This is a genomic window from Syntrophotalea acetylenica (assembly GCF_001888165.1).
Lineage (GTDB): Bacteria > Desulfobacterota > Desulfuromonadia > Desulfuromonadales > Syntrophotaleaceae > Syntrophotalea > Syntrophotalea acetylenica.
Genome location: NZ_CP015455.1, coordinates 1,950,391 through 2,008,061, shown reverse-complemented (window position 1 = coordinate 2,008,061; position 57,671 = coordinate 1,950,391). Strand labels below are relative to the sequence as shown.

At 58.1% G+C, this 57,671-nt stretch carries 45 protein-coding genes, 1 tRNA gene, 1 pseudogene and 1 riboswitch (2 of these 48 only partly in view); of the genes and pseudogenes, 37 read left to right on the top strand and 10 right to left on the bottom strand.

The genetic code is table 11. From position 1 onward, the window contains the following. The 9 genes from dnaE to A6070_RS09200 form a co-directional block, all read left to right on the top strand. On the top strand, positions 1–3,386 hold the 3' portion of the coding sequence (gene dnaE, locus A6070_RS09240; protein WP_072285488.1) for a DNA polymerase III subunit alpha. The gene continues 85 nt to the left of window position 1, outside the view; the window shows 3,386 of its 3,471 coding nt (coding positions 86–3,471); the start codon falls outside the window, past its left edge; the stop codon is at positions 3,384–3,386. 84 nt (positions 3,387–3,470) lie between these two features. Continuing rightward, entirely contained in the window at positions 3,471–4,424 is a 954-nt protein-coding gene (locus A6070_RS09235; protein WP_072285487.1) for an acetyl-CoA carboxylase carboxyltransferase subunit alpha, read from the top strand. 212 nt (positions 4,425–4,636) lie between these two features. Next, complete coding sequence (locus tag A6070_RS09230) at positions 4,637–5,419, top strand: septal ring lytic transglycosylase RlpA family protein (protein ID WP_072285486.1); 783 nt, start codon at positions 4,637–4,639, stop codon at positions 5,417–5,419. 58 nt (positions 5,420–5,477) lie between these two features. Then, the gene (locus A6070_RS09225) at positions 5,478–6,080 is read left to right on the top strand and encodes an HDOD domain-containing protein (RefSeq protein ID WP_072502069.1); all 603 of its coding nucleotides are present in this window, start codon (positions 5,478–5,480) and stop codon (positions 6,078–6,080) included. After that, the gene (locus tag A6070_RS09220; RefSeq protein WP_072502068.1) at positions 6,080–7,030 is read left to right on the top strand and encodes a GGDEF domain-containing protein; all 951 of its coding nucleotides are present in this window, start codon (positions 6,080–6,082) and stop codon (positions 7,028–7,030) included. Before A6070_RS09225 ends, A6070_RS09220 begins: the two co-directional genes overlap by 1 nt. 50 nt (positions 7,031–7,080) lie before the next feature. Continuing rightward, positions 7,081–7,281 carry a hypothetical protein gene (locus A6070_RS09215; protein ID WP_072285484.1) on the top strand — a complete coding sequence of 67 codons (201 nt, stop codon included), beginning with the start codon at positions 7,081–7,083 and terminating at the stop codon, positions 7,279–7,281. A gap of 126 nt (positions 7,282–7,407) precedes the next feature. Next, the gene (locus A6070_RS09210; protein ID WP_072285483.1) at positions 7,408–8,541 is read left to right on the top strand and encodes a glycerate kinase family protein; all 1,134 of its coding nucleotides are present in this window, start codon (positions 7,408–7,410) and stop codon (positions 8,539–8,541) included. Positions 8,542–8,858: 317 nt separating this feature from the next. Further along, positions 8,859–9,371, top strand: coding sequence for a hypothetical protein (locus A6070_RS15810; protein WP_158513959.1), 513 nt, complete (start codon positions 8,859–8,861; stop codon positions 9,369–9,371). Positions 9,372–9,388: 17 nt separating this feature from the next. Beyond that, on the top strand, positions 9,389–9,820 hold the full coding sequence (locus A6070_RS09200; protein ID WP_158513957.1) for a hypothetical protein: 432 nt from the start codon (positions 9,389–9,391) through the stop codon (positions 9,818–9,820). A gap of 23 nt (positions 9,821–9,843) precedes the next feature. On the opposite strand, the gene A6070_RS09195 is transcribed toward A6070_RS09200, so the two are convergent. Both A6070_RS09195 and tgt read right to left on the bottom strand, forming a co-directional pair. Next, positions 9,844–10,614 (bottom strand): hypothetical protein, encoded by a 771-nt coding sequence (locus A6070_RS09195; protein WP_235605438.1) that lies wholly within the window; start codon positions 10,612–10,614, stop codon positions 9,844–9,846. A gap of 51 nt (positions 10,615–10,665) precedes the next feature. Beyond that, positions 10,666–11,775: a tRNA guanosine(34) transglycosylase Tgt gene (tgt, locus tag A6070_RS09190; RefSeq protein ID WP_072285480.1), complete on the bottom strand. Its 1,110-nt coding sequence runs from the start codon at positions 11,773–11,775 to the stop codon at positions 10,666–10,668. Between the two features lie 315 nt (positions 11,776–12,090). Between tgt and ftsH the strand changes: the two are divergent. Both ftsH and pgm read left to right on the top strand, forming a co-directional pair. After that, positions 12,091–14,030 (top strand): annotated as a pseudogene (gene ftsH / locus A6070_RS16720) (ATP-dependent zinc metalloprotease FtsH). A 136-nt stretch (positions 14,031–14,166) separates the two neighbouring features. Beyond that, entirely contained in the window at positions 14,167–15,819 is a 1,653-nt protein-coding gene (gene pgm / locus A6070_RS09180; RefSeq protein ID WP_072285478.1) for a phosphoglucomutase (alpha-D-glucose-1,6-bisphosphate-dependent), read from the top strand. Positions 15,820–15,883: 64 nt separating this feature from the next. Here pgm and eno read toward each other — a convergent pair whose 3' ends face one another. After that, entirely contained in the window at positions 15,884–17,170 is a 1,287-nt protein-coding gene (gene eno / locus A6070_RS09175; RefSeq protein WP_072285477.1) for a phosphopyruvate hydratase, read from the bottom strand. A 201-nt stretch (positions 17,171–17,371) separates the two neighbouring features. Here eno and A6070_RS09170 point away from each other — a divergent pair, with 201 nt between their 5' ends. The 9 genes from A6070_RS09170 to A6070_RS09135 are packed head-to-tail and all read left to right on the top strand — an operon-like array spanning position 17,372 to position 27,436. After that, positions 17,372–18,385 (top strand): PhoH family protein, encoded by a 1,014-nt coding sequence (locus A6070_RS09170; protein WP_072285476.1) that lies wholly within the window; start codon positions 17,372–17,374, stop codon positions 18,383–18,385. After that, on the top strand, positions 18,369–20,744 hold the full coding sequence (locus A6070_RS09165) for an HD family phosphohydrolase (protein WP_072285475.1): 2,376 nt from the start codon (positions 18,369–18,371) through the stop codon (positions 20,742–20,744). The genes A6070_RS09170 and A6070_RS09165 overlap by 17 nt, the downstream gene beginning before the upstream one ends. Next, a complete protein-coding gene (ybeY, locus tag A6070_RS09160; protein WP_072285474.1) occupies positions 20,641–21,099 on the top strand; it encodes an rRNA maturation RNase YbeY in 459 nt (152 codons plus the stop codon). Before A6070_RS09165 ends, ybeY begins: the two co-directional genes overlap by 104 nt. A gap of 9 nt (positions 21,100–21,108) precedes the next feature. Further along, positions 21,109–21,504: a diacylglycerol kinase family protein gene (locus tag A6070_RS16120; protein ID WP_236718882.1), complete on the top strand. Its 396-nt coding sequence runs from the start codon at positions 21,109–21,111 to the stop codon at positions 21,502–21,504. Positions 21,505–21,539: 35 nt separating this feature from the next. Continuing rightward, the gene (locus A6070_RS16115) at positions 21,540–21,815 is read left to right on the top strand and encodes a phosphatase PAP2 family protein (protein ID WP_236718881.1); all 276 of its coding nucleotides are present in this window, start codon (positions 21,540–21,542) and stop codon (positions 21,813–21,815) included. Positions 21,816–21,859: 44 nt separating this feature from the next. Continuing rightward, positions 21,860–22,720, top strand: a complete 861-nt coding sequence (locus A6070_RS09150) for a hemolysin family protein (protein ID WP_083558406.1) — start codon at positions 21,860–21,862, stop codon at positions 22,718–22,720. Next, entirely contained in the window at positions 22,717–24,240 is a 1,524-nt protein-coding gene (gene lnt, locus A6070_RS09145; protein ID WP_072285472.1) for an apolipoprotein N-acyltransferase, read from the top strand. Before A6070_RS09150 ends, lnt begins: the two co-directional genes overlap by 4 nt. 4 nt (positions 24,241–24,244) lie before the next feature. After that, on the top strand, positions 24,245–26,386 hold the full coding sequence (gene rlmKL, locus A6070_RS09140; RefSeq protein ID WP_072285471.1) for a bifunctional 23S rRNA (guanine(2069)-N(7))-methyltransferase RlmK/23S rRNA (guanine(2445)-N(2))-methyltransferase RlmL: 2,142 nt from the start codon (positions 24,245–24,247) through the stop codon (positions 26,384–26,386). A 33-nt stretch (positions 26,387–26,419) separates the two neighbouring features. Further along, entirely contained in the window at positions 26,420–27,436 is a 1,017-nt protein-coding gene (locus tag A6070_RS09135) for a TPM domain-containing protein (RefSeq protein ID WP_072285470.1), read from the top strand. Between the two features lie 78 nt (positions 27,437–27,514). Here A6070_RS09135 and A6070_RS09130 read toward each other — a convergent pair whose 3' ends face one another. Next, a complete protein-coding gene (locus tag A6070_RS09130; RefSeq protein WP_072285469.1) occupies positions 27,515–28,081 on the bottom strand; it encodes a manganese efflux pump MntP in 567 nt (188 codons plus the stop codon). A gap of 371 nt (positions 28,082–28,452) precedes the next feature. Here A6070_RS09130 and A6070_RS09125 point away from each other — a divergent pair, with 371 nt between their 5' ends. From A6070_RS09125 to selB, 3 genes are all read left to right on the top strand, one after another. Then, positions 28,453–29,352, top strand: coding sequence for a selenium metabolism-associated LysR family transcriptional regulator (locus tag A6070_RS09125; RefSeq protein ID WP_072285468.1), 900 nt, complete (start codon positions 28,453–28,455; stop codon positions 29,350–29,352). A 195-nt stretch (positions 29,353–29,547) separates the two neighbouring features. After that, positions 29,548–29,645: transfer RNA gene (locus tag A6070_RS09120), tRNA-Sec, on the top strand. Between the two features lie 97 nt (positions 29,646–29,742). Then, on the top strand, positions 29,743–31,653 hold the full coding sequence (gene selB, locus A6070_RS09115) for a selenocysteine-specific translation elongation factor (RefSeq protein WP_072285467.1): 1,911 nt from the start codon (positions 29,743–29,745) through the stop codon (positions 31,651–31,653). A gap of 21 nt (positions 31,654–31,674) precedes the next feature. On the opposite strand, the gene selA is transcribed toward selB, so the two are convergent. Then, entirely contained in the window at positions 31,675–33,066 is a 1,392-nt protein-coding gene (selA, locus tag A6070_RS09110; protein ID WP_072285466.1) for an L-seryl-tRNA(Sec) selenium transferase, read from the bottom strand. A gap of 315 nt (positions 33,067–33,381) precedes the next feature. Here selA and mobB point away from each other — a divergent pair, with 315 nt between their 5' ends. Further along, positions 33,382–33,879: a molybdopterin-guanine dinucleotide biosynthesis protein B gene (gene mobB / locus A6070_RS09105; RefSeq protein WP_072285465.1), complete on the top strand. Its 498-nt coding sequence runs from the start codon at positions 33,382–33,384 to the stop codon at positions 33,877–33,879. Positions 33,880–34,586: 707 nt separating this feature from the next. Here the strand turns inward: mobB and A6070_RS09100 are convergent. Further along, positions 34,587–34,889, bottom strand: a complete 303-nt coding sequence (locus A6070_RS09100; protein WP_145926322.1) for a hypothetical protein — start codon at positions 34,887–34,889, stop codon at positions 34,587–34,589. Between the two features lie 58 nt (positions 34,890–34,947). On the opposite strand from A6070_RS09100, the gene nuoE reads away from it, so the two are divergent. The 6 genes from nuoE (at position 34,948) to A6070_RS09070 (ending at position 43,962) form a co-directional block, all read left to right on the top strand. Further along, entirely contained in the window at positions 34,948–35,439 is a 492-nt protein-coding gene (nuoE, locus tag A6070_RS09095) for an NADH-quinone oxidoreductase subunit NuoE (RefSeq protein ID WP_072285463.1), read from the top strand. A gap of 16 nt (positions 35,440–35,455) precedes the next feature. Continuing rightward, a complete protein-coding gene (nuoF, locus tag A6070_RS09090; protein ID WP_072285462.1) occupies positions 35,456–37,309 on the top strand; it encodes an NADH-quinone oxidoreductase subunit NuoF in 1,854 nt (617 codons plus the stop codon). 36 nt (positions 37,310–37,345) lie between these two features. Then, the gene (gene fdhF / locus A6070_RS16110) at positions 37,346–40,033 is read left to right on the top strand and encodes a formate dehydrogenase subunit alpha (RefSeq protein WP_083558404.1); all 2,688 of its coding nucleotides are present in this window, start codon (positions 37,346–37,348) and stop codon (positions 40,031–40,033) included. 161 nt (positions 40,034–40,194) lie between these two features. After that, positions 40,195–41,433: a molybdopterin molybdotransferase MoeA gene (locus A6070_RS09080; protein ID WP_083558403.1), complete on the top strand. Its 1,239-nt coding sequence runs from the start codon at positions 40,195–40,197 to the stop codon at positions 41,431–41,433. A gap of 194 nt (positions 41,434–41,627) precedes the next feature. Further along, positions 41,628–42,401 (top strand): DsbC family protein, encoded by a 774-nt coding sequence (locus tag A6070_RS09075; protein WP_072285461.1) that lies wholly within the window; start codon positions 41,628–41,630, stop codon positions 42,399–42,401. Positions 42,402–42,666: 265 nt separating this feature from the next. Beyond that, positions 42,667–43,962 carry a DUF4403 family protein gene (locus tag A6070_RS09070; RefSeq protein ID WP_072285460.1) on the top strand — a complete coding sequence of 432 codons (1,296 nt, stop codon included), beginning with the start codon at positions 42,667–42,669 and terminating at the stop codon, positions 43,960–43,962. Positions 43,963–44,110: 148 nt separating this feature from the next. Here the strand turns inward: A6070_RS09070 and A6070_RS09065 are convergent, their stop codons facing one another. Then, a complete protein-coding gene (locus A6070_RS09065; protein WP_072285459.1) occupies positions 44,111–44,947 on the bottom strand; it encodes an NlpC/P60 family protein in 837 nt (278 codons plus the stop codon). Positions 44,948–45,281: 334 nt separating this feature from the next. Here A6070_RS09065 and A6070_RS09060 point away from each other — a divergent pair, with 334 nt between their 5' ends. Continuing rightward, positions 45,282–45,896: a nitroreductase family protein gene (locus A6070_RS09060; protein ID WP_072285458.1), complete on the top strand. Its 615-nt coding sequence runs from the start codon at positions 45,282–45,284 to the stop codon at positions 45,894–45,896. Here the strand turns inward: A6070_RS09060 and A6070_RS09055 are convergent. Together A6070_RS09055 and A6070_RS09050 are read right to left on the bottom strand one after the other, a co-directional pair. Further along, positions 45,827–46,621, bottom strand: a complete 795-nt coding sequence (locus A6070_RS09055; RefSeq protein ID WP_083558837.1) for a sensor domain-containing diguanylate cyclase — start codon at positions 46,619–46,621, stop codon at positions 45,827–45,829. The two genes, A6070_RS09060 and A6070_RS09055, sit on opposite strands and share 70 nt — an antisense overlap. Before the next feature lie 110 nt (positions 46,622–46,731). Then, positions 46,732–46,807, bottom strand: a riboswitch (cyclic di-GMP riboswitch). 245 nt (positions 46,808–47,052) lie between these two features. Then, positions 47,053–48,042, bottom strand: a complete 990-nt coding sequence (locus A6070_RS09050; RefSeq protein ID WP_072285456.1) for a sensor domain-containing diguanylate cyclase — start codon at positions 48,040–48,042, stop codon at positions 47,053–47,055. A 332-nt stretch (positions 48,043–48,374) separates the two neighbouring features. Here A6070_RS09050 and A6070_RS09045 point away from each other — a divergent pair, with 332 nt between their 5' ends. The 5 genes from A6070_RS09045 to A6070_RS09025 all read left to right on the top strand — a co-directional run bounded on the left by A6070_RS09045 (position 48,375) and on the right by A6070_RS09025 (position 54,218). Then, positions 48,375–49,142 carry an enoyl-ACP reductase FabI gene (locus A6070_RS09045; RefSeq protein ID WP_072285455.1) on the top strand — a complete coding sequence of 256 codons (768 nt, stop codon included), beginning with the start codon at positions 48,375–48,377 and terminating at the stop codon, positions 49,140–49,142. Positions 49,143–49,219: 77 nt separating this feature from the next. Beyond that, positions 49,220–50,878 (top strand): GTPase HflX, encoded by a 1,659-nt coding sequence (gene hflX, locus A6070_RS09040; RefSeq protein WP_072285454.1) that lies wholly within the window; start codon positions 49,220–49,222, stop codon positions 50,876–50,878. 5 nt (positions 50,879–50,883) lie between these two features. Next, a complete protein-coding gene (locus tag A6070_RS09035) occupies positions 50,884–52,698 on the top strand; it encodes a LysM peptidoglycan-binding domain-containing protein (RefSeq protein WP_072285453.1) in 1,815 nt (604 codons plus the stop codon). A gap of 75 nt (positions 52,699–52,773) precedes the next feature. Beyond that, the gene (locus A6070_RS09030) at positions 52,774–53,499 is read left to right on the top strand and encodes a tetratricopeptide repeat protein (RefSeq protein ID WP_072285452.1); all 726 of its coding nucleotides are present in this window, start codon (positions 52,774–52,776) and stop codon (positions 53,497–53,499) included. Between the two features lie 2 nt (positions 53,500–53,501). Then, on the top strand, positions 53,502–54,218 hold the full coding sequence (locus A6070_RS09025) for a Smr/MutS family protein (protein WP_072285451.1): 717 nt from the start codon (positions 53,502–53,504) through the stop codon (positions 54,216–54,218). A gap of 52 nt (positions 54,219–54,270) precedes the next feature. Here A6070_RS09025 and A6070_RS09020 read toward each other — a convergent pair whose 3' ends face one another. After that, positions 54,271–56,742: an Rne/Rng family ribonuclease gene (locus A6070_RS09020; RefSeq protein WP_072285450.1), complete on the bottom strand. Its 2,472-nt coding sequence runs from the start codon at positions 56,740–56,742 to the stop codon at positions 54,271–54,273. Between the two features lie 525 nt (positions 56,743–57,267). Here A6070_RS09020 and A6070_RS09015 point away from each other — a divergent pair. Continuing rightward, positions 57,268–57,671: the 5' end (the start) of an ABC-F family ATP-binding cassette domain-containing protein gene (locus tag A6070_RS09015; protein WP_072502067.1), read on the top strand. 1,525 nt of this gene lie beyond the right edge of the window; 404 of the gene's 1,929 nt are visible here — the first part of the coding sequence; the start codon lies at positions 57,268–57,270; its stop codon lies off the right edge, out of view.

Genomic DNA, 57,671 nt, shown 5'->3' with positions numbered 1-57,671 from the left:
AACGGGCCGAAGCCTGCGGCATGCCGGCCATCGCCATCACCGACCATGGCAACATGTTCGGGGCCGTCGAATTTTACAGCAAACTCAAAGGCAGCCCTGTCAAGCCCATTATTGGTTGCGAAGTCTATGTCGCGCCCGGCTCCCGTTTCGAAAAGAGCAACCTGCGCGGCGGCGACAAGGCCTACCATCTGGTGTTGCTGGCGCAGGATCTCGAAGGCTACCGGAATTTGTGCCGCATGGTTTCCTGCGGATACCGGGAAGGATTTTACTACAAGCCACGCATCGACTGGGAGTTGCTGCGCAGGCACAACAAGGGGCTGATCGCGCTGACGGCATGCCTCGGCGGTGAACTGCCGACCCTGATCGCGCAGGGCAAAACCGAACAGGCGCTGGCCCGGGCTCGCGATATGGCGACGGTGTTCGATAATAAACGCCTGTATCTGGAGCTGCAGGAAAACTTCATCGCCGAGCAGAAGCCGGTCAACGAAGGCCTGATCGCCATCGGCAAGGAGCTGGGATTGCCGCTGGTCGCCACCAACGACTGCCACTATCTCACACGCGAGTCCGCCGCCGCGCACGAGGTGCTGTTGTGCGTTCAGACCGGCAAGACCATGGACGATCCCGACCGCTTCCGCTTTGCCAACGACGAATTCTACCTGAAGACCCCCGAGGAGATGACGGAGCTTTTTCAATACGCCCCGGAAGCGCTCGCCAACACCCTGGAGATTGCCGATCGCTGCAATCTTGAGCTTGACTTCAATACCTATCATTTCCCCCAGTACGAGAAGCCGGAAGAAAAATCCCTCGACCAGGTTCTGGAAGAGAATTCCTGGAAGGGGCTGGAGGAACGCCTGACGGAGATCCGCCGGCTGCGTCCCGATTTTTCCGCCGAACACGAGCAGGTCTATCGTGACCGGCTGGTGCGGGAACTCGAATGCATCAACAGCATGGGTTTCCCGGGCTATTTTCTGATCGTGGCCGATTTCATCAACTGGGCCAAGGACAACGGCATCCCGGTCGGCCCCGGTCGTGGCAGCGCTGCGGGTTCGCTTGTGGCTTACGCCATCCGCATTACCGATATTGATCCCATCCCCTACAATCTGCTGTTCGAGCGTTTCCTCAATCCCGAGCGTGTATCGATGCCTGATATCGATGTCGATTTCTGCATTTATGGGCGAGAGGACGTTATCGACTATGTGCGCCACAAGTACGGGGAGGAAAATGTCGCCCAGATCATCACTTTTGGCACCATGATGGCCAAGGGGGTGATCCGCGACGTCGGCCGCGCCCTCAGCATGTCCTACGGCGACGTGGACAAGATTGCCAAGCTGGTGCCCGCGGTTCTCAATATCACCCTGAAGGAGGCCCTCGAACAGGAACCGCGTCTGCAGGAACTCTACGACAAGGATCCCCAGGTCAAACAGCTGCTCGATATCGCTCTCACCCTTGAGGGACTCACCCGGCATGCTTCGACCCATGCCGCCGGCGTGGTGGTTACCCCCAATCCACTGTCGGAATACCTGCCGTTGTACACCGATCCCAAATCGGGGGCTCAGGTTACCCAGTTTCCGATGAAGTACGTCGAGAAGATCGGCCTGGTGAAGTTTGATTTTCTCGGGCTGAAAACCCTGACGGTGATCGCCAACGCCGTGCGCCTGATTCGCGAAGGCAAAAATCCTTCCTTCGATCTCAAGCTGGTGCGGGATGATGATGCCGAGACCTACCGGCTGCTGTCCGCCGGCGAGACCACGGGGGTGTTTCAGCTGGAGTCCTCCGGCATGAAAGAACTGCTGGTCAAGCTCAAACCGAGCTGCTTCGAGGACATCATCGCGGTCTGCGCCCTCTATCGGCCAGGCCCTCTGGGCTCGGGCATGGTGGATGACTTTATCCTGCGCAAGCACGGCAAGAAGGAAATCACCTACGATTTTCCGCAGCTTGAACCGATTCTGAAGGATACCTACGGGGTCATCGTCTATCAGGAACAGGTCATGCTCATTGCCCAGGTGCTGGCCCGCTATTCCCTGGGCGGCGCCGATTTGCTGCGGCGCGCCATGGGCAAGAAAAAGCCCGAAGAGATGGCCAAGCAGAAGGAAATCTTCATGGCGGGGGCCGCCGGCAATCAGCTCGACGTCAAAAAAGCCGAGGCGGTTTTCGATCTGATGGAAAAATTCGCCGCCTACGGATTCAACAAATCCCATTCGGCGGCCTATGCGCTGGTTGCCTACCACACCGCTTACCTGAAGACCCACTATCCGGTGGAGTTCATGGCCGCGCTGTTGACCGAGGACATGGAGAACACCGATAAGGTCATCAAGAACATCAACGAAGTGCGCTCCATGGGGATCGAGGTGCTGCCGCCGGACATCAACGCTTCGAGCAGTTCCTTTACGGTGCATGACAATGCCATCCGTTTTGGTCTCGGGGCGGTCAAAGGGGTCGGTGCGGCCGCCATCGAGGCAATTCTCGAAGCCCGTCAGGAGCAGCCTTTCGCCTCTCTGCACGATTTGTGCGAGCGGGTCGATCTGCGCAAGGTCAACAAAAAAGTCATCGAGGCCCTCATCAAGTGCGGTGCCTTCGACACCCTTGGCGGATACCGCGCCCAGTTTCTGACCGTGCTGGAAGAAGCCATGGAAGTCGGCCAGAAAATGCAGCGCGAAAAGCAGGAGGGGCAGGCGTCTCTGTTCGGAACCGAAGAAATTGTTTCACCGCGCGGCACCAGTTACGGTGTGCTCCCCGCGATGGAAGAATGGCCGGATAAAATCAAGCTCGGGTTTGAAAAGGAATCCCTCGGATTTTATATTACCGGCCATCCCCTGGGACGCTACCAGGAGGTCATCCGGCGTTTCGCCAACTGTACCACCGCCGAACTTGCGGAGCGGGCGGATAAGGAGGAAGTGCGCCTGTGCGGCATGGTCAGTGGCATGCGCGACCTGATGACCAAAAAGGGCGAGCGCATGGCCTTCGTCACCCTGGAGGACTTAAGCGGTTTCGTGGAAATGGTGGTGTTCCCCGACGTTTATCGAGAAGCGGCCGAAGTGCTGCATGCCGATCAGCCGCTGCTGATCAGCGGCACGGTGGAGGTGTCGGAAGATACCCGCAAGCTCATGCCCCGGGAAATCCTGCCCTTGCAGGAGGTCAGCCGCAAGGAGACCCGAAGGGTTCATTTCCGGTTTCAGGTGCCCGGGCTTGTCGACGATCTGCTGCACCGTCTCAAGGAAATCATTCTTCGCCATCGGGGCGGCTGCCCGGTGCTGATGCATCTGGTGATTCCCAACCGCAGTGAAACGGTTCTGCGCCTGCCGGAAAGCCTTAAAATTGCCCCCTCGGACGAAATGATGGAAGACATCGAACGCCTGTTTGGGTACAATGTGGTCACTTTTGAATAAAAGTTCTTTTGTCCGCTCATGGCGTGCTTCTTGCTGTAGCTCTTGTTGTGATATCACGGCGGAAATGGATTTCAGGAGACTTTCATGCAATTTTACCTGGATTTTGAAAAACCCCTGGTCGAACTGGAACATAAGCTTAACGAGTTGCGCGGCTATTCCACCGATGAGGTCGATTTTTCAGGCGAAATCCAAAAACTGGAGAAGAAGGCCAAAAAATTGCGGCAGGAAATCTTTTCCAATCTTACCCGCTGGCAGTTGACGCAACTGGCACGCCACGTCAACCGTCCTTTTACCCTCGATTTTGTCAAGCACATCTTCACGGACTGGTTCGAGGTCCATGGCGATCGTAATTTCCGCGAGGACCCGGCGCTGGTATGCGGTTTTGCCCGGTTCGACGGCGAGCCCTGTGCGGTTATTGGACATCAGAAGGGTCGGGACACCAAGGAAAAAGTCTACCGCAATTTCGGCATGCCCAATCCCGAGGGGTATCGCAAGGCTCTGAGGGTCATGCAGATGGCCGAGCAGTTCGGCCTGCCGATCTTCACCTTTGTCGACACGCCGGGGGCTTTTCCCGGAATCGGGGCCGAGGAGCGGGGCCAGGCCGAAGCCATCGCCCGCAATCTTCGGGAAATGGCGGCTCTCAAGGTGCCCGTTATCGTTACTGTTACCGGAGAAGGCGGTTCAGGAGGGGCGTTGGCTGTCGCTGTCGGCAATCGGGTGCTGATGATGGAAAATGCCGTCTATTCGGTCATCTCTCCCGAAGGCTGCGCGGCCATTCTGTGGAAGGATGGGAGCAAGGGGGCCGAAGCCGCCGAAGCGCTCAAGCTTACGGCGCACGATATCGAAAAACTGGGTTGTGTCATCGACGAGGTGATTCCCGAACCTCTGGGAGGCGCCCATGCGGATCACGCGGCTGCCGCTGCGATGGTGCATGCATGTCTGCGCAAACATTTCGATGCCCTGAAAGGCCTCTCGTCCGAAGAATTGCGGGAACAGCGTTACCGAAAGCTGCGCGCCATGACCATCGTTGAGGAATAGAGCGCCCATTCCGAATGCCTCGCTTCCGACACGGTCTTGCCGTGACTTCAGATATGCCGGATGCGCCGTGAGGTTCGGGCGTCATTGTTTTTTTCGATGTGATGGCCCTCATGGTGGCTGTGCCGCTGTGGTTGTCACGGGTCTGAGATGCCCGGCTTTATCGCCAACAGGGATTGCAACTTGAACGCCGGGCGAATCGTTGTGGAGGAGCCATGCATAAAAAACTTTCCATAACATCAGCAGACGCTGTGCGTATCGGGATTGCTGTGTTGCTGACCGCCTGGCTTGCTGGATGCGGCGGCGGTTATCGCACGCGGGTCATGGACACCCCGGAAACGGCAGGCCTCAAGGGTCATCAGAAGCCCTATACGGTCAACGGACGACTGTACCGGCCGATGACGAGCAGCGAAGGATTTTCCCAGGAAGGCATCGCCAGCTGGTACGGGTCCGATTTTCACGGCAAAAAGACCAGCAATGGCGAGCTTTACGATATGCATGCCATGACCGCGGCGCACAAGACCCTGCCGATGGGGACCAGTGTGCGGGTGGTCAACCGGCAGAACGGGCGCGAGTCGGTTGTGCGCATCAACGACCGGGGTCCTTTTGTCGGCGAGCGTATTATCGATCTGTCCTACGCGGCCGCCAGCCAGCTTGGGGTGGTCGGGCCGGGAACGGCGCCGGTGCGGATCGAGGCACTGGGCATTGCCCGGTCCGATGATCTGGGGAACATTACCTATCAGCCGTCTCCGAGTTACGATGTCGGCAGTTTCGCCGTGCAGATCGGCTCGTTTACAGTTAACGACAATGCCCGGCGCCTGGCGGAAAAATACCGTCAGCAATTGGGGCAGGCCACCATCAAGCAGGAATGGGTTGCCGGTCGGTTGTTCTACCGGGTCTGGGTGGGTCGTTACGATTCCCTGTCCGCCGCTCATGCGGCCAAGGAAAATTTCGGGCGTTCCGGCTACGGCAACTGTTTTGTCGTAGCCCTGGACTGATGCCGAAGGGCGTTTCCCGGTAGAGATCTTTTTGATGTAAACAGTTCGGGCAGTTGTCATGGAATTTACGGCTCATGAAAACCTGTCGGCCAACGATACTCTGAAAAGCATGGAGCAGATCGTTCAGCTGCGACTTGAACTGCCCACCCCACCCAATGTCGTTTTCCGGTTGCTGGAAGTTGTCAGGGACGACGAACACTCTTTCCGGGAAATCGGCGCTATCATCAGCAAGGATCCTTCCCTGACGGCCCGCATGATGAAGGCGGCCAATTCCTCGGTGTTCGGATTTCCCGGCAAGATCAGAAGCATCGACAGTGCCCTGACGGTGCTCGGCATCAACCTGATTCGGAATATCGCCCTGTCGTTCGTCATCGTGGAGGGGATAACCTGCCCCCCGGCCCGCTGGTTTGACATCACGTATTTCTGGAAACGCGCCATCACTTCGGCCGTTGCCGCCGAGATGATTGCCTCCCTGACCGGTTTACACAGCGATGATACTTTTCTGTGCTCACTGCTGCAGGACATCGGGGTGCTGGTCATGTACCAGCAAATGGAGGATGACTACAAGCAGGTCCTGCTGATGAAAGCTTTTGCCGGAAGCCAGAGTTTTCCCGTGGAGAGGGAGCTTATCGGTTTCGATCATGGTCAGCTGGGGGATTGATGCTCAAGCAGTGGGGATTGCCCGAGAGCGTGTATCTTCCGGTTTTCCACCATCATGACCGGCCGCCGGGGGCTTTTCCCGATGCGGCGCTGATTGGCATTCTCCGCGTCGGGGACATGCTGTCGGCACTGTATCATGGTGCCGCCGGCAGTCGCACCCTGGAGCTTGTGTTTGACATCCTGGAGAGCAGCTACGGGCTGGAAAGGGAGGCCATAAAGCAGATGATCGATCTTCTGGCCGCAAGGACCATGGAGATTCTGAATTTTTTCGACATCGATCCGGGCGAGATGAAACCGCTTTCGCAGCTTTTGCAGGAGGCCAACGCCGAACTCGGCAAACGGGCGATGTCTTATGAATGTCTGGTAGGCCAGTTGCGGCAATCCCGGGAAGAATCCACGCGGTTTATCGCCAAATTGCTCGAAGCCAACAACGAACTGCGCAACCTCGCATACCGGGACGAATTGACCGGACTCTATAATCATCGCTATTTTCTGCAGCAGATCGACAAGGAACTGGAGCGTTCCAGCCGTTACGGCAGCCCTCTGTCGCTGATGTTTTTTGATATCGACTTTTTCAAGGACATCAACGACTCTCACGGTCATCTGGCGGGGGATGCGGTGCTGCGCAGCATTGCAAGCCAGGTGACGACCTGCATGCGCGGTTGCGATGTGGTGGCACGTTACGGCGGCGATGAATTCGCTGTCATTATGCCGGAAACGGATCGCGGCGGACTGGAGTCCCTGTGCGAGCGTCTGCGTGGGCATATTGAAAGGACACAGATTTCCGTCAACGGCAAAACCCTCGGCATCACTGTCAGTATCGGCGGTGCCTGCTTCGATGGCCAGGGTCAGAAAGTCACCCGTTTCGCCATGCTGAATGTCGCCGATCAGGCTATTTATCAGTCGAAAAAGTCCGGCCGCAATACCATAACGGTCAGAACGATTGTATGATGAGCCTGTTTTTTTAATGTCTTTATTTCACTGAACATGCAGGGGCAATCATGGACAAAAAAAAAGAATTTGTACTGAAAATGGCGCCGAATCACGCGCTGAGCCTGTATCCCGCCTGTGATACCTGTGACGGCCAAAAGCCCGGGATCGGCTATTTATGTGGCAGCGACGAGGAAGGCAATGGTTTTGTCGTCTGGATTTCCGACAAGAATGTTTATCAGCTGATGGAAAAAATAATTGCCAGACGCTGAAGTTTTGACTTTTCGACAATTTTCTGTTCCATATGAATACGCCTCTTGCCGTTTATCGCAGGGGGCGTTTTTGTATACTGATTGTGAAAACATCGTGATGTCGATTTCTCGTCCAGGGAGGGTACCATGAACATTCTGGTGGCTTGTGATTCCTTCAAGGGCAGCCTGACGGCCGTCGAGGCATGCACTATCATTGCCGCTACGCTGGGTCGCATTCATCCGGGCTGGAACTTGCGCGTCTGTCCGCTGGCCGATGGCGGCGAAGGTACGGCCGAGCTCCTGACCGGCGCGGCGCAGGGATGCTGGAGGGACGTTGGGGATGTGATGGGACCGTTGCCCGGCATGCGCATGACCGCCTCCTACGGCTGGGTTGCCCCGAGCGCAACGGCCATCGTGGAAATGGCCAGAGCCAGCGGCCTGGTGCTTCTGGATGCCGCGCATCGTCGCCCGCTGGAAACCACTACCTACGGTACGGGGCAGCTTCTGCAGGCAGCGGTACGGCAGGGCGCCCGTCACATATTGCTGACGCTTGGCGGCAGCGCCACGGTGGACGGCGGTACCGGCGCTGTGCGGGCCCTCGGATGGCGATTTCTCGACGCCATGGGACAACCGGTCCCGCTCGGCGGCGGCAGTCTGTCAACGCTGCGTCGGATTGTGCCGCCCGTGAATCGGCTGCCGGAGGTTACGGTGCTGTGCGATGTTGTCAACCCCCTGTGCGGGGCACAGGGGGCGGCACGGGTATTCGCACCCCAGAAAGGGGCGACCCCCGCCCAGGTCGAAATGCTGGAACAGGGGCTTGCCCACCTTGCAGAGCTTATCCAGGAACAACTCGGTATGAACGTGGCCGATATTGCAGGCGGGGGAGCGGCCGGCGGTTTCGGCGCCGGCGCCGTGGCTTTCCTGGGGGGCAGGCTGCGGGGGGGGATTGCCGTGGTGATGGAACGGCTCCGGTTTGAACAAGAATTGCGGTCCGCCGATTGGGTCATTACCGGCGAAGGGTGTCTGGATCCTACCTCCCTGCATGGAAAAGTGGTCAGCGGTGTGCTGGAACGGGCCCGGCGGTTTGGGGTGCCCGTGGCCGTTCTGGCGGGTCGGCTGCAATTGAACGCCAAAGAGTGCACCCGGGCAGGGGTCCGCCACGCCCTGTCCGTTACCCCTGAGGACATGCCGCTTGACGAGGCTTTCGCCCGTGCCGCCGAATTGCTGAGCTGCGCGGCGGAGCGATTGGCCGCACGGTTGCATCCCCCGTCACGGACCTGACATGGGTTTTGCCAGGGATTTTACCTCTTCCGCAACTCGGCATCTGGCAAGGGAGGCTGTTTCTGGTATGTTATAGATCATGATGTAAAAATCTTCATGGTTTTATTTTTTCCAGGGGTCCAGAAGCAGCATTTGGGTCGGCGGAGGGAGGTACGAAGCCGTGGTTTTCGGAAAATGTAGCGAGCGGGGGCAGTCAGCGGTGGAGTATGCCGTCGTTCTTGCCTTGATTGTTGCTGTAGCAATGGCGTCCATAGGCGATTTGGGCAAGATTGTCAATCATACATATACGCCCGTGGCGAATGCCTTGCCGGGAGGTGATGACGGCGGTTCCGGTGGCGGTTCCGGTGGCGGTTCCGGTGGCGGTTCCGGCGGTGGTTCGGGCGGCGGTTCCGGTGGTGGTTCCGGTGGTGGTTCCGGTGGCGGTTCCGGCGGTGGTTCGGGCGGCGGTTCCGGTGGTGGTTCCGGTGGCGGTTCCGGTGGCGGTTCCGGTGGCGGTTCCGGTGGCGGTTCCGGCGGTGGTTCCGGCGGTGGTTCCGGCGGTGGTTCGGGCGGTGGTTCGGGCGGTGGTTCCGGCGGTGGTTCCGGCGGTGGTTCCGGCGGTGGTTCCGGCGGCGGTTCCGGTGGCGGTTCCGGTGGCGGTTCCGGTGGCGGTTCCGGTGGCGGTTCCGGCGGTGGTTCCGGCGGTGGTTCCGGTGGTGGTTCCGGTGGTGGTTCCGGTGGCGGTTCCGGTGGCGGTTCCGGCGGTGGTTCGGGCGGCGGTTCGGGCGGCGGTTCGGGCGGCGGTTCGGGTGGCGGTTCCGGTGGCGGTTCCGGTGGCGGTTCCGGTGTGATTATCGGGACAGTGTCAGTGGCTGGCTTGCAACCAACAAGAACCGGCACGCCCCGCTTGGTTGGTTACTTGCCCTGTTATATCGTTCAGGGTATCGGACCGGTTGCCCCGGTTGCAGGTGAGGACGTTTCGGAGTCTGCCGCGGGTGGATCGTATCCGTTATCGGAGCGTCCGCTGCTTTGGGTCGGTGTCGGGCTGTTTATCGGTATCGCGATTTTGGCAAGCCTGGCGGTTCATGCTGTCGAAAAAAGGTATTGGCGTGCCGCTGTTTTGATTCCAGCCGGATTTATGCTTGCTTTTTTGATTTTCTATTTTTTTGCCGCACAGTCTTTAACTCTGGCGCAGATCATTCTCTCCCTGCTCGCCAAAGGAGGCGTAACGCTGATTACAGCTCTGCTGGTCGGTCTTCCCTTTAAAATTTATCGGAGTCGAAAAGCAACAGTGGTGTGATGGCAGAGAATGCGGGGATGCCCTCAGGCCAGGCCACGGCGGCGCATTTCCTGTTTGATCCACGACTTCTGGGAGGGTGTGAGGCGCTGCGAGGCGGCCAACTGGATAATTTCCGGACCTCGCATGCCCGGCAGCCAGAGAGCGAACCAGATGCCGGGGGTGCGTGGGTGTTTGAGGATGGCGGTGCGCAGGGTTTTGCGTGCCTTCCAGCGCGGATGTCTGGCGATGATGGAGATGTTTTCGGCGTCGGCCCGGACTCCGCGCAGGAACCGGGCTACCGCCATCTCCTGCAGCCGGGGGTTTTCCAGACAGGGTTCCATGAGGGCCGGATGGCCTTCCTTGAGCAGTTCCGCCACCACGGTTGCGGTGGCGCGGCGGGCGAGGGTGATCTTGTTGCCCAGAGGGGTGGTGGGCAGGCGCTGGATGATAAGGCGTTCGGCGGCCAGTTTCTGGTCCGGTGCGACGCCGGGCAGAAAACAGATGTCCAGCAGTTCGAACAGGTGCAGCAGCGGCAGCAGGGTTTGCAGCAGTGACGTGGGCAGATGAGGATGCCTGATCAGCGCCCGCCGGACTTTATGGCTCTGGCGGGCGTTTTCGGTCTGGTGAATGGCCCGCAGCAGATCCTCGCCAAGGTCCCTGCGCTTGAGCAGGGCCAGCAGATGCAGCTCATTCAGCGCCCGGTTTCGGAGTGCGGTGTGCAGCACCTCGGGCGCGGGATCCTGCATGGTGATGAACAGTTCTTCGCGGCTGCCGGTGAGGGCACGACGCAGGCGGCGCGCCAGGTCTGCATCCATCGCTTGAACCTCCGATTGGCCATCCATGGGTCACGCAGGACACCATCGCGATCAGCTTTCGGCGCCGTATTCTTCCAGAAAATTCTTCTTGAAGGCGGCAAAATCGTTGTTTTCAATCGCTTGCCGCACTTCGCTCATCATGTTCAGGTAAAAATGCACGTTGTGAATGGCGGCCAGGGTTGCCGACAGGATTTCATTTGATTTGAACAGGTGATGCAGATAGGCGCGGCTGAAATTGGCGCAGCAATAACAATTACACGAAGCATCCACCGGAAAAAAATCCCGCCGGTAGCGCCGGTGTGTCAGACGGATGCGCCCGCGCCGCGTGAACAGGGTGGCGCTGCGGGCATAGCGGGTCGGAATGACGCAGTCGAACATATCCATGCCGCGCTCGACGCTTTCCAGGATATCCTCGGGCAGTCCCACCCCCATCAGGTAGCGCGGCTTGTTTTCGGGCAAGCGGTGGGCCGTATAGTCGACGACTTTCTTGAGCAGATCCAGCCCCTCGCCGACGCTGACGCCGCCGATCGCGTAACCGGGGAAATCCATTCCGGTCATCTGCCGGGCGCACTCCTGGCGCAGATCCTCGTAGATGCTTCCTTGTACGATGCCGAAAAGCGCCTGATCGGCACGGCCGTGACTTTTCAGGCAGGCCTCCGCCCAGCGCAGGGTTTTGCGAATCGATGTCGCGGCGTAGGCGTGGGTCGAAGGGTAGGGGATACATTCGTCAAACGCCATGATGATGTCGGCGCCAAGGGCATTCTGGATCGCCATGGCCTCGGAAGGCCCCAGAAAGATTTCTTCCCCGGTGATTTCATGACGGAAAAACACCCCGGTTTCGGTGATGCGTTTTTTCGGCAGCGAGAATACCTGAAAGCCGCCGCTATCGGTCAGAATCGGCCGATTCCAGTGCATGAAACGGTGCAGCCCCCCGGCTTTTTCAATCAAACCCTCCCCGGGCGCAAGGTGCAGGTGGTAGGTGTTGGAAAGGATGATCTGCGCGCCGGTCTCCTCAACCTGGGCCGGGGTCATGGCTTTCATGGCGCCATGCGTGCCGACCGGCATGAAAATCGGGGTTTCTATGGTGCCGTGCGGTGTCGAGAGCCGGCCGCGGCGTGCGGCGGTTCCGGAATCCCTGGCGAGTAATGAAAATTCAAACATGGTCGCGGCCATCCCTGGAATTTTGAAGGTAGAATAAGAAGGTGCAGGATGCGGCCGGCTGTTTTCGACCACGCCGGGACTTTAGCAGAAGGATTCGCCGAAAGCAACCATCCGGGGCTGTCGTTTCCACGGGGCGGGCCTTGCGGCGGGTTGTCCTGGCGCAAAGCGCCAAAAAGCATTTGTCTGTGAAATTTGTTACTATTTTGACAGGTCGTTTCCCTGTGGCAGGGGCAGGCGGATCAGAATGGATCTTGCAGGATGTGCGATGCCCGTCGGCAGGCATCATCCTGACGGCACGGATGAAAGGAAGCACCTATGACGCGTGGTCTTTTCTGGCAGTTGATCATTGTTGTGACAACCATCCTGATGGTCAACTACGCGTTGACGAAACTGACGCCGCCAACCCGGGAGACGGTTGCGGAGGTGAGTTACAGTCGTTTCAAGGCGGAACTGGGTGCCGAAAATGTGGCAGCCGTCACCTTTGAAGGCAACAGCCTGGACGGTCGCCTGAAGGAACGGGTATTGCTGGAGGGTACCGCCGAAACAGAAGGCGACAAGAGCTTCCTGCTGTTTCGCACCACCCTGCCGCCCGTGTCCGACCCGCAATTGCTTCAGGAACTGGAAAAACGTAAGGTCGAGGTTGCTGTGCGTCCCGAAAAAAAACCGTCGGCCTGGACCACCGCCCTGATTTATCTCTTTCCGTGGCTTCTGATCATCGGTGTCTGGTGGTTCATCCTCAAGGGGATGCGCACCCGGCAGGGGCCCGGTGGCGGAGTCATGGGCGGTTTCGCCAAATCCGGCGCCAAAATGTATACCAAGGAACGATCCCGCGTGACGTTTGCCGACGTGGCCGGGCTTGAGGAAGCCAAGCAGGAATTGATGGAGATCGTGGAATTTCTGCGCAATCCCAAACGGTTCATGCGGCTGGGGGCCAAGGCGCCGCGCGGCGTGCTGCTGGTGGGACCGCCAGGCACCGGCAAGACCCTGATGGCGCGCGCCGTGGCGGGAGAAGCGGGGGTGCCGTTCTTCACCATCTCGGCCTCCCAGTTTATCGAAATGTTTGTCGGCGTGGGCGCCAGCCGGGTTCGCGATCTTTTTGGAAATGCCAAGAAAAATGCGCCCAGCATTATCTTCATCGATGAACTCGATGCCGTCGGGCGTTCCCGCGGCACCGGCCTTGGCGGCGGCAACGACGAGCGGGAACAGACTCTCAATCAGCTGCTGTCGGAGATGGATGGCTTCGAAGCCCATGACGAGGTGATTGTCATGTCCGCCACCAATCGTCCGGACGTTCTCGATCCGGCCCTGCTGCGTCCCGGCCGCTTCGATCGACAGGTGGTGGTGGAGCGTCCCGACTGGCGCGCCCGGGGGAGATCCTCAAGGTGCACACCCGCAAGGTGCCGCTGGCAGACGATGTCGATCTGCAGCTTCTTGCCCGCAGCACGCCGGGGATGTGCGGCGCCGATCTGGAGAATCTGGTTAACGAAGCGGCCCTTATCGCGGCCCGCGAGGATGCCCAGCAGGTTTGCATGGCCCATTTCGAGCGGGCCAAGGACCGGGTGCTCATGGGTACCGAGCGCAAACTGGTCATGTCTCAGCAGGAAAAGCGCATCACCGCTTACCATGAGGCTGGGCATACCCTGCTGGCGCGCCTGAGCCCCGGCGCCGACCCGATCCACAAGGTGTCGATTATTCCGCGCGGTCAGGCCCTGGGGATGACGCAGCAGTTGCCGGTGGATGACCGCTATCACTATTCCCGCACCTACCTGATGACCCGCATCGCCGTCAGCCTCGGTGGACGGGCCGCCGAAAAGGCGGAGTTCGAGGAGCTGTCCACCGGCGCCCAGAACGACCTCAAGCAAGCCACCGAACTGGCCGAAAAAATGGTCTGCCAGTGGGGCATGAGCGAACGCATCGGTCCCATGAGTTTCAGTCGCGGCGAAGAGCACCCATTTCTGGGCCGCAAGCTTGCCAGCGACAATTCATTCAGCGAACACATGGCCTGGATAATCGACCAGGAGATCGAAAAGATCGTCAAGACCGGCGAGCAGCAGGCCGATGAGATCATCGGTGGCAATCTGTTCGCATTGGGAAAACTGGCCGAAGCCCTGCTCGAGGAAGAAGTTCTCGACAGCCGGAGGGTGGATGAAGTGCTGCGCGAGGCCGGCATCGAGGTGAAGAGCACGTCCCGGACAAAATCCGAAGAAGGCGTTTTGCTGCAGGGTGAATTGGCGGGCGGCGGGGTGGAGAACTGAGGGTGGTTGCGTTGCGTGGCTGTCGGTGATATCGGGGGTGGTAACCGTGACTTGACAGTCGTTGCAGGTTCTATAGACTGGCGGTGTTGTGATCCCCGGCCAATGCAATGAACGATGATTTCAAGGAGGCGCAGATATGCAGATTCACCCTCTGGCGGGACAGCCGGCACCGAAGTCGATCCTTTGCAACATTCCAAGGTTGATCAGCGATTACTATACGCGGCACCCCGACCCGGACGATGAGACCAACCTGGTCAGTTTCGGTACATCGGGGCATCGCGGCTGTGCGACCCATGGATCGTTCAACGAGGATCACATTTTCGCCATCGTGCAGGCAATCTGCGATTACCGGGCCGCTGCGGGCATCGACGGGCCTTTGTTCCTGGGTATGGACACCCATGCGCTTTCCGAGCCGGCCCACGCCACGACATTGCAGGTGCTGGCGGCCAACGGGGTACAGGTACGCATCGCAGCCGGTTCGGGCTATACTCCCACGCCGGTCATCTCCCACGCGATTCTCGCCTGGAACCGCTGCCGGAAGCAACATCGGGCCGATGGCATCGTTATTACGCCATCCCACAACCCGCCGGATAATGGCGGCATCAAGTACAACCCACCCCATGGCGGCCCGGCCGACACCGACGTGACTGCAGCGGTTGCCGACCGAGGCAACGCTTATCTGCGCCACGGCCTGAAGGGGGTGAAGCGTGTCCCGTACCCGCAAGCCCTCGGCGCATCCACCACCGTTTCGCACGATTACGTGACACCTTATGTGAATGACCTCATTCATGTCATCGACATGGAAGCGATCAGGGACGCCGGTCTGCGCATCGCGGCTGACGCTCTGGGCGGATCCGGTCTCGGCTACTGGCGTCCGATCGCCGAGAAGTACGGACTGAATATCGACGTGATTCATGGATGCCCGGATCCGACCTTCGGCTTCATGTGTGTCGACAAGGATGGCAAGATCCGTATGGACTGTTCTTCCGCCAGTGCCATGGCGGGCCTGATCGGACTCAAGGACGATTATGATATCGCTTTCGGCAACGATCCCGATTTCGACCGTCACGGTATCGTGACCCCGTCGGCGGGGCTGATGAATCCCAATCATTATCTGGCGGTGGCCATCAACTATCTTTTCCGTCACCGAAGCGGTTGGAGCCAGACCGCCGCGGTTGGCAAGACATTGGTGTCCTCATCGATGATCGACCGCGTCGCCGCCGATCTGGGACGCCCGCTATCGGAAGTGCCGGTCGGATTCAAATGGTTCGTCGACGGCCTGGCCGACGGCAGTTGCGGTTTTGGCGGTGAAGAAAGTGCTGGAGCTTCCTTTTTGCGCATGGACGGCTGCGTATGGTCCACCGACAAGGACGGCATCATTCTCAGCCTGCTGGCGGCGGAGATTACCGCCGTCACCGGACGTGACCCGGCCCAGCATTACCAGTACCTGGCGCGCAAGTTCGGCGACCCTGTTTATGCCCGCATCGACGCCGGTGCCACGCCTGCCCAGAAAGCGGTGCTTGGCAATCTTTCCCCCGCACAGGTTGCGGCTACCCACCTTGCCGGAGAACCGATTCGGGCCAAACTTACCCGTGCTCCCGGCAATGGTGCCGGTATTGGCGGCCTCAAGGTCGCGGCTGAAAATGGCTGGTTTGCGGCCCGTCCGTCGGGCACCGAGGATATTTACAAAATTTATGCGGAATCATTTCTCGGCGAGGCGCACCTGAATCAGATCCAGGACGAGGCGCGCGCTATCGTCGGCGCGGCGTTGAAGGCTGCAGGGGTTTAGGAAACAGCGAAGGCCCGCGGCAAACCGCGGGCCTTCGCTGTGTTGCAGACGGTTCCGAGACGGATCAGCGCAGGTTGTAGAATACTCCCCGGCCGTTGAAACAGGCGGCGTCACCGAGCTGATCCTCGATGCGCAGCAGCTGATTGTATTTGCATACCCGGTCAGTGCGGCTGGCGGATCCGGTTTTGATCTGTCCGGCATTGGTGGCCACGACCAGGTCGGCGATGGTGGTGTCTTCGGTTTCGCCGCTGCGGTGGGAGACGACGGCGGTGTAGCCGGCGCGTTTGGCCATTTCGATGGCTTCCAAAGTTTCGGTCAGGGTGCCGATCTGGTTGAGCTTGATAAGGATGGAGTTGGCGATGCCCTTGTCAATGCCCTGTTTGAAGATTTTGGTGTTGGTGACGAACAGGTCGTCGCCGACAATCTGGATACGCTTGCCGAGTTTGTCGGTCAGCAGCTTCCAGCCGTCCCAGTCGTTCTCGGCCATGCCGTCTTCGATGGAGACGATGGGGTATCGATCGACCAGATCGGCATAAAAATCGACCAACTCAGCGGCGGTCTTGAGCGGTTGGGCTTCGTTGGCCAGATTGTATCTGCCGTCGGCGTAGAGTTCGGAAGCCGCCACATCGAGGGCCAGCAGCACATCTTCACCCGGTTTGTAGCCGGCGACCCGGATGGCTTCCATGATAACCTCGAGGGCTTCCTCGTTGCTTTTGAGATTGGGGGCAAAGCCGCCTTCGTCGCCGACGGCGGTGTTGCAGCCGCGCTTTTTCAGCACCGACTTCAGGGCGTGGAAGATTTCCGCGCCCATGCGCAGCGCTTCCCTGAAGCAAGAGGCGCCGGCGGGCATGATCATGAATTCCTGGATGTCGACATTGTTGTCGGCGTGGGCGCCGCCGTTGAGGATGTTCAGCATCGGCAGCGGCAGTTCGCGGGCATTGGGGCCGCCCAGGTACTGGTACAGGCTCAGGCCGAGTTCGTCGGCGGAGGCCCTGGCGCAGGCCAGGGAAACGCCGAGCATGGCATTGGCGCCGAGGTTTGATTTGAACTCGGTGCCGTCGAGTTCGATCATCCTGCGGTCGATGGCTGCCTGTTCCGTCGAATCCCAGCCCAGAAGCTCGGCGGCGATCACGTTGTTGACGTTGTCCACCGCCTTGAGAACCCCCTTGCCCAGATAACGGGCGGGGTCGCCGTCACGCATTTCCAGCGCTTCACGTTCGCCGGTGGAGGCACCGCTTGGCACGGCGGCGCGGCCCATGGCGCCACTTTCGAGATAAACCTCGACTTCAACTGTGGGATTTCCCCGTGAATCGAGGATTTCGCGGGCATAGATATCGACGATTTCGCTCATGATAAGCCCCTTTGCTAAAAGTGTTGGATTAATGAAGATTTATGCCGGCTGGGCGGCCGACCCTGTTATAGCATATTGGTTTGCAATTGGAACCTCTTTTTTGGTCTGGTCTGGTGACTGCAACCTCCGAAAAGGATTGATTTGCCCGCTGAACAATGGTAAAGGAAGAGTATCAAATTCTTAAAAATAAAAGGATATTTTTTGAATACACGGAATTCCCAGGGGAGGTTCGCGGCTGATGATCAGCGGCTCGCGAACCTCCTTTTCGGTCAAGCCAACAGCAACCTCAGGCAGATCGAGCGAATCCTCGGGGTACGCATTACCTCCAGGGGCGGCGAACTGCAGATTTTCGGGGACGATCATCAGACCGCGCTGACCCAGCGGCTGCTCGAGCAGTTGTATGAGGTACTGAAAGCGGATTACCCTCTGTACCCACCCGATATCGATTATGCCATACGCATTCTCAGCGCCGATGGCACGGTCCGTCTGAAGGATATTTTTCTCGACACCGTCTGCATTTCCGCGCGCAAGAAAATCATCTCGCCCAAAAGTCTCGCCCAGAAGGGCTATATCGACGCCATCCGTAGCAAGGAGGTGGTGTTCGGCATCGGCCCCGCGGGGACCGGCAAGACCTATCTGGCCATGGCCATGGCGGTTTCCTTCCTGCTGAAAAAGGAAGTAGCGCGGATCGTTCTGGTGCGACCGGCGGTGGAAGCGGGAGAAAAGCTCGGCTTTCTGCCCGGCGACATTGCCGAGAAGGTCAACCCCTATTTGCGGCCCCTTTACGATGCTCTTTTCGATATGCTCGATTACGATCGCGGCCAGATGCTGATTGACAAGGGGATTATCGAGGTGGCGCCGCTGGCCTTCATGCGCGGGCGCACCCTCAACGATGCTTTCGTGATTCTCGACGAGGCGCAGAATACCACCGCCGAGCAGATGAAAATGTTTCTGACACGGCTGGGGTTCGGTAGTCGTGCGGTCATCACGGGCGATGTCACCCAGATCGACCTGCCGACCGGGCGCCGCTCGGGATTGCTGGAAGCGGTCGATGTCCTGCAGGACATCGATGGTATCCATTTCAACTATTTTTCCGATCGCGATGTCGTGCGGCATCCCATCGTCCAGGCCATTGTCAAGGCCTATGACCGTAAAAGGGGCGATGGGGCGGCCACAGGCAAAGGAGACACGGATTGCCATGACCGGCAAGACTGATCGCAAGCAGGAAACCCCTGCCCGCAGAGGCAGGCCTGCTTCCGTTTTCATGAGTTTGAAATTTTCGCTGGATCAGAACACCCAACGCAACCTGCTGCTGTTGCTGGTGAGTCTTCTGATTGCCTTTATCGTCATCCCCAAGGGCAATTTCATTCCCGGATTCTATCAGCCCGGCGACATCGCCCAGCGCAACGTCAAGGCTCCTCGCGACCTGCTGGTGCCCGACGAGGTGCTGACGGAAAAGAAACAGCGTGAAGCCGCCGATGCGGTGCTGCCGCTTTACGATTACGATCCGCGCGCGGGACACGATATCACGGAGCGTCTGAAGCAGTCCTTCATGATCCTCGACAAAGCGCCCGCACCGGAAACAGTGCGGCGAAAGGAGCTCGAAGCGCTGCTCGGCATCGGTTTGTCCGATGCGGAGCTGGCGGTGTTCCGCCGGGTAGCCTCGCGTCCGGAACAGGCTTCTCTTCTGGTGCAGTCACTGCGGGATGTCATGCAGAACCAGATCGTGGGAAATCTCAAGCTATTTCAGACCGGGGGCGAGCACGGCATTGTGATGCGCAACCTGGTTACCCGGCAGGAACAGATTGCCCGGGGTCTTGACCAGGTGATCGGCATTGGCGATGCCATCGATATTGTGGGAGAGCAGCTCCGGGACATCCAGCCGTTGAACAATGGAGACCGGGCCGCGCTCATGGCCCAGGTCGGCAAGCTGTTGCGGCCGAATCTGACCTATAACCAGAGTGAAACCGAAAGCCGCAGACAGGCCGGCAGGGATGCCGTCAAACCGGTTCTCATGCAGGTCAAGAAAGGCGAGATGATCGTTCGCGAAGGCGAGCGGGTTACGGGCGAGCAGCTGGCCAAACTCAAGGCCTTTCGCGAGTTGGGCAGCGATCATCTGTCCCTGCGCATGGCGGCCGGGCTGTTTTTGATGATGTTGTTGCTGCTTTCCGTCGCGCACCGGTACGGACGGCGCAATATCAGCAAATACCGCGTGGACAACCGCGACCTGACATTCATGGCGGTGACTTTCGCCGGACTGTTCATCCTGGTCAAGCTGTCCATATTTATCTGCAGCGCCCTGGAAGGTTCATTCCCCTATATCGAGTCTTCCAGTTATTATTACGCCTTTCCCTTTGCGGTCGGCGCCATGCTGGTTCGCATCGTACTCAATTCGGAGGTGGCGCTGCTTTTCGGACTGGTCTTTTCCATGGTCGTCGGCCTGCTGTTCGGCGACAATCTGCATATGGCCCTGTTTGCCCTGGTCGGCAGTTTCACCGGTGGGCATTGGGTGCGGCACTGCATTCAGCGCACTACCCTCTATCAGGCCGGATGGCAGCTGTCCCTGGTCAATGTGAGCACGGTGCTGGCCACCCAGTTGATCGCCGGGCGCGGCTTCGATACCCAGATGTTCTACAAGGCCGGTTTCGGTTTTGCCGGCGGTTTCATCTGCGCGCTGCTGGTCACCGGACTGGTACCGCTGGTCGAGGCGCTGTTCAAATACACCACCAATATCAAGTTGCTGGAACTGGCCAACATGAATACGCCGCTGTTGCGCGAGTTGATGATCCAGGCTCCCGGCACCTATCACCACTCCATCATCGTCGGCAACCTGGCCGAGGCCGCTGCCGAAACCATTGGCGCCAATCCGTTGATGGCCCGCGTGGCGGCGTACTATCACGATATCGGAAAGATCCGCAAGCCCCTGTATTTCGTGGAGAACATCGGTACACAGGAGAACCGGCACAATAAACTCAGCCCTTCCATGAGCGCCCTGATTCTTATGTCTCATGTCAAGGAAGGAGCCGACATGGCCCGCGAAAACAAGCTTGGACAGACCCTGATCGATATCATTCGCCAGCACCACGGCACCGCCCTGATCAAGTTCTTTTATGACAAGGCCAAAAATCTCGAGGATCCGGGGGTTCAGCAGGTCAACGAACGCGATTACCGTTACCCGGGGCCCAAGCCCCAGACCCGCGAGGCGGCGCTGATAATGCTGGCCGACGCCATCGAGGCGGCCAGCCGCACCCTCACTGATCCGACCCCGGCGCGTATCCAGGGCATGGTGCAGAAGATCATCAACAATATTTTTATCGACGGTCAACTCGACGAATGCGAACTGACCCTCAAGGACCTGCACAACATCGCCAAGAGTTTCAACCGCATCCTGGCTGGCATCTTCCACCACAGGATCGATTACCCCGAGCCCGTTCACAAAGAACGGGAGAAGGAAACGGTCAAGAAGAAAAATGGGGATGATTCACATCGAGAACCGCCAAAAGAATCAAAAGATAGCGCTGGAAACGCTGCAAAAGGTAGCTCAGAGGATCTTAAACGACTCGGGATGTCCTGATGCCGAGTTGTCGGTGGTGATCGTCGACGACATCGAGATCCGCGAAATCAATCGGGATTATCTGCAGCGTGACAAGTCGACCAACGTCATCTCCTTCGCCATGCAGGAAGGGGAGGGCTCGGGACTGCACCCCGAACTGCTCGGTGACGTGATCATTTCCGCCGACACCGCGGCACGGGATGCGCGCGAAGCGGAGTTGTCTTTCGAGAGCGAGTTGTACTTTCTGCTGCTTCATGGCATTTTGCACCTGCTTGGCTACGATCACGAGCGTGGTACCCAGGAGCAGGCGCAGCTTATGGAAGAGCGTGAAGCGCAGCTGTTCGCCGGGATCCGGGAAGAATTTCTCAATGGCTGAGTGTCCGGCATGAAACCCGCCAAGGGCGTGCATTTCAGCTTCAACTGTGCCATCGAGGGATTTCTGTGGGCGGTCCGCACCCAGCAGCATATGCGCTGTCATTGCCTGGTAGCTGTCGGGGTGGTTCTGGCCGGGTTGATTTTCAGGGTGACCGCGCTTGAATTCATCCTGCTGGTGTTTGCCATTGTGCTGGTGCTTTTTGCCGAACTGGTCAATACCGCCTGCGAAACCTTGGTCGATCTGGCCTCGCCGGATTTCCATCCTCTGGCCCGCCGGGTCAAGGATGTTGCAGCGGGGGCGGTGCTGCTGGTCAGCGTGGGCGCCGCCATCGTGGGGTATCTGATCCTGTCAGGGTACGTCTTTGCCCCCCCGGCGACCAGCCGGCAAGCCATCTGGGCGGGGTAGCACCAGGGGAGCTGGCGGTTTTCAGTCTGGCGACGGTGATTCTGCTGGTGGTTCTGCTCAAGGCCTGGGCCGGGCGCGGCACGCCGCTTGAGGGCGGCATGCCCAGCGGTCATGCAGCCTTCGCTTTCTCCGTGGCGACCACGGTAGCACTGGCCCCGGTCGGCTCGGTGGTGATGCTCCTGACCCTGTCTCTGGCCGTTATGATCGCCCATAGTCGCATTTACATGGGGATCCACAGCGTACAGGAGGTTCTGGCCGGCGCCATGCTCGGTGCCGGGGTGACCTGGGTTCTGCACCTTTGTTTTGGCTGAAAGGCCCCGAAACATCGAGTTTTCCATTTATCCGGAGGAGACATTTGGACGACGACAGTTCTGGAAACAGGCCGGCTTTCTGGCACCGCCTCAAGGATGTGTTGCTGCCGGGCCGCCGGCGGATCCGTACCGAACAGGAATTGCAGGCAGTGATCGATGCCTCGGAAGAAGAAGGCATCATCAATGAAGAAGAAGGCGAGATGCTGCATTCCATATTCGAATTCGGGGAAACCATCGTACGCGAGATCATGGTTCCCCGCACCGATATGCGCTGCTGCAGCATCGATGCTTCAGTCCGCGAGGTTCTGGATGCCATCATCGACTCCGGGCACTCCCGCATTCCTGTTTACCAGGGCACGACCGATCACATCGTGGGGCTGATCTATGCCAAGGATCTTCTCAAATTCTGGGGCAAGGCATCGGCCGATATCGATCTGGCCGGCATCATGCGCGAGCCTTACTTCGTGCCCGAAACCAAAAAGATCGAGGAGCTGTTCAAGGAATTCCGTACCCGCCGGGTACATATGGCCATTGCCATCGATGAGTACGGGGGGACTTCCGGGCTGATCACCATCGAGGATCTGATCGAAGAAATTGTCGGCGACATCCAGGACGAATACGATCTGGAGGAGGACTGGCTGTTGCCGCAGGAGGACGACAGTTTGCTGGTTGATTGCCGCCTCAATATCGATGAATTCGAGGATTATTTCGGCATCACCATCTCTCGCGAGCGGTTCGATACCGTCGGCGGGTGGTTGTTTCATCTGTTGGGAAGGGTGCCCCACCGGGGCGAGGAAATCGTTTCTCAGGGACTGGTGATGACCGTCGAACAATGTGACGAGCGTAAAATTCATGCTGTGCGTGTGCGCCGTGACAGCGGCGCCGAAACGCCTTCCGCGCCATGAAACCGCGTCTCCCCGATACGGCCCTTTTGTGGGCCTTTTTTTCCGGACTATTGCTGGCCCTGTCGTTTCCCCGCCCGGACCTGGCAGCTTTTGCCTGGTTCGGGCTGGTGCCTTTGCTGCTGGTGTGCCGGGAACGGCCCTTCGCTACAGGGTTTGCCGCCGGCCTGGGGTTTTTCGGACTGGTTCTGTACTGGCTGAATATTGTCATGGTCCGCTACGGCCAGCTGCCGCCGCTTCTCTCCGGGGTCGCCTACCTGTTGTTGTGCGCCTATCTGGCGACCTTTTTCGGCGTTGCCATCTGGGGCTCCCGGCGTCTGCAGACACGCCTGGGCGTTGCCATGCCCCTGAGCCTGCCGGTCATCTGGGTGGCCGTCGAGTTCGTGCGCTCCTTCTTCCTCACCGGCTTTCCCTGGGCCAGCCTCGGTTACTCCCAGCAGAGTCGGTTGGCTGTTATTCAGTGCGCCGATGTTTTCGGGCCCTATGGCCTGAGTTTCCTGCTGGTTCTTGCCAATGCTACCCTGGCGGGAGTGGTATCATGGTTCCTGCGACGCCCGGAGACTTCGTTTCCGCGCCTTGCGCTGGCCGTCACCCTGCTGCTGATGGCGGGCAACCTGGCTTACGGCCGCTACCGGCTGGCCAATGATCCCGATCGTCGCGAAGCGGTTCTGAGGACGGTTCTGGTCCAGGGCAACATCGATCAGTCGCGGAAGTGGGATCCGGCTTACCAACGGGCGACCATCGATGTCTACCGTCGCCTGTCCCTGCAACCGGAGCAGCCGGCGCAGTTGGTGGTCTGGCCCGAAAGCGCCGTGCCGTTTTTTTTTCAGGAATCCGGTGCACTTTCGGAGCAGGTGCGGCAGGTCGCTGCCGACCGCAACGCCTGGCTGCTGTTCGGCAGTCCGGCCTATGAGGATATCAATCGACGCCGACATTATCTCAACAGCGCGTTTCTGCTGGCGCCCGATGGTGAGGAACTGGGACGTAGCGACAAGGTGCACCTGGTGCCCTTCGGAGAGTACGTGCCACTGAAAACCTTTCTGCCCTTTATCGATAAACTGGTGGTCGGGATTGGCGAGTTTTCCCCGGGGACCATCAGCCCCCTGCCGATGAACGGGCACAAGATCGGGGTGTTGGTCTGCTTCGAGGGGATTTTTCCGGAACTGGCCCGTGAATATGTGCGCCGCGGCAGCGATCTGCTGGTGAATATCACCAACGACGCCTGGTTCGGGCGTTCCTCGGCTCCATACCAGCATCTGGCCATGGCCCGCTTCCGCGCCGTGGAAAACCGCGTCTGGCTGGCACGCGCCGCCAATACCGGGATCTCGGCCCTGATTGCGCCCTCGGGACGCATCACGGCAAGGACCGATCTGTTCGAGACGGCGGCCCTGCAGGGCATTGCCGGACTTGGCAGCAGACCGACCTTTTATAACCGTTTCGGCGATATTCTGCCCTGCGTATGTCTTGTTACCGGCCTGGTCTGGTGTTTCAGCGCCTGGCGCCGCCGCGGCCTCGAAAGTTGAATGAATGGAATTATCGCTACGATTTTTTGTCACGGCGCCCAAGGGCATCGAATCCCTGCTTGCTGATGAACTGCGGGTGTTAGGTGCCCTCGACGTCTCGGAAACCCGGGCCGGCGTCTCTTTTCAGGGAACGTTGGAGACGGCCTACCGTGTTTGCCTGTGGTCGCGGCTGGCCAGTCGTGTACTGATGCCTCTGGCCGAATTCCCGGCTGCCGATGCCGATGCGTTGTACGCCGCCACCAGGGAAATTCCCTGGGAAGAACATCTGCGCCCCGGCGGTACGCTGGCCGTCGATGCGTCGGTACGGCGTTCGCAGATCCACCATTCACGGTTTGCCGCCTTGCGTGTCAAGGATGCGGTGGTGGACCGTTTCCGCGATCGCTTCGATCAGCGACCCTCGGTGGATCTCGAACGTCCTGCTATCCGCATCAATCTGCACATCGACCGCGATCAGGCGACTCTGAGCCTCGACCTGTCCGGCGACAGCCTGCACCGGCGCGGCTACCGGGCCGAAGGGGTGCTGGCGCCGCTCAAGGAGAACCTCGCCGCCGCGGTTCTGCTGCGGGCCGGATGGCCGCAGCTGGCGGCCCGGGGCGGCGCCCTGGTCGATCCTTTGTGTGGGTCCGGCACGCTGGTGATCGAGGCCGCGCTGATGGCTGGCGATTGCGCGCCCGGCCTGACCCGTCCCTATTGGGGATTTTCCGGCTGGCTGCAGCATCGCGCCGGTCTCTGGGAAGGGCTGCTGGACGAGGCTCGGCAGCGCCGCGAAGCAGGCTTGCAACGCTTGCCGGTCATGGTTGGCTACGATCGGGAGCGACAGGCGATTCGCGCCTCGCTGGAGAATGCCGACAAGGCCGGACTGCGGCAACATCTGCACTTTGAACGTTGCGAACTGAGTGATTTTCAGGCCGTTCCCGGGACCTCGGACTGCCCAGGCCTGCTGGTCTCCAATCCTCCCTACGGCGAGCGTCTCGGCGAGGTCAAAGAATTGCGTTCCCTTTATGAATTGCTGGGGCAAAAACTGCGCGAATATTTCGGCGGCTGGCAGGCCTCCATCCTTACTGGCAATCCCGATCTGGCCAAACATATCGGCGTTCGTGCCCAGAAGCTCTACACGCTTTACAATGGTGCCCTGGAATGCCGATTGCTCAATTTTGACATTGCCGAAGAACGCTTCTTTGGTGCCGATGCACCGCAGGCCCCGCTCAGCGAAGGGGCCCGGATGTTCGCCAATCGTCTGCGCAAGAACTACAAGCAGCTCAAGCGCTGGCTGCAAAAGGAGGATGTCACCTGTTTCCGGCTCTATGATGCCGACATGCCCGAATACGCCGTCGCCGTCGATGTGTATGAAGACCGCGTGCATGTGCAGGAATACCAGGCGCCGCCTTCCATCGATAGCCGCCAGGCAGAGCGACGCTTGCGCGAGGCGATGCGGGTGTTGCCGGAGGTACTGGAAGTCCAACCTGAAGCCATTTCCCTCAAGGTACGCCGCAAACAGAAAGGCTCCAGCCAATATCAGAGGTTCGACCGGACCGGCGAGCGTTTCGAAGTGCGGGAAGGCAACTGCTGGTTTCTGGTCAATCTGACCGACTATCTCGATACCGGCCTGTTTCTCGATCACCGTCCGACGCGTTTCATGCTGCAGGCCATGGCCGAGGGCAAGCGCTTCCTCAACCTGTTCGCCTATACCGGCACCGCCACCGTGCACGCCGTCAAAGGCGGTGCGGCCACAAGCGTTACCGTTGATATGTCCCGTACCTACCTCGAGTGGGCCCAGGCTAATCTGCGGCTCAATCAACTGGCCGGCCCGCAGCACCGTTTCATCGTCGCCGATGTGTTGCAATACCTGGAGCGGGAGAAGGAACACTACGATCTGATTTTCCTCGATCCGCCGACTTTCTCCACCTCCAAGTCGATGGAAACGACTCTCGATATCCAGCGCGATCACGTGTCCCTTATCCGCCTCGCCGCCAATCTGCTGAGCCCCGATGGAGTGCTGATCTTTTCCAACAACTTCCGTAAATTCCGCATGGATTTCGCGTCGCTGCCGGAACTGGAAATCGAAGACATTACCGCCGCTACCATCCCAAGGGATTTCGCCCGCAATCCGAGAATTCACAATTGCTGGCGGATTACGCGGCGTTAGGAGTTTGTCGGGGTTCAAAACAAGGGGTGGGGCATGAGGGGCTTTTTGTTTTGTGTGATGCTGGGTCTGGCGCTGCTGTTGGCTGCCTGCGGGGATCGATACATCGACGACCGCGCCGGCTTGATGAGCGCCGATGAAGAGTTGCGGTTGCGGACTTTTCAGAAAAAACTGCTGCAGGAACTCGACATCGAACTGCAGGTCGTGGTGCTGGATGACGCCTGCGGCGATCTGGACTCGCTGTCGGCACAGCTTGTCGAACAGCATGGCATCGGGAAACGCACCAGGGGGACCCGCGGGGTTTTGCTGCTGGTCGATCCGGTTGGCCGGCAGGTGCGCATGGAGATCGGCTACGATCTGGAGGGGATCTTTCCCGACGCCTTCATCGGTTATATCGAGCAGCGCCAGATGGCGCCCTTCTTTGAAGCGGGGCGCCTCGGCGCCGGGATCGAGGCAACCGCCGAACTGGTGGTCGGCAAGGCCCTTGGCGCCATTGACGAGGCTGGTTACGATCCGTCGGCCGCAGCGGGCGGTTTGGCCCACCTTTCGGGGGGCGGCGGGGCGCGCAGCGCCGTTGACATCGGCATCGGCGTGGTGGACAAGCCGCTGCTCGAGGACGCTTCGGCTTTTGGCGCCCAGTCTTCGCCGGAGCAGGCTCTGGAAGCCTATCTGGAAGTGCTTCGCGGGCACATCAAGGACCCCGGACTCGGCCTTTATTCTCCTGAAACCCAGGACTTTTTCCGCCAATGGCTGGTGACCGACGCCCAGCAGGACAATGAGCGGCGCAAGCTGGAGTCTCATATCGGTCAGGGCAAGGTTTTTCAGCATGACGGCCGGGCCGTGATCCGGTTTCCGTTGGCCGAGACGGGCGCGGCACCTTATTTTCTGGTTTGGGGCGACGGCGGCTGGATGCTCGATTTTGCATCCATGCACAAGCTGATCGGCTTCAATCATCGCAATCAGTGGCACTTGCGCAGCCTCGATCACAACTATATGTTCGGCTTTGTCGACTGGCGCTTCGATCGACACGGATTTCCCTGCGCCAAACCTTGATTGCGCCGACAGATCCTTGTTCAGAGGTGCTGCCAGGGTACCTTTTCCCTGGTCTTTGCGGCCGGGCCGGGGAGTTTGTCAGATCCCCAACGTATGCTCCCAAAGGATTTTCAGGCCGATGCCGATGAGGATGACGCCGCCGGCAATCTCCACGGGCCGGCCCCAGCGGGCGCCGGCCCGGCGGCCAAGCAGCATGCCGATCACTGTCATCACCAGGGCAACCATGCCGATGACCAGCGCAGGAAACCATACCGAAATGCCGACGATGGCCAGTGACAAGCCCACCGCCAGGGCATCGATACTGGTCGCGACCGACAGCATGATAAGCGACATGCCCCGTGTCGGGTCATCCCGCGATGCACGGGTTTCCCCGTCCTGAAACGCCTCCCGAATCATTTTCCCGCCTACAAACGCCAGTAGGGCGAAGGCTACCCAGTGGTCGTAGCTCTCGATCCAGCGTTGCACGGTGAGGCCGGCCAGCCAGCCGACAACCGGCATCATGGCCTGAAAAAGGCCGAAGTGCCAACCGAGGCGGAACAGATGTCTGGCGGTCAGCCGTTCCAGTACCAGGCCGCAGCCGAGAGCCACGGCAAACGCGTCCATGGCCAGGGCAATCGCCAGGCCGAAAAGCGTGATCATATCCATTAAAACCTGTCTTTCCAATCATGTTCCGACCTTTTGATCGGTATGTGCAACGCGGATTTTTGGGGCGTTCCGGAAGCCACGTTTGCTGCTGGGAAGGGCTGGCGTCTGTGCCGGCTGGCAGTCTGCCCCGACCACGGTTTCTGCCCGCGAACAGGCGCGCATTCTAGCACAGGTACGCTACCGGCAGCGAGGCGAGAATGGATTTTTCGAAGGATTGACGTCTGGTTGACATACGTCCGGAGACTTTGAGACCTGGCATCTTCGCAAAAACTTTTCTATTCAAAAAAATCATGCTATATAGTGAAAAAATCAATGAAAGCTCGAGCCGCATGGTTCTAGCTACCTGCTCGATACCTTTTTTGAGGATGTTCATGAACCTGAAACAGCTTGAAGTATTCATTGCCGTTGCGGACAGCGGCAGTTTTTCCCGAGCCGCGGAATCTGCTTTTCTCACCCAGTCAACCGTCAGTCAGCACATCTCATCGCTTGAAAAAGAGTTCGATTTGAAATTGCTTGACCGGACCGGAAAGGGGGCGTTTCCCACCGAGGCCGGAAAACTGCTGCTGGAGCACGCCCGGCGCATCCTTCAGGAAGGCCGGGACGTGGCACTGGCTCTCAATCGTTTTCGGGGGCTTGCCGAGGTGGCCCTGAAAATCGGTGGCAGCAATATTCCTGCATGCTACATGATCCCGGACTGCATATTTTCCTTTCGGGAGAACTATCCCGGCGTTGTCATAACCCTTTATCAGGGTGACAGCAGGGAGACCCTTGAGCGGCTCAAGTGTGAAGAAGTGGAGTTCGCGCTGGTCGGCACCACCTTCGCTGAGAAGGATCTGGTTTTTACGCCCCTTGCTCCCGACAGGATATCCCTGGTGGTGCCGGCGGGTCATCGCTGGTACGGCAAAAAGGACATTGCCGTGGAAGAGCTTCTGGATGAGCCCCTGATTCTTCGCGAATCGGGTTCGGGAACCGGCAGTTCCTTTCGCGACGCACTGGTCAGGGCGAACCTCGATCCCGATCAACTGAACGTTTCCTTGTGTCTGGGCAGCAACGAAGCGGTCAAACAGGCCATTCTGAATGGTGCCGGCATCTCCTTTGTGTCCGAACTGTCGGTCAGAAAGGAATGCGAGCGCGGAGAACTGTTTCTTGTCGCGGTGCGGGGAATGGTCATTTCCCGGCATTTTTATCTCGTGACCCGGAGGGGGCGATCGCTTTCTCCCGCCGCCGAAGCCTTTGTCGACAGCATTTTGCAACGTTTTGGCCTGGAATAGTGCGCGGTGGCCGATCTGTCCGGCGCGGCGACACTTTCTAAAACGGGCATAAGAGGTTGCATAAATTCAAATGATCGGGTAGTATCTGCTGCGCATTGGAAACGATACGGGAGAGCGCTCAGGGCCGGGTTCTGGCTGCTGGCAGTGTTATAGAACCCCGGACTCGTGCCATGCAGATCCGTTATTGCAGATCATGGAAGCGCGTCGGTCGCTGGTGGGCCGCCCGGTCTTCAAAACCGGTGTGGGGGGTGAGAAACTTCCCAGGTGGGTTCGATTCCCATGCGCTTCCGCCAAATTCCCCGCTCCCCACCCGGTTTTTCTGAAATACAGCGCATCCGGTTTTCTTTCCGTTCCACTATCGTGTCTCACAGCAGTTGGTAAGGGCATTGTATGAAACACCTTATTCTTGGTACCGCCGGGCATATAGACCATGGCAAAACATCGCTGGTCAAGGCCCTGACGGGCATCGATACGGACCGTCTCAAGGAAGAGAAGGCAAGGGGCATCACCATCGAACTCGGTTTCGCGCATCTGGAATTGCCGGACGGCGTGCAGTTCGGGATTGTGGACGTTCCTGGCCATGAGCGATTTGTGCGGGCCATGGTGGCTGGTGTTGGCGGCATGGACCTGGTCATGCTGGTGATTGCCGCCGATGAAGGCGTTATGCCCCAGACTCGCGAACACCTGGAGATCTGCCAGTTGCTCGGGGTCAGGCAAGGTCTGGTGGCCCTTGCCAAGTGCGACATGGTGGATGAGGAATGGCTGCATCTGGTGATGGAAGAGGTGCGCGATTATCTGGCGGGAAGTTTCCTGGAACAGGCACCGATCATCCCGGTTTCGTCAAAAACCGGCGCCGGCCTGGATGAGCTCAAGGCCACCCTGGGGCAGCTTGCCGCCGAAATAGAGGAAAAGCCCACCGACGGCCCTTTCAGGCTGCCGGTTGACCGAGTTTTTACCGTTGCGGGATTTGGCACCGTCGTTACCGGCACCCTGCTTTCCGGGGAAATCGCCACTGGCGATGAGGTGGAAATTCTACCTTCCGGCCTGACCTCGCGGGTGCGCAGCGTGCAGACCCACGGCAAAAAATCGGAACGCGGTTCGGCGGGACAGCGGCTGGCGGTCAATCTGCAGGGTGCCGATTATGGCGATATGTCCCGGGGCGACGTGGTTGTGCCGCGTGGGGTGTTTCGCGCGACCCGTACCGTGGACGCCCGCATCGATTATCTGTCTTCGGCCCCACGGGATCTGAAGCATCGCGCAACGCTGCGCCTGCATTCGGCCACTTACGAAGTACCGGCGCAGATCATTCTGCTGGATCGGGATACCCTGGCACCAGGGGACTCCGCCTTTGTTCAGCTGCGCCTCAGAAACCCGGTTCTGCTTCTGCCCGGGGATCTGTTCATTGTGCGCAGCTATTCACCGCAGATTACCGTTGGCGGCGGTGTGGTGATCGATCCTGCGCCGCCGCGGCGCAGGCGTCGTTCCGCGCAGGCCCTCGAACTTCTCGATGCGCTCAGTGAAGGGGCGGATGCGGACAAACTCCTGCTTCTGGTTCGGGAGAGCCTGCTGTCCGGCCTGAGTTTGGAGGATCTTGTCATTCGCAGCGGCCTTCCGGCGCCACGAGCCGAGGCCGCCCTCGCGGCACTGCTTTCCCAGGGTGAAATTGTGCAGGCACTGCGAAAGCCTCGGATTTTCCTGGCAAAAGAAGCATTTGAACGTCTCAAGTGCCTGCTGCTTGCAGGGTTGGAAGACTACGTGAAGGACAATCCCCACAAGGAGGGGATCGGAAAAGAAGAGTTGAAGGCGTGCATTCCGAAACGCAGCGATATCCGCTTCTTCCCGCTGGTCCTGCATGCCTTGGAGAAGGACGGCACCGCACAGGTTGACCGGGATCTGGTAAAAAAGCCGGGCCATAAGGCTTTTGCCGTTGCCGACCGGGGCGAGCTTCTGTCCAGGCTGGAAGCCGCTCTGGCAGCCGGCGGGACCGAACCGCCCACCATCAAGGAATTGTGCGAGACAGTGAGCGGCAGTGAGAAAAGCGTCCTGGATTATCTGAATCTGCTGGTCCGCGAGGGACGGGTGGCAAAGGTCAAGGCCGATCTTTTCTACGATCCCGAAACCCTTCGGCAGCTGCAGGACAAGCTGGTTGGCTTCCTGCGGGAAAATGACGGCATAACCCCTCCGCAGTTCAGGGAACTGACCGGCTTGTCCCGCAAATACATGATCCCTCTTCTGGAGTATTTCGACCAGGAAAAGATCACCATCCGGGTTGGCGACAAGAGGGTGCTGAGAAAGCGATAGGCGACAGGTTTGCGCGAAAACTCAAGCTGAGACGGTGATGGATTGCAAGGCGCTGATGATGTCCGCAATCTCCGTGTCGGCCAGGGTACGCAGGTCCAGCAGGAAGGCGCCCTGCGATATTCTGCCGATAATCGGCAGGGCCCTGGTTCGCAGCCGCCTTTCCAGTTGCTGGGCGGACAGGCCTTCGACGGCGACGCAAAGCAGGGTTGTGGGGATTTCCAGCAGGGGGAAGGAGCCGCCCCCAACCTGGGAAAACCCCTTGCGGGCGGTGACGGTTACGGCGACCGGCAGTGCGCGTCGCATGCGACGTACGGCTTTTGTGGCCCGCTTGGCAAGCTCTTCGGCCGGGACCGTCAACATGCGCAGGATCGGTATGCGCTGCAGGGCTTCGCGTTCGTCCCGGTACAGGCGCAGCGTCCCTTCCAGCGTTGCGAGGGTGACCTTGTCAAGACGCAGGGCCCGCAGCAGCGGGTGTTTTTTCATGGGGTCCAGAAAACTGCGCTTGCCCACGATGATGCCGGCCTGGGGGCCGCCGAGAAGTTTGTCGCCGCTGAAACTGACCACATCCGCACCGGCATCGAGGTATTCCCTGATGGTCTTCTCACCGCGGAGTCCGCAGATAGAGAGATCCAGCAGGGTGCCGCTCCCTGCGTCTACCATGACCGGTACGCCGGCATCGCGACCGATGGCGACCATCTCCTCGGTGGAAACCTCGCTGGTAAAGCCGACCACGGCGAAATTGCTGGTGTGCACTTTAAGAAGCAGGGCGGTTTCCGCGGTCAGGGCGGCACGATAGTCCCGGGGATGGGTGCGGTTGGTGGCGCCGACCTCCCGCAGGATCGCACCGCTTTGTTCCATAACCTCGGGGATACGGAACGACCCGCCGATTTCCACCAGTTCCCCGCGGGAGACCACCACCTCCCTGTTACGGGCGAGGGAGGAAAGTGCCAGCAGTACCGCAGCCGCGTTGTTGTTGACCACCACCGCCGTCTCGGCACCGGTCAGCTGGCAGAGCAACTTCTCCACATGGGTTGCGCGGCGACCGCGTCCTCCTGTTTCCAGGTCGAACTCAAGCGTATTGTAGCCGAAGGCCGCATCCAGCATCATATCCCGCAGCGATTCGGCCAGCGGAGCCCGACCCAGGTTTGTGTGCAGAACCACTCCGGTGCCGTTGATCACGCGCCGCAAACCGGGCATGTTCATTGTTTCCAGGGTACCGGCAATCCGCGCGGCGATCGCATTGTCTTCGAGGCTTTCCGCGCCTGCGCCGCCAAGCAGTTCGCCGCGAAGCAGACCGAGGACTTCCCGCACGGCGCTGATTACCACCGGACGGGGATATCGGTCCAAAAGAACCTGGACGTCGGACCATTCCAGGACCTTGTCGACTTTCGGGATGTTTCTGAGCAAGAGGATAGCCTTTCCTGAAAAAACCGCGGCAACCGCGGCGTGGTCAAGATCGCGTTTTGTTGACCCCGGCGTTTTTGTCGCCCCATTGTATATTTCCCTCCTTCAGTGTCAAGTGGGTATGGGGTGTCTGGCCGAGGCCCTGGCGTTATCCATGGCTGCTTTTTCTGAAATATCCGCCAGATCGCGGGACATTGTTTTTTGAAACCATCGTGGTCGCAGGCAAAACGGGTTACAGGGTTGCCGGATTTTTTGATTGTGGTATGGTGTGCGAAATTCAGCCCGGGCCGTTCACGGATAACCCGGAATACGGGAGATGCTTTTATGTCCTCAATACCTGTGGTGGTTCTGGTCGGCACATCAGGCACCGGCAAAACCACTTTTCTCGAGAAACTGATCAGGCAACTGAAGCAACGTAACGTGCATGTCGCAACCATCAAGCATGATGTGCACGGCTTCGACATCGACAAACCCGGCAAGGATACCTGGCGGCATGCGCAGGCCGGCGCTGAGCTGGTGGCCATATCCTCGCCGTCAACTTTTGCCCTGATCCGGCACGTGGAACAGGAGATGCGTCTTGACGAGATAACGGCCATGATTGCCGGCGTGGATATCATCCTCGTCGAAGGCTATAAACGCTCCATCAACCCTAAAATAGAAGTCCATCGCAAGGCCCACTCCTCGGAGTTGTTGAGTTCGCCGGAAGAATTGCTTGCCGTGGTAAGCGATGCCGACTGGGACATCGGCGTGCCCGTTTTCGATCTGGAGGACGCCGTGGGTGTTGCCGACCTGCTGGCGCAAAAATATGGGCTTCGGGGCTGATGGAACATTGCCATTCCAGCGCTTTTTGCTGCATGGGAATTCCGTGGAGAAATGCAGCACAACGCTGGCGGCGGCATTTCCTTGCTATCGGTTTATAGAATCTTCTTGCATGTCCCTATGTAGTATGGTAAATAGCGATGCGTAAGTTCGGATCAAGTGGCGGGTAAGTACCGGTCGATGGCTTTCCCCCCGCCGGCAAGGCAGACCATTGCCGTGGCAACGCGTTTTTAGCCTGGTCTCGATATCCGGAAAAACTTCCTATCATAGAGTGCGCTTATTTCGATCTCTGCTTTTGGCAGACTTTACGAAACCCGCATCTGCACCGTAATGTTACATGGTGCACGTGCGGGTTTTTTTAGCTGGTTTTCATCCGGAATCGGCCCTTTTCCGATGTGACGGCGTCAATCCGCAGGCTTGCTTGTGACTCGGGCCATCCATGGCCCTCGCCCTTCGGACAACCGGAGGATGTCCATTTTGCAATCCTGCGCGTGATGAAGCCTACCGATGTGCGCCATTACGTTGCCGCCTGGGCGTTTCGGGTGTGGTTCGGGCGGTTATGCCCAACCTCGGAACTTCAAGGCCAGGCGTCCGCTCGGGCAACTGTTTGAAACTGGTTGTCCGTACAGGCTTACAGCTGCAAACTTTCAGGCAATAAGCGGATGGACAGAGGGTTTGCCCGTTTGCCCCGTTGTCCGATGAACTACTAATCATTTGAGATTTGCCTGCGTAGACAGAATTAAATACTGACCCGATATACACGATATAATTAAGCGCTCATTTCGACCTCTGCCTCTGGCGGACTCAACGAAACCCGCATTGATACCGGAAAAACTTCCTGTATTGGTGCGGGTTTTTTTTGTAGGCGCACTTTCATTAAATAGCCAATGTGTTGCGACTTGCCGTGGAAGATCAGGATATTTCCCCTTGCGACATGCGGTTGCCCTTTGGAATGGATGAGGATCGGGGATAACAGGCGCTGCGAGACGGCCAACATGGAAAAAGGTTTTCATGCCCGGCGTTCACCTGGAGTTTCCGGGTGGACACAAACTAACAGGAGAGGAGAAGAACATGGCGGTTTGCAATTGTGCCGGCGAACGTGTTGATTCGCCGCAAGATTTGAAATTGATGGAATTGCTGGACCACTATCGTGGCTACGATGGTGCGTTGATTCCGGTGCTCCAGGGTGCGCAGGATATCTACGGGTATCTGCCTGAGGAGGTTCTCGAAAAGGTCTCGAACGAGTTGAAGATTCCCTTCAGCGAGGTTTTCGGCGTGGTGACCTTTTACGCCCAGTTTCACCTCAAACCCCGTGGGCGCAACATCATCCGCGTCTGCCTCGGCACCGCTTGTCACGTGCTGGGAAATGCCAAGATTTTCGATCGCCTCAAGGCAATTCTTGGGGTCGACAATGGCGAAACCACGGAAGATCTGCGATTTACCCTGGAATCGGTGGCATGTATCGGGGCCTGCGGCCTGGCGCCATGCATCATGATCAACGACGACACTCACGGTCGTCTGACCGTGGACGGCCTGGAAGCAATCCTGGAACAGTATCAGTAAGGGGGGATGGCGTAAGATGAGCAAATTACAGGAAATGCGCTCCGGAATCGAGGAGCAGTACAAATCGAAACAGGACCGTGCCCGGATTGTGGTCGGCATGGGTACCTGCGGTATTGCCGCCGGCGCGGGCAAGGTCATGGACGCCATCAAGGCCGAAGTGGAAAAGACCGGCATGGACGTGGATGTCGATTTCACCAGCTGCATCGGCATGTGCTTCGCCGAGCCCGTGGTGGAGATGATGTCGCCTGGCAAGGCCAGCGTGGTATACGGCGGAGTATCTCCGGACAATGTGGTGCAGCTCATGAAGAGCCACCTGGTGGACGAGACCCCGATGCTCGACATGGCCCAGATTCAGATCCTGGGCGGCGCCAAGCCCTACGCGGATATTCCTGTCATGGAAAAGTCCGGGTATTACGCGCAGCAGGTGCGTTCGGTCACTTCGCGGCTGGGTCGCACCAACCCCGAGCGCATCGAGGACTATATCGCCACGGGCGGCTACGCGGGCATTGAAAAAGCCCTGAGCATGGACCGTCAGGCGATCATCGACGAGATCAAGAAATCCGGGCTGCGCGGCCGCGGCGGCGGCGGTTTTCCTACCGGCACCAAGTGGCAGTTCGTGCATGACGCCGTGGGCGACAAGAAATTCATCGTCTGCAACGCCGACGAGGGCGATCCCGGGGCGTTCATGGACCGCAGCGTTCTGGAAGGTGACCCGCACGCGGTGCTGGAAGGGATGATGATCGCCGCTTACGCCATCGGTGCCAATGAAGGCGTGATCTACTGCCGTGCCGAGTATCCGCTGGCCATCCGCCGTCTCAATATGGCCATCAAGGTGGCGGAAGAGATGGGCATCATGGGTGAAAATATCATGGGCAGCGGCTTCAACTTCAAGGTGCGCATCAAGGCCGGGGCCGGAGCGTTCGTGTGCGGCGAGGAAACCGCGCTGCTCAACTCCATCGAAGGCCAGCGCGGCATGCCGCGGGTGCGTCCGCCGTTCCCGGCCCACAAGGGTCTGTGGCAGAAACCGACCTGCCTGAACAACGTGGAAACCTTCGCCAACGTACCGAATATCATCCGCAACGGTGGCGACTGGTTTGCCAGCATGGGCACCGAAAAGAGCAAGGGCAGCAAGGTGTTCTGTATCACCGGCAAGATCAACAACACCGGGTTGTGCGAAGTGCCCATGGGCATTACCTTGCGCGATCTGGTGTACAACATTGCCGGCGGCATCAAGGACGGCAAGAAATTCAAGGCGGTGCAAAGCGGCGGTCCCTCCGGCGGCTGCCTGCCGACCGAGAAGCTGGATCTGTCCATCGACTACGAGAACCTTGGCCAGGCCGGGGCGATCATGGGTTCCGGCGGTCTGGTGTTCATGGACGAGACCAGCTGCATGCTGGACATCGCCAAGTACTTCCTCAATTTCACCCAGATGGAATCCTGCGGCAAGTGCACCCCCTGCCGGGAAGGCACCAAGCGCATGCTGGAGATTCTGGAACGCATTTGCGAAGGCAACGGCGTGCCGGAAGACATCGACAACCTGGAACGCCTGGCCCGGGTCATCAAGACTTCGGCTCTGTGCGCCCTGGGTCAGACGGCACCGAACCCGGTGCTGACCACCCTGAAGTATTTCCGCGACGAGTACGAAGCGCACATCAACGAAAAGCGTTGTCCGGCAGGGGTGTGCCCGGCGCTGCTGACCTACACCATCCTGGAGGACAAGTGTGTGGGTTGCGGTGTGTGCATCAAGGCCTGTCCGGTGGGCGCCATCAGCGGCGAGAAGAAAAAGGCCCACGTCATCGATCCGAAGACCTGCGTCAAGTGCGGTGCCTGCGTGGCCAAGTGCAAGTTCGACGCTATCGTGAAAGCATAACCTGTCAGTATCCAAGAAAAAAAGGAGGAATGATCAATGCCTACAGTCACATTGACCATAGATGGCAAACAGGTGACTGTTCCCAAGGGAACGACCATCCTGCAAGCCGCGTGGCAAGCCGGAGCCTTTGTGCCGACACTTTGCCACGACCATGAACTGAGCAACCCCGGCGCATGCCGGATCTGTGTGGTGGAAGTCAAGGGCGCCCGCGCTCTGGTCGCCTCGTGCTGCGCCGAGGCCAACGAAGGCATGGAGGTTCAGACCGCCAGCCCGGCCGTCATCGAGGCCCGGAAAACCATTCTGGAGCTGATGCTTGACAATCATCCGGAAGACTGTCTGACCTGCCACCAGGCCGGCGATTGCAAACTGCAGGATTACGCCTATTTCTACGGCGTGAAAGCCGGCGTTTTCGGTGGTCAGAAGAAAGATTATCAGGTCGAAGACGACAACCTGTTCATTGTCAGGGACATGAACAAATGTATCCTGTGCGGCAAATGTCTGCGGGCCTGCGAAGAAAAACAGGGCCGGGCTGTCATTGACTTCGCTTACCGCGGCTTCAGGACCAAGGTTTCTACCGGCATGGACAAGCCCCTTGCGGATTCGGTCTGCGTCTCCTGCGGCAGTTGCGTGGCTGTTTGTCCCACCGGGGCGTTGACCGAAAAAGCCATGCTCGGCAAGGCGCGGAAGTGGGAAGTGGAAAAGGTCCGCACTACCTGTCCCTTCTGCGGGGTTGGCTGCAACTTCGATCTGAACGTCCATCAGGGCAAAGTCATCGGGGTCACTTCCAATCCCCTCAGCCCGGTTAACGGGCGGGATCTTTGCGTCAAGGGGCGTTTTGGAGCCGACTACGTGCACAGCCCCCGTCGCCTGACCAAGCCCCTGATCAAAAAGAACGGGGAGTTTGTGGAATCCTCCTGGGACGAGGCCCTCGATCTGGTGGCCAGCAAGCTCGGCGGGATCAAGGACAAATATGGCAGTGACGCCATTGCCGCTCTTTCTTCGGCCCGCTGCACCAACGAAGAAAACTACCTCATGCAGAAACTCATGCGCGCGGGGATCGGTACCAACAACATCGATCACTGCGCACGAACGTGACACGCTCCCACTGTAGCCGGTCTGGCTACTTCGTTTGGCAGCGGCGCGATGACCAACTCTTTCGCCGATTATCTGAATACCGATCTGTACTTTGTTATAGGCTCCAATCCCACCGAAGCCCATCCCATGGCGGGCGCCAAGATCATGTCCTCCCTGTTGAAAGGGACCAAGCTGATCGTGGCCGACCCGCGCCGCATCGAGCTGGCTGAAAAAGCCGACATCTGGCTGCAGCTGCGGCCTGGCACGGATATCCCGCTGCTGAACGGCCTGATGCATATCATTATCAAGGAAGATCTTCACGACAAGAAATTTATTGATGAGCGTACCGAGGGATTTGAAGACCTCAAGGCCGCCGTCGCAAAATGGACTCCGGAAAAGACCTCCGAAGTTACCGGTGTTCCCGTAAACCTTCTTTATGATGCCGCCAGGCTCTATGCGGGCACGCCCAAGGCCATGCTCTGCTACACCCTCGGCATCACCGAGCATATCTGCGGTGTGGACAACGTCATGAGCACCGCCAATATCGCCATGCTTACCGGTCATCTCGGCAAGGAAGGCTGCGGCGTCAATCCCCAGCGCGGTCAGAACAACGTGCAGGGTGCCTGCGATATGGGTGCGCTGCCTGGTGACTATCCCGGATATCAGAAAGTCGTGAATCCGGAGGTACAGTCCAAGTTCGAAAAAGCCTGGGGTGTGAAACTGTCTCCCAAGGCAGGGTTGACCATCCCGGATATGATGGACGCTGCCGTGGAAGGCAAGCTCAAGGCCATGTATGTTTTTGGCGAGGATCCGGTCATGACCGATCCGGATGCCAACCACATCAAGAAAGCCTTCGAGGCCATGGATTTCGTGGTTGTGCAGGAAATTTTCATGTCCCAGACTGCGAAATACGCCGATGTTATTCTGCCAGGCGCCACCTTCGCGGAAAAAGACGGCACCTTCACCAACTCCGAACGTCGGGTTCAGCGGGTACGCAAGGCCATCGAGCCTATTGCCGATACTAAGCCTGACTGGAAGATTCTTTGCGAAGTCTCCAATCGGATGGGCTATCCCATGCAATATACTCATCCAACGCAGATTTTCAACGAGATCGCATCGTTGACACCGTCCTATGGCGGCATCAACTACGAGCGGATTGATGTTACCGGACTGCAATGGCCCTGTCCGACGCTCGACCATCCGGGTACCCCGATTCTGCACACCCAGAGCTTTTCCCGTGGCAAGGGCCTTTTCAAGGCTATCGACCATACGCCACCTGCGGAAATGCCGGATGAAGATTACCCCTACCTGCTTTCCACGGGCCGTATTCTTTATCACTACAACGTGACGACCCGCTATTCGTCCGCACTGGATACCCATCGGCCAGAAGAGGCGGCCATGGTTCATCCCGCGGATGCCAGGGTCCTCGGTATCGTTACGGGAGACACCGTGCAGGTGACCTCGCGGCGTGGCAGCATTCAGACCAAGGTCAATGTAACCGACAAAGTGCAGTCGGGCATGATCTGGATGAGCTTCCATTATCACGAATCGCCCACCAATGAATTGACTGTCAATGCCTTCGACCCGGTGAGCAAAACCGGCGAATACAAAGTTGCGGCTGTCAAGATTGAAAAAGCGGCAACAGCTTGATGCCTCAGGTGCCATGAGGAGAGCGAAAATGCCGGGCCCTTTGCGGGTCCGGCATTTTCGTGTTGAAGTACGCCGTGTCGTAGGAAAAATCGGATCGATTACCCGGTGCCATCCGGGCGTGCCCGGTTGGCAGATGCCATGTGGATCAGGAGATACAGAAAATGCTGCAGTCCATATCGATGGAAAATGCCCTTGAGATTCTGGGACAGTTTGCTTCCACGGTGGGAAGCGAAGAAATACCCGTTGTCGATGCTTTTGAGAGGATCTTGTCCGAAAACATAGAGGCCGGTTTTCCTCTTCCTCCCTTTCAGCGATCACCTTTGGACGGTTATGCCCTGCGCGCGGTCGACACCGCCGGCGCGGATGCGGATAGCCCGGTTGAACTGACGGTTGCACAAACTGTGTTTGCGGGTTGTGTACCGACCCATCCCCTGCGTGCGGGGGAAGCTGCTGCCGTCACCACGGGTGCGCCGCTTCCGGAGGGCAGTGATTGCGTCATCAAATTCGAAAGCGTCAGGCGGGATGGCGATAGCATAACGGTTTGCTCCCGGCTTCGCCCCGGGCAAAATGTGGTACCGCAAGGCGAGGATGTTGCCCATGGGGAAACGGTGCTTGAAAAAGGTGTGAATATCACCCCCGCCGTGGTAGGCCTGCTGGTATCCCTGGGCCTGGAAAAGGTTGTGGTATACAAAAAACCCAGGGTGGGCATTATCTCCATCGGCGATGAACTGCTGGAAGTGGGGAACCCTCTGGCCCCCGGAAAAATCTACAACAGCAATCTTTACGCGCTTGCCATTCAGGTCAGGGAGGCCGGCGGGATACCGATTCTTCAGGAAACCGTGCCGGATGATGTCGTGACAATCGCCTCGGCCATCAGTCGTGCACTTTCGCAAAACGACCTGGTCATTACCACCGGCGGGGCTTCCGTGGGCAGCAAGGATCTTGTCAGGGAAGGCATCGGCCGCAGCGGGGCGGATATCCTGTTCTGGAAGGTCGGCATGAAGCCGGGCACACCGGCAGTTTGCGGACAAAAAGGCGGAAAGTTGATGATTGGGCTGTCCGGCAACCCGTCGGCAGCCATGATAACCTTTCTCATGCTGGTGCGCCCCATTATCCGGTCCATGGCAGGAAAAGCGACAGGCAGCCTGCCGGAAGTCAGCGCCGTCATGGCACAGCCATTTGGTAAAAGCAGCAGCCAGCGCCGTTTGCTGAGGGCCGTGGTTAACTGGGAAAAGGGTGCCTATCGTGGGGTTCCCGCGGGAATCCAAAGCCCGGGTGCCCTTAAGTCCATGACCACCTGCAACGCCCTCATCGACATCCCTGCAGGGCACGGACCTCTGCAGGTGGGGGACGAAGTCAGGGCGCTTTTACTGCCTCCGCCGTATTGTCTTCAGGGGTGAGCCTCTGGCAGTCTGTTTCAACGGTATGATTCAGGCAATCGGTGTATGCATGGGCATCAGTGTGGTGGCGCGCAACGGACAAGCAGATTTTTTTCGATGAAGCGAGGGTAGGTACTTGTGTCGCGCAAGGCTCCGTTATACCATTGGCCGGGTTTACCGGGCGGTTCCGGATATAATCGGAGGAGGGACATTTTATGAAATTGCTGCTGACCGTTATGTTTTTCTTTTGCGCCGCCACGGCCTGGGCCTTTCCCAAGGACAGCTGCGGCGAACAGAGCTGCATCGATTGCCACACCCTGAGCAGGGAAGAAGCGAAGCACCTGCTGGGCAAACAGGCCGACCGGATTCTGAAGGTCGCGCCATCCCAGGTACAGGCCCTGTGGGTGGTCGAAGTGGAAAAAAAGGGTGAGCGCTTTCCCGTCTATATCGATTTCACCAAAAGTTATGTTTTGCGTGGCGAAATCCTGCGCCTGAAAGATGGTGAAAACCTGACCCGGGAACATGTCGCCAGGCTCAACCGCATCGATGTTTCCGCCATTCCTGTTGCCGATGCTCTGTTGCTCGGAAAACCCGGGGCCAGCAAAAAGCTGATCGTGTTTACCGACCCGCAGTGCAGCTTTTGCAAAAAGCTGCATGCCGAAATGAAAAAGGCGGTGGCCATCGATCCCGATGTCGCCTTTTATATCAAGATGCTGCCGCTCAATATTCATCCCGAAGCCTACGTGATCGCCAGGAGTATCGTCTGCAACCGTTCTCTGCAAATGCTCGAACAAAGCTTTGCAGGCCAGCCTGTGCCGCCGCCACTATGCCGCGCCGACGCTGTCGACCAGACCATCGCGCTGGCACGTAAGCTTGGCATCAATTCGACCCCGACGGTGGTGCTCCCCGATGGCCGGCCCATTTCCGGATTTCGCGATGCCGCAACCCTGCTGAAAATGGCCGGCTCCAGGGTGCAGCCGCCGAAGTAGAATGGACGAGTCGAGCAGGGGCGGAATGTCATGAGCCGTAGCGCAAATCAGCCAGGCCGCGCCGCACGACCGGGTGGGGTGTAAAAGATCAAGGCGAGGCAAACGGGCAGACCGCTCGTGGCGGTTTGGTTCTCTGCAATTCTGCTGCTTGACACGGCGATCCCTTTGCAGGATTATCCGGCCGGAAATATTCGGGTACAGCGATGGCGCCTTCGCCTTCCTGGATGGGCAATGGCGGCCGAGTGCTAACGGCAAGGGGGCAGGGATGACTTTTTTCAGCCGGTTCTTCATTGTTTTTATGTTATTGCTGTGTCACACCCTGTGTGTTTGGGCTGCTGTGCCGGCATCGTCCATCAATCTCACAATCGAGTCTTCGGCGGCCGACCTGGCCGGCATTATCAACAAGTCGGTTCCTGAAATGCTGTACAAGGGACACGGCGGACTGGGCACAGCGGTTACCGTTCATAGAAACGGACCGGCAACGGTCACCGCTTCGGAGGGATTCATCTATCTCGCAATGCCGGTTCAGGTGCGATTCAGCAACGCCGTCTATGAAAGTTATCCGCTGAAAACAAGGCTGTGTTTTAAGCTAAAAGTGAATGTTCTGCCCGATTGGCGCCTGAAAACCGAGCTTTACTACACCGGCTTGTCGGATAATCTGGCGGACACCTTTAAACTCGGGCCGCTGTCGCTGAAGCCCAAAAGCATGGTGGAGAACATCAGTCAGCCGGTGCAGAAACTCCTTGCACCCATTATCGACGCAAAGATCAATGACGCCATTCGACTGCGTGACAAGATCACGCCGGTGTGGCGCAGTGCGTTTTCACCGAAACCGGTCAGCAAGGAATACCGCGCCTGGCTGAAGCTGACGCCGGAAAAAATCGTTATGAGCCCGATTTCGGCGGCAAGCAATCGTATCCGTTTGTTTCTTGGGGTCGTGACCGGTGCCGAGATTACCGTCGGTCCCAAACCGGCTGCAACACCTGCCAGGCCGCTGCCACCAGTGCGGCTATGCTCCGATTTTGACAGGAGCTTCCATATACGGCTGCCCGCCGACATTTTTCTTGCCGATCTCGTGGCCGCCCTCAACCCGGTGCTTTTGAACCAGACCTTTGGCGAGGACAAGAAGATAACCATCCACAACTTCCACATGAAGGGGGAAAACGGGCGGCTTGTGGTTGTCCTTAACACCACGGGGGCGTTCGAGGGGAAACTGACCCTGTTTGCCAGGCCGGTGCACGACCCGCAAAAAAATACGCTCACCTTTGAGGATGTCGATTTCGACACACAGAACGCCGGGTGGCTGATAGGTGCCGGAAGCTGGCTGTTCAGCAGTCCTATTCGCTCCGCCATCAAGTCCAGACTCGATGCGACCGTGGTGGAACAGTTGGAAACGGCGCGCCTCAAGGCCTCTTCTGCCTTGTCTTGTGTGCAGGTAGCCGAACATGTTGAATTGGCCGGTGTTGTCAGGGCTTTGTCCCTTGGCGAGGCAGCGGTGCAAGACGATCGCCTGTCGCTTCATGTCATCGCCCGGGGCGAGACGCGTGTCAGCCTGAAATAACGGGAATTCAAACAAAAAAAGACTCCTTGTCCAAAACTTCGCGAAGGCGTCTGGATAAGGGGGCTTTCGATTTTTGAAAGGCACGGCACGGTCGCCGCGGGGAGTTTTCCAGCCGTGGAGGTTTTTGTGGCCGGCGCCAGTAATACGATCAGAAATAACGGCGCGCGCCGAGATATTTTTTGGTGAAGCCGGGCCGGGTCAACTCCGCGACCTTGATTTCGTCATTGCGTTTGGGGGCATGAACGAACTTGCCCCTGCCAACGTAGATGCCAACATGGCTGACCTGGTTGTTATGACCGAAAAATACCAGGTCGCCTTCAATCAGTTCTTCCTGGGGTACCTTCCGTCCCACCTTGAACTGTTCCGCGGAGGTGCGCGGGATGTTGATGCCGCAAAGGTAATAGACCGATTTGACAAAGGCGCTGCAGTCGAGTCCTTCAACCACGGTATTGCCACCCCATTTGTAAGGGATGCCGACGAATCTTTCCGCCGTCCTGGCGGCGATTTCGCCCATTTCATTGTCCGGTTTGGGTTTTTGCACCACCGGTTTCGTGGAGGTGGGAGGATTCACCGGCGACGCCGTCGCACCGGCAGGCGCTGTCGTCACATCCGTATCGGTGGGGCCGGCGGTCTCCAGGGCCAGGGGGTGGATGTCTTTTTTCAGGGGCGAGGCTATGTAATAGGAGTCGATAAGTCGGGCCTCGGCCAGTTGTCTGGCCGCTTTTTTTGCGTCCTTGCGGGTCGGGTAATTGCCGAACCGGACGGCGAAGACATTGTTTTCCTTTTTAAAATAATAGGCTTCGATGCCCTGATCCTGGAGCCTGGATGCCAGCCGTTCTGCATTGTCAACCCTGGCAAAGGCTCCGACCTGCACCGAGTAGCCGAGCTTGCTTATTTCGGCATCCGGTTTCGCAACACACGGAGTGGCGAAAAGGATGCAGGCCATTGTGCCAATAATCCATTTTTTCAAGATGCGAAAAGCCATAAATATCCCTTGTGCAGACGGCATGGGCCGAAGTTGATATATCGTCATCGGGTCAGGTCGGGTTCACAGCGTATCTTTTTCGCAACACCGCGGGCGGAGGTTTTGCGACGCCATCAATAATGCATAATGGCAGATAAACGCAACGCCTATTTTAACCATGCACAGAAGGAAATCCATAACCTTTTTTGAGATAAAATTTTCCGCAAGGATTCGTGCCGGTTCGAGATGCTGCCCTTTTTTAGGGAACACCGCAATTAATGGTTGCTCTGCGGCGCGCCTGGTGCGACCATCGTCATTTTGTATACGATATTTAGAACCGAAGGAGAAATGACGTATGTGCCTGTCCCATTCAGCCCGGGTTACTTTACATCACATCGAAGCGCGGCGCAGCATCCGATCTTTTACCGATCGGCCGGTATCCCAAGAAGACCTGCTGACGGTTTTGCGAGCCGCCAACCAGGCGCCATCGGCCCATAATCAGCAGTCCTGGAGATTTTCCGTTCTCCGTGGAAAACGCAAGCAGGAACTGGCCACTCTGGTCAATGCCCGTGCCGGGGAATTTCCCAGGGCGGCGGCGGTGCTGTTGCGCATGGCGGCACGCAGCATCAATTCCGCTCCGGTGGTGGTCGTGGTCGCCAATACCGGCGCCCTGATCGATCATGGTACCAAGCTGTTTCAGATCGATAAGCCGTTGGCTCAGGACTTTTTCAAAACCATGGAAATTCAGAGTTCGGCGGCGGCCATTCAGAACCTGCTGGTGGCGGCGACCTCTCTCGGCCTGGCCACCGTGTGGTTGGGGATACTGTTTCTCATCAAGGATGATGTGTTACGTCTTATGGGAGAGAGAGAAGGGGAATTTATGGCGGTCATTCCTGTCGGTTACGAGGCAAAGCCCGGCATAGCGCCGAAGAAAATCGACTTTGAAATGATGGTGAGCTGGCTGGATTGAAACAATGCCTTAAGCAGGCGTTCAGCCAGCAAGGATTTCTGTTTTGCCCGGTTTGCGGCCAGAGTGGCACTGCCGATATTGTTCAGCAACAGGATAGACTCGTCACCGCCAAGCCGTGCAAGCATGTCGCCGGGGTGCAACTGCTGGCGCATCCGCGCGGTAAGCATCACCAGCAATTCATCGCCCTTGGCATGTCCGGTGGTGTCGTTGATCTGTTTGAAATCGTCCAGGTCCAGCATCATGACGGCGATGATTTGTGAAAGCAGGTCGGGATCGCGCCTGAAATCCTCGTCACGAAACCCTGTGATGCGTTCGCAGGAAGGGGAGGAATAGAGTAACGCACCGTTTGGGTCCAGCCATAATTCCCAGTCATGCGTGAACTTGACCATGGCTCGAAAGAGCTTTTCCTTTTCCCGCAGCGCCCGGGACGTGCGCCTATGACGCAGGTATATGATGCAAGCAACCGGCCCCAGCAGCAGCAACAAACCGGCTGGAGCCAGGGCGCAGGCCTGCCATGGAAAGACCGCAGAGCCCGGCACGGCTGGCTGGACGAGGTTTTTCTCAGGACGTTTTGCCAATCCGGTTTGCCAGCTGGAAGCAACGGTCGGTGCCGACAGGCAGAGCAGTGCGGAAAATGAAAGAATGACAGTTTTCACAAAGGGATATTTCAGAAAAGACCGCATGGGATAAACCTCGGAAAGGTGCCGGTTGCTGAATTTACTCATGCCGTATGAATGCCGGTACAGAAACAGCACCTCCAGCCATTGCCGTAACAGGGCCTCGGGTGCTGCGGGTGAATTTTATGGAAAAAAGGGAGTCGTTATCGGCCATTTTCTTCGGTAACCCGGCTATCCCTTTCGGGATCCGTGGCTTTGCGTCACCGGGTTGCCCCGGTTTTGCCATTATCGGAAAATTTGGTGGAGGTGCAAAAACTCGGTCTTACGGTGTTGCGGCGTAGTTTCAGAACCTTGTCTTGCCGGTTAAAGAGCATCAGATCATGCAGCTCGCAAGTTCTTCCAGCCATCCAACGGGTTTCTGGGGGTTTCTGGAGATGTATAAAAACTTTCCGGCTTCATCATAACGTGATGAACCGGAATGTCCATAAAAATTATTGAAGCGCTGCGCATGGACCGGTGTGTGTTTTCCGGTCGGATACTCAGGGGGGAAGGGGCTGGTTTGTGCCATGGTCCTGGGGCCCCTGGCAGTCGCTGGGGTCTGGAGGTGCCGCGAAACAGGTGCGGTCACGGCCGGACTCCTTGGCCTGGTAGAGCGCCAGATCGGCACGCGACAGCAGGGCCTGAAGGTTTGTTTCCCGGGCATGCATGGCCGCGATGCCCAGGCTGATGGTCATGCGCAACGGACCATGATCCGTGGCGAGGGGTGCGTCTTTGATACCCTGGCGCAGGCGCTCGGCCACGGTCCAGGCTTCGGTCGGTACGGTGGCCAGGCACAGGATGGCAAATTCCTCGCCACCGATCCGCGCCAGAATATCCTGCCGGCGCAATTGAACACGCAGGGTTGCCACCAGATGTTGCAACGCAAGATCCCCTGTCATGTGACCGTAACGGTCATTGATCCTTTTGAAGTGATCGACGTCAAGCGTGATGATGCATAGTGCGGTGTCCTCGCGTCTGGCGGCCTGAACCTCGGCGGCCAGACGGGCCATGAAATAGCGGCGATTGAAGGTGCCGGTCAGATCGTCCCGTTCGGAAAGTCGCTGCAGTCGATCCGCCATCGTTTTTTGTTCGCTGACATTGATGGCCAGCCAGACCGCCGAAGGTTTTTTTCCTGGCCTGGGCATTACAGGATAGATCCGGCCATGAAACCACTGGGGACCGGGGGGGCCGTCGTTTTCGGTGACCCCGACTTCCATGGAGGCGAGCTGGTAATCGCAGGTCTGTAGCGTTCCCGTATCGATGGCTCGACGAACCACCGAAAGAAACAGCCGCCATTTTTCCTCCGGCAGCACATCCTGCATCAGGCATCCCACCAGGTTCAGCCCCCCATCGTAATGGTTGCGAAACCGTCCACCGAATACGGCGGTGTAACGACCATCGTAATCAATGACAAAAACGGGAGCAGGAAGTGAATCCGCTACGGCCTGCAACTGGTCGAGTAATTCGGCGCACGTGTTCTCATGAGTCATGATGTCGCCATTGTATCCGATGTTGCCGTTTGCCGCCAGCAGTTAGTTTTCATCCGGAAACGGCCCTTTTCCGCCGTGGCGGCGTCAATCCGCAGGCTTGCATGCGTCTCTGATTCCGGCTCAATCGCAAATCCGGTCAGTCCTTGACCGCATCCGAACCGGTGTCAATGTCTGGGCATGCCGCCCGTACAGGGGGCGCAACCGAATGCATGTGTAGTGTAAACCCTCGGTAATTCGTGGATTTGAGGAATAAGTTATATATGTCTTGAACAATCGGACCGATTTTGTTAAAAATTGCCTTTACATTATATTCACAAAAGGAGGGCTCTTCTATGGGTCTTATGACGGGCAAGCGTGGCATTATTTTCGGTGTGGCGAACGACCTCAGTATCGCCTGGGGTATCGCCAGGCAGCTTCATGCCGCTGGTGCCACCCTGGCTTTCACCTACCTCAACGAAGCCCTGGAAAAACGTGTTCGTCCCCTGGCGGAAAGCGTCGATGCGGAGCTCATCCTGCCCTGCGACTTGTCCAGGGACGAGGATATTGAAGCGGTTTACGAGGAAGTCGACAAAAAATGGGGCAAGATCGATTTTGTCGTGCATGCGGTCGCTTTCGCCAATCGTGAAGATCTCAAGAACTCCTTCAGTCAGACCAGCCGCGACGGTTTCAAGCTTGCCATGGATATCAGTGCCTATACCCTGGTTGCTGTGACCCGTGGTGCCATTCCCCTGATGAACGAGGGGGGCAGCGTCATCACGCTTACCTACCTTGGCGCTCAGCGGGCGGTGCCCAACTACAATGTCATGGGGGTCGCCAAGGCTGCGCTGGAGGCATCGGTACGCTATCTGGCGGCCGAACTGGGGGAAAAGAATATTCGCGTGAATGCGATTTCCGCCGGTCCTATCAAGACCCTCGCGTCGTCCGCTGTCGGCCAGTTCAAGGAAAAACTGCGTATCATGGATGAAATCGCGCCACTGCACCGTACTGTTACCCAGGAAGAGGTTGGCAAATCCGCTCTTTACCTGCTGTCCGATCTGGCCAGTGGTGTGACGGGGGAAGTGCATTTTGTCGATGCAGGCTTCAATTTTGTTGTCGGTTGAAATTCCGATGGCCTTGCTTTGACTTTCTATAGACACAAAGGACCTCTCGTGGGTCCTTTTTTATTTTTCAGGGCGCTATGGTGGTTCACGGCAATCTCACAGGACTGAAACCGGGTCAGATCAAGGCTCTGGAGCGCATCTATCGTCGACGGATTCCCCCGGATCAGATTATTTCGACGGAGCTTGCCCGCTATCTGAGCGAGCAATCTCTCGAAATTCGGCGTCAGGTCGGGGTGATCATCGACCGTAGCGGTACCATCCGCTATGTAATTGTCGGCGACGACCGTGAAATCGTCATCCCGGATCTGTCCGGGTATGGCCGTGGCCGCAGCGGCCTTCGGGGGTTGCGCTGTATCCATACTCACATCGGGGGCGAGCCATTAAGCGAAGACGATTTGACCGACCTGGCGCTGTTGTGTCTCGATCTGATGGTTGTCATCGATGCGGGGACGCAGGCTGGGCCGGGAAAGGTCGAGTATGCGCATTTGCTGCCCCCGAATCCGGAAGGACGGCAGGTCGAGGTCGAGAAAACCGCTTCAATTCACGATCTGGATGTCAATCTGGGGATTTTTCTTCGATCTCTGGAACAGGAACTCGAATCCGGAATCGCTGAAACCGTGGATCTTTCCGATCCGCGGGAAAAAGGAATCCTGATTTCCGTCAGTCAGCAACCACGTTACGAGGTGGAGGATTCCCTGGATGAACTGGCCGAGCTGGCCCGTACCGCCCAGGTGGTGGTGCTGGATCGTTTTGTTCAGCGGCCTCGCCAGATCAATCCCAGGTATCTGATGGGTGAGGGCAAGGCCAAGGAAGTGGTCATCCGCGCTCTGCAGCAGGGGGCCACGCTGCTTGTTTTCGACCAGGATCTCAGCCCGGCCCAGGTGCGGGCCATTTCCGAATTGACCGACCTTAAAGTCATCGACCGTTCACAGTTGATTCTCGACATATTTGCCCGTCGGGCCCACACCCGCGATGGCAAGGTGCAGGTGGAGCTGGCGCAGCTCAAATACATTTTGCCACGCCTGGTCGGGCGCGGGGTCGCTTTTTCGCGGTTGATGGGCGGCATTGGCGGGCGCGGACCGGGGGAAACCAAGCTGGAAATCGATCGTCGGCGCATTCGCGATCGTATCACCCGCCTGGAAAATGAGCTGAAACATCTCTCCAGGGGGCGGTTGCAGCGCCGCCAGCGGCGGATCCGGTCCGGTGTGCCCATCATTTCGATCGTCGGATATACCAATGCCGGGAAATCGACTTTGCTCAATGCCCTGACCCAAAGCACGGTGCTGACCGAAGATCTTTTATTTGCCACGCTGGATACCTCCAGCCGCCGTTTGCGCTTTCCCATGGAGCGGGAGGTTATTATCACCGATACGGTCGGCTTTATCCGGCAATTGCCCAAAAGCCTGATTGGCGCGTTCCGTGCAACGCTGGAAGAGCTGGAAGATGCGGATCTTTTGCTGCATGTGGTGGATTGCGCCAATCCGCGCTTCGAGGAGCAGATCGCCGCGGTGGAAAAAATCCTCAACGATCTCGATCTGGGGCATATTCCCAGACAGCTGGTTTTCAACAAGATGGATCTGGTTGCCCGGCAGCAGGTCGATGCTCTCTGCCGCCGCTTTGATGCGATCGCCGTAAGTGCTCGCGATCGAAAGAGTTTCGAGCCGCTTTTGAATTTGCTGGAGGGAAGATTCTGGCCCCTGGAAAAAGAGGGGCGGACGGAAGCTGAGGAGATGTGATTGTCATGATAAAAAAATATTTCGGGTTTTTCCTGCTCGCCAGTCTGGTGACCGGCTGCCATGGTCCTGTTGGACCCTTCGGAAAAACCGCGCCGGTTCCCGTGAAAAAACTGCAATCGGTAAAAAAATCGGCTCTGGATGAAGGCCTCACCGACGAAGATGCTGGCGAGGAAGCCGAATTCTTCGGCGACGACGAGGGTGTCGAGGCAAGCATGGTGCCCGATGATGCCGAAACCCTCGAGGATCTGGCCCTGCTCTCCGATGCCGATATGCTGGCCCCGGAAGATGAGGGCGTGACGGCTGTTGAGCAGGACCCTGTCTACGACCTGCCGGTGGTCGAAAACGACAAGGTTCGCTACTTTATCGATTATTACGTCAATCGTGGCAGTCGGGCATTCCACCGCTGGCTCGAGCGTTCCGGGCGCTACTTGCCCATGATGCGCGGCATCCTTGCCGAGGAAGGCCTGCCTGAAGATCTGGCCTACCTGGCCATGATCGAATCGGGATTCAATGAAAAGGCGGTCAGTCGTGCCAATGCGGTTGGACCCTGGCAGTTCATGGCGGCTACCGGCAGATTGTATGGTTTGAAAAACGAATGGTGGTTTGACGAACGCCGCGATCCCGTCAAGGCCACCATTGCCGCGGCGCGTCATCTGCGGGATCTTCATGTGCGGTTCGAAGGAGACTGGAATCTCGCTATCGCCGCCTATAATGCCGGCTCCGGCAGGGTGGGGCAGGCGGTTCGCAATGCCGGAACCCGGGATTTCTGGAAAATATGCCGGGACGGCCATCTGCCGCTGGAAACCCGCAACTATTTACCCAAACTGTACGCCGTGCTGCACATAGCCAAAAATCCGTCCCGGTACGGATTTGATAATATCGCCTACCAGCCGCCTCTCGCCTATGACGAGGTGGTGCTGCCGGAGAGCACCGATCTGGATATCGTCGCCCGTTTATGCGATGTGGAGATCAGCGATGTTCAGAAGCTCAACCCGGAGCTGAAACGCTGGTGTACTCCGCCGGGAATCAAGGATTACAAGCTGCGGATTCCCGAGGGCAGGCGGGATTCCTTCCTCGCCGCTTTTGCCGCCATTCCGGCCAGCCGTCGTGCCAGTTATCGGCACTACCGTTTGCGTCCCGGCGATACTCTGAGTTCGCTGGCTTTGCGGTTTGGCATAAAAACGCAAGATCTCATGCGTTTGAACCGCATCAAAAATCCTCGTTCCCTTCGCGCCGGAGCCGAGATTACCCTGCCTTTGCGTTCTGATTTGAGTGGTTTGGTAAAAAGTTTTTCGGATGAAGACAAGGCGCAGGTGGTACCTGCGAGTTACAAGGTACGGCGCGGCGACACTTTGTGGGGTATCGCGCGTCGTTTCGACATGGCCCCGGACCGGTTGGCAGCCAGCAATGGTTTGCAGTCGGATGACGTATTGCGGCCCGGCAGGGTGCTGAAGATTGTCGGCGGGACTGCCAGGGCAGCCCGGTCCGAGAGGACTCACGAAGTTCGTCAGGGGGACAACCTTTGGGACATTGCCCGTCGACACGATGTGACGGTACAGCATTTATGCGCCATCAACAATTTGCACAAAAACAGTCTTCTGAAACCCGGCATGACGCTGAAATTATCCGGAAGCGCTGGCGGCCAACAGCAGCGAAAAATTGTCTATCGGGTGCGCTCCGGCGATAGCCTTTGGAGTATAAGCCGCCGGTTCGATCTCGCCGTGGGGCAGATCTGCAACTGGAACAATCTGGCCAAAAACCATGTTCTGCGGCCCGGCCAGAAACTGACATTGCATGTCGGCAACCATCATCGGGGATAAGATTTTGACATTTTCCGGGTCCGTTGCTACACTGCCTCGCGAATCGATTTCCCATGTGAAAGGACCCTTTTTTATATGATCAATCTGGCGATATCCCTGGCGGTTTACATCCTTGTTGCCGGTTTGTTGCAGGTGGCGACTGATCTGCAGCCCTGGCTCAACGCGCTTGTCGGGCTGTTGGCGTTCGGGTTGGTTTATTTCCTGCTGAGCCGCCGCGTGCTCAAAAAGCTGACGGCCGTTATGGAAACCGTTCAACGTGACATGATGGCCGGCCGCGCCGACAAAGCCATCAAAACCCTGGAGGCCACCCTGCCTTTGGGGAAATGGCAGTTTCTGGTAACTTCCCAGCTGTATTCCCAGATTGGCAGTCTTCATTATCTTAAACGGGATTTCGGCAAGGCCTTTGATTTTCTGCAGAAAGGCTTCGGTCGTCACTGGCCCTCGATGGGGATGCTGGCCATCTGTTACATGAAGCGGAACAAAACGGATAAAATGATTCAAACCTTTGAAAAAGCCGTCAGCCTCACCCGCAATGAACCACTGCTCTGGAATCTGTATGCCTACTGCCTGGAAAAAGTCGGAAAGCACAGCCAGGCTATCGAGGTTATGAAAAAGGGACTCAAAAAAACCGGCAACGATGAAAATCTCCAGGAAAATCTCGATGCGCTCGTCAACGGACGCAAAATGAAGATGCAGATTTATGGTGATGCATGGCTGCAGTTCCATCTGGAAAAAACCGGCGCCATTGTCAAGAAACAGACCAAGGCGGTGCAGGGGCGGCGCAAGATTGTGAGGCGATAGGCGTGGCACGCAAAAAGAAACCGGAACCCAGTGTTTCCGGTAAGGAATTTCAAATCAGCCCCTTCAAAAAACTGAAGGGGCTTGCTGTTTCCAAGTCACACCTGCCGCCGTCTCCCGCTGAGGGAAAAAACACTTTGCGGACAACGCCGGTTCCGGCTGAGACGGATGACGCGGCTTTGTTTGCGCAGGAAATGGAGATGCTGCGGGTGGAAAAACGGGATGCCGACGATGTGACGTCCATGCTCCCCGAACAGGAGAGTCCCGCGCCAATACCGGCGCAACCGGCCACGATACCTGCTACGGACAGGGAATTGTTTCTTGCCGCCCTGGGTAGTATGGACAGCGTGTTTCGCGATGAAATGCCGTCGCAGGCAGAGCCCTCTGCTGCGCCCCGACGCATGCGGCAACTGCGCCAGGGGAAGCTGTTGCCCGAGGCGCAACTCGATCTTCACGGCGCTACTCGCGATGAAGCCCGACAGAAGGTGCGTTTTTTTCTTGAAGACAGCGTTTTTCAGGGCCGGAAGACAGTTCTTGTGATCACCGGGAGGGGCAAAGGGTCTCCCGGGGGGCCGGTGCTGCGTGCCGATATGGAAAAATACCTCCGGTATGAAGCGAAGGCCTGGGTTGTCGAGTGGGGACGCGCTCCGGCCCGGTATGGTGGAGAAGGGGCCCTGGTGGTTTTTTTGCGGCAAACCCGCAAAGATGGCGGTGCCGGATAGCAAAAGGCCGCAGCAACGCTGCGGCCTTTTGCTATGGGGAACCTTTGAACTTTTATGATGGCTCGTCCTTATTGGTGTCAGGCGCTGCCGGTTCCGCCGGTTTTTTGACTGTCGGCTTGCGAGGGCGACGGGCCGGTTTTTTCTTGGGCGGTTCTTCGGCCGTGGCGGTGGCAACAGCGGGAGTCCCGTTGGCTGCAGTCGGGTTCGGTTCAGCTTCCTTCGGGATCATCGATTTTGCCGGGAGGGCAACACGCCTGGAACGCTTGGGCTTTGGTGTTGCCACGGTCGCAGCAGCGGGTTCCGGTGCCGCCTGGGTAGCCGAAGTCGCCAAAGTGTCAGGTGTTTCGGCACTGTTTTGCGGTACCGTGCCGCCTGATTCCGGTGCTGCCTCATGGCGGGTTTTTGTCGAAACGCGTCGGGGCCTTTTCGGTTTGGCTTCCGGTTTGGCTTCCGGTTTGGCTTCCGGTTTGGCTTCCGGTTTGGCTTCCGGTTTGGCTTCCGGTTTGGCTTCCGGTTTGGCTTCCGGTTTGGCTTCCGGCGTGGCTTCCGGCGTGGCTTCCGGCGTGGCTTCCGGCGTGGCTTCCGGCGTGGCTTCCGGCGTGGCTTCCGCCAGCTTCCTGGCGGCCGGTTTGCGACGGCGGGAGCGTGATCTTGCCGGTTTTTTCGTGATGGTTTGCTGGTTGTCCGCCGATTCCTCCCGCAATTCAGCAACCGCGGCTGACGATGCTTCGGTGGTGCTTGTGTCGGCAGTTTCAGCGGTGGCCATATCGGCAGCAACGATCGCGGACTGTGTCTCCGGACTCAAATTCACGGCATCTGTCGGTTTGTTGTCGGGGGTCTCTTCCAGACCCTGCTCCTTGCGTGAAGCTTCCGCTCCGGCAGGTTTGCGCCGGCGGCGCGGCCGGCGTTTGCGCTTGGCGGGTTTGTCCTCCGCATTCGGTTCCTCATCAGCGGGGGCGGCCTCAAATTCCTCCTGGTCCGGTGTGCTCTCGGCCCGGACCTGACTGGCTTCGATCCAGGCCGCGGACGGGATGGCGTCTTTTTCGCGTTTATGGAATTCAACCTCTCCCTGGCTATTCAGATAGTCCGGACACGCCTTGATGTGAACGCTGACATCGTTTTTCTGTTCGATGTGCAGCAGTTCCGACCGCTTGTAGTTAAGCAGATAGCCGGCGACATCCAGCGGCAGGGTCGCGTCGACCCGTCCGATATGTCCTTTGGCCAGTCCCGCGTGAATCCGGCGCAGAAATGCCAGCGCCCGAGCTTCCACAGTCTTGATTTTGCCGCTGCCGTTGCAATGGGGACAAACTTCAAAGGAAGCGGCTGCCAGCGCCGATTTGATGCGCTGCCGACTCATTTCAAGCAGGCCGAACTGACTGATCCGTCCGATGGTTACCCGGGCCTTATCCATTTTCATGGCATCCTTGAGGGTCTTTTCGACCTCCCGGATGTGTTTCCGGTCGCGCATGTCGATGAAGTCGATGACGACCAGGCCTCCGAGGTCCCTCAGGCGCAACTGGCGCGCAACTTCAACCGCGGCCTCAAGATTGGATTTGTAGGCCGTGGCCTCGACCCCCTGCTCGCTGGCCATTTTCCCCGAGTTGACATCGATGGCTACCAGCGCCTCGGTGGTGTCGATGACAATCGAACCGCCGGAGGGAAGCATGACTTTGTTTTTGGTAATGGTATCGATCTGTTCCTCGATCTGGTAACGCGCGAAAATAGGCCGGCGCTCCTGATGAAGCTTGACCAGTTCGGCATATTCGGGCATCACCTCCCGGAAGAAATCCCTGGCTTCCGCTGAGACGCGGGCGTCGTCCACCAGAACCTCGTCCATATCGTCGCTGAAATAATCGCGGATGGAGCGGATCACCAGGTTCGATTCCTTGTAGATGAGCGCCGGTGCTTTCGTCTCCCCGGAGAGGGTCTGGATCTTTTCGTAAAGCCGCAGCAGGTAGTCGACATCGCGCTTGAGATCAGCTTTTTTCTGACTGCTGCCAGCGGTGCGCACGATATAACCCATGTTGTCGGGGATTTCGAGGCTGTCCATTATTTCCCGGAGTTTTTTGCGGTCGGATTCCTTTTCGATTTTGCGGGATATGCCCTTGGTGTCGGATTCGGGCATCAGGACCATATAACGTCCGGGGAGGGACAGAAAAGTCGTAAGCGCGGCTCCCTTGGTGCCCCGCTCCTCCTTGACGATCTGTACCAGAATTTCCTGCCCGCGCCGCAGCAGGTCGTTGATGCGCGGTCGCTTGCCATCTTCGGTGCGACCTTCCGCACCGCGGAAGAAGGACGGATGAATTTCCCCAATCTGGAGAAATCCAAGGCGCTCGCTGCCGTAATCGACAAAGGCCGCCTGCAGCCCGGTTTCAACACGGGTGACGACGGCCTTGTAAATATTGCCTTTGGTCTGTTCCTTGCCGGAAATTTCGATGTCGAGTTCTGTCAGGACACCGTCTTCGACAATGGCCACCCTATGCTCTTCGGGATGGGTGGCGTTGATGAGCATTTTTTTTGTCATAGAAATCCTTCTGGTTGCCGCATTCGGCAACCACTGCAATTGGTTGATGGCCGAAACTCGTTTCGGCATGTCGGTTCTTCCGTTCCGGACAGGCTACACCTCGCCTGCAGGGAGGCGGTATTCGCGCTGAGACTGGGACCGGAAGGACCGATGATACTCTTATATGGCCAGGGAATGGACCCTTGAGCTTGGATAACTGGTTTTCATCCGGAAACGGTCCTTTTCCGCTGTGGCGGCGTCAATCCGCAGGCTTGCTTGTGCGGCGTACCGATGTACGCCTCCGCGCAACCCCTTGATTTCCTTGCCACAACGAAAAATTGCTCGATTCCCATATGAAAACTACGCTGTATCCATCCGGAGTTTCCGGATGGATACTAACTAATTGTAAAACCTCGAAAATAAGTTTGGCTGAAACAGGTTCTTCAGGCCACGTGGAGATAAGCCGGAATTTTACTGAGACATTCAGTTCACAAGACGTTGGTTTCGAGGTTTAACCTTGGTGCCTATTGTGCTATAAAAAGAGCCATGCTGCAACTGCGAAATATTATCAAGGATTTTGGCGACAGGCGCTTGTTTGCCGGTATTGACTGGCATATCAGGCCCGCCGACCGCATCGGGCTCTGCGGTGAAAACGGCACCGGAAAGACCACCTTGCTGCGTATGCTGGCCGCGCAGGTTTCCGCCGACGACGGCGAGGTGCAGTGCGCCCGGGATACCACCATCGGTTATCTGCCGCAGGATGGCCTGGTGCATGCCGGCCGCAGTCTTTTTGATGAGGTGCGCTCCGCCCTGGCGGAACTGATTGCCCTGGAGGAAGAGCTGCGGTCGCTGGAAGCACGCATTGACGCCGGCACATCCGAAGCGCTGCTGGACCGGTATGCCATGGCGCAGGAAGCCTTCCGGCATCGCGGCGGATATGCTATCGAGGC

Coding starts and splice junctions, on each gene's coding strand:
- A6070_RS09235 (WP_072285487.1), top strand. CDS start 3,471: ATGCAATTTTACCTGGATTTTGAAAAACCCCTGGTCGAACTGGAACAT.
- A6070_RS09230 (WP_072285486.1), top strand. CDS start 4,637: ATGCATAAAAAACTTTCCATAACATCAGCAGACGCTGTGCGTATCGGG.
- A6070_RS09225 (WP_072502069.1), top strand. CDS start 5,478: ATGGAATTTACGGCTCATGAAAACCTGTCGGCCAACGATACTCTGAAA.
- A6070_RS09220 (WP_072502068.1), top strand. CDS start 6,080: ATGCTCAAGCAGTGGGGATTGCCCGAGAGCGTGTATCTTCCGGTTTTC.
- A6070_RS09215 (WP_072285484.1), top strand. CDS start 7,081: ATGGACAAAAAAAAAGAATTTGTACTGAAAATGGCGCCGAATCACGCG.
- A6070_RS09210 (WP_072285483.1), top strand. CDS start 7,408: ATGAACATTCTGGTGGCTTGTGATTCCTTCAAGGGCAGCCTGACGGCC.
- A6070_RS15810 (WP_158513959.1), top strand. CDS start 8,859: ATGACGGCGGTTCCGGTGGCGGTTCCGGTGGCGGTTCCGGTGGCGGTT.
- A6070_RS09195 (WP_235605438.1), bottom strand. CDS start 10,614: ATGGATGCAGACCTGGCGCGCCGCCTGCGTCGTGCCCTCACCGGCAGC.
- tgt (WP_072285480.1), bottom strand. CDS start 11,775: ATGTTTGAATTTTCATTACTCGCCAGGGATTCCGGAACCGCCGCACGC.
- pgm (WP_072285478.1), top strand. CDS start 14,167: ATGCAGATTCACCCTCTGGCGGGACAGCCGGCACCGAAGTCGATCCTT.
- eno (WP_072285477.1), bottom strand. CDS start 17,170: ATGAGCGAAATCGTCGATATCTATGCCCGCGAAATCCTCGATTCACGG.
- A6070_RS09165 (WP_072285475.1), top strand. CDS start 18,369: ATGACCGGCAAGACTGATCGCAAGCAGGAAACCCCTGCCCGCAGAGGC.
- ybeY (WP_072285474.1), top strand. CDS start 20,641: ATGGGGATGATTCACATCGAGAACCGCCAAAAGAATCAAAAGATAGCG.
- A6070_RS16120 (WP_236718882.1), top strand. CDS start 21,109: ATGAAACCCGCCAAGGGCGTGCATTTCAGCTTCAACTGTGCCATCGAG.
- lnt (WP_072285472.1), top strand. CDS start 22,717: ATGAAACCGCGTCTCCCCGATACGGCCCTTTTGTGGGCCTTTTTTTCC.
- rlmKL (WP_072285471.1), top strand. CDS start 24,245: ATGGAATTATCGCTACGATTTTTTGTCACGGCGCCCAAGGGCATCGAA.
- A6070_RS09135 (WP_072285470.1), top strand. CDS start 26,420: ATGAGGGGCTTTTTGTTTTGTGTGATGCTGGGTCTGGCGCTGCTGTTG.
- A6070_RS09130 (WP_072285469.1), bottom strand. CDS start 28,081: ATGGATATGATCACGCTTTTCGGCCTGGCGATTGCCCTGGCCATGGAC.
- A6070_RS09125 (WP_072285468.1), top strand. CDS start 28,453: ATGAACCTGAAACAGCTTGAAGTATTCATTGCCGTTGCGGACAGCGGC.
- selB (WP_072285467.1), top strand. CDS start 29,743: ATGAAACACCTTATTCTTGGTACCGCCGGGCATATAGACCATGGCAAA.
- mobB (WP_072285465.1), top strand. CDS start 33,382: ATGTCCTCAATACCTGTGGTGGTTCTGGTCGGCACATCAGGCACCGGC.
- A6070_RS09100 (WP_145926322.1), bottom strand. CDS start 34,889: ATGAAAACCTTTTTCCATGTTGGCCGTCTCGCAGCGCCTGTTATCCCC.
- nuoE (WP_072285463.1), top strand. CDS start 34,948: ATGGCGGTTTGCAATTGTGCCGGCGAACGTGTTGATTCGCCGCAAGAT.
- nuoF (WP_072285462.1), top strand. CDS start 35,456: ATGAGCAAATTACAGGAAATGCGCTCCGGAATCGAGGAGCAGTACAAA.
- A6070_RS09080 (WP_083558403.1), top strand. CDS start 40,195: ATGCTGCAGTCCATATCGATGGAAAATGCCCTTGAGATTCTGGGACAG.
- A6070_RS09075 (WP_072285461.1), top strand. CDS start 41,628: ATGAAATTGCTGCTGACCGTTATGTTTTTCTTTTGCGCCGCCACGGCC.
- A6070_RS09070 (WP_072285460.1), top strand. CDS start 42,667: ATGACTTTTTTCAGCCGGTTCTTCATTGTTTTTATGTTATTGCTGTGT.
- A6070_RS09065 (WP_072285459.1), bottom strand. CDS start 44,947: ATGGCTTTTCGCATCTTGAAAAAATGGATTATTGGCACAATGGCCTGC.
- A6070_RS09060 (WP_072285458.1), top strand. CDS start 45,282: ATGTGCCTGTCCCATTCAGCCCGGGTTACTTTACATCACATCGAAGCG.
- A6070_RS09055 (WP_083558837.1), bottom strand. CDS start 46,621: ATGAGTAAATTCAGCAACCGGCACCTTTCCGAGGTTTATCCCATGCGG.
- A6070_RS09050 (WP_072285456.1), bottom strand. CDS start 48,042: ATGACTCATGAGAACACGTGCGCCGAATTACTCGACCAGTTGCAGGCC.
- A6070_RS09045 (WP_072285455.1), top strand. CDS start 48,375: ATGGGTCTTATGACGGGCAAGCGTGGCATTATTTTCGGTGTGGCGAAC.
- hflX (WP_072285454.1), top strand. CDS start 49,220: ATGGTGGTTCACGGCAATCTCACAGGACTGAAACCGGGTCAGATCAAG.
- A6070_RS09035 (WP_072285453.1), top strand. CDS start 50,884: ATGATAAAAAAATATTTCGGGTTTTTCCTGCTCGCCAGTCTGGTGACC.
- A6070_RS09030 (WP_072285452.1), top strand. CDS start 52,774: ATGATCAATCTGGCGATATCCCTGGCGGTTTACATCCTTGTTGCCGGT.
- A6070_RS09020 (WP_072285450.1), bottom strand. CDS start 56,742: ATGACAAAAAAAATGCTCATCAACGCCACCCATCCCGAAGAGCATAGG.